A 54,878-nucleotide genomic window follows, 5' to 3' on the forward strand; every position below is an offset into this window, starting at 1 on the left:
CCGTCGAACTGCCACAGGGGGTTCGGTGCGTCCCCGGTCGGGGTCCGCACCAGGAAGTAGCCGTTCACTTCCTTCGGTCCGTCGCCGTCGGCGACGAACCGCCCGTCGGAGGTGACGTCGAGCTGATAGACGGCCGTCCCGGTCGCCTCGACGCCGGGGAGATGCCACGAGACGACGCAGCGCCAGTCGTTGCCGGGCCCCTCGGCGGCTACCTTGACGCTGCCCTTGTCGCACGTCGCGGCGGCCTTCAGCCGGGCTTCGGTGACGGCGGGGCGGTTGAGCCGCTCGGTCTGCAAGCGGTACAGGTGGGCGAACTCCGTGGCGAGCGAGCGCTGCACCTTGTCCTGCGAGATCCCGGAGCCCGTGGCCCCGGTCGTCGCCGCCACGACGGCGATCGTCACGGCGACCAGCCCGGCGAGCGGGAGCAGTCCGGCGGTGACCGCGCGGCGCCCCGAACCGTCGTCGGTCAGGTTGGTGAAGTCGCGCCGCAGGAAGAGCACATGGGCCAGCGCGGTGGCGGTCACGGCCCACACCAGGCTGACAACGATGCCGATCAAAAGCGGCCCGAGCTGTGCGGGGCCGGTGAACAGGCCGTTCCAGGCGATGAACGCCCAGCTGGGCAGGGCGAGTCGTACGGCGACGGGCAGCGGCAGCATCTGGGCGAGCTGCATCGCCAGCGCGACGACCGCCGGGAGCAGCAGCCCCATCGGGGACCGGCCCAGCGCGACGGATCCGAGGAGGCCGATCCCGGCGAGGGCCAGGGTCGGGGCGAGGACGCAGGCCCAGGCGAGCAGGACCCGTCCGGCGGCGTCCCCCGGGGACAGCGAGTGACCGTCGAGGCCGACCAGCGGCTGGTTGCCGACCGCGACGAGCCCGCCGACCGTGCTCGACGCGGCGAGCCCGGCCACGAGCAGCAGGATCACGGTGAGACTGGCCAGTGCCTTCGCCGCGAAGATCCGGCGGGGTGAGCGGACGGCCACGAGCAGATGGCGCCAGGTGCCGAGCCGGTCCTCGGAGGCGAACACGTCGCCGGCGACCACGGAGGTCAGCAGCGGCAGCGCCCAGGTGCCCGAGAAGCCGAGGATCACCAGCGGCCCGGCCCATCCCGTGGCGAGCATCCAGCGGCCGAAGAGCGTGTCGGCGGGGAGCGTGCTCTGCTGACTCACTCCGGCGACGAAGAGTCCCGGCGCGATCCAGCAGGCGAGCACCAGCAGGCGGATCCGCCACTGGGAGACGAGCTTGACCAGCTCGAAGCGGTAGCCGCGGGCAACCGAGACCCGGGCGGCAGGAGCGGCCTCGGGGGCGGCGACGGTCGCGGTCACGGTCATCTGCCGGCCTCCTGTATCTGCTGGGCGCCGGGCTTCTGCTGGGCGCCGGGCTTCCGCTGTTCGGTGAGGGCCAGGAACGCGGCCTCCAACGGGGAGACCACGGGGGCGAGTTCACGCAGGGCGACACCCGACCGCACGAGCCGCACCACCAGTTCGTCGAGGGCGGGCATCAGCGCGCGGACGACGAGCGCCTCGCCGCCGTGGCGCCCTCCCGCGCCGTCGACCACATGGGTCCCGGGCGTCTCGCCGGCCAGCCGGCGGGCGGCCTGCGGGTCGGAGGTGACGAGCCGGTAGTCGAGTTCGCGGTTCTCGGCGGCCAGCTTGGCCGGCGGTCCGGAGAACACGACCCGTCCGGTGGCGACGATGGTGACCTCGGAGCACAGCGCCTCGAGGTCGTCCATGCGGTGGCTGGAGAGCACGACGGCGGTTCCCTCCGCCGCGAGCCGGGTGAGGACGCCGTGCACGTGCTTCTTGCCGGCCGGGTCGAGGCCGTTGGACGGTTCGTCCAGAACGAGCAGGCGGGGCCGGGTGAGCAGGGCGGCGGCGAGTCCGAGCCGCTGACGCATGCCCAGGGAGAAGCCGCGGGTCCGGTCGTCGGCGACCTCGGTGAGCCCGACCTGGTCGAGTACGTCGTCGATCCCGGCGGTTCGCGTGTCGTGGCCGCGGAGCCCGGCCAGGGCGGCGAGATTCTGCCGGGCGGTGAGCGACGGGTAGAGACCGGGGCCGTCCACGAACCCCGCGACGCCGTCGGGAGCGGCGAACGTCCGCCCCACCGGTGCTCCGAGGATCTCCAGGCTGCCGCTGTCGGCGACGGCCAGGCCGAGCAGGAGGCCGAGCAGTGTCGTCTTGCCCGCGCCGTTCGGTCCCACCAGACCGTGGATCTGACCCTGCGTCACATCCAGATCGATGCCGTCGAGCGCGACGACCTCGCCGAAGCACTTGGTGACGCCACGAGCCCGGATCGCGAGGAGTGAGTCCATGAGCCCCTTCTTTCGAAAAACCTCAAGGACCCTAGGGATCGCACATCACACCAGCAGGGGCTGTCAGTTGAACGCTTACGGAACGGAAGACGGCCCGAAACCGCCGCGCCGATAGCCGAAATCCCTCAACTCACAGGGAATCGAGGGATGTTGCACCGATGGCGGACAGTGAGGAGGTGCGGTCAGGCGTGGGGCGGCTGCGGCGTCTTCGGGGCACCGTCCGGACCGGGGCCACCTCGGGCGATCCGGGTCATATCGACCATCAGCGCGTCCAGCCACGACACGGTCGCGTAGTACAGCCGGGGTGCGCCGGGCGGTTCGGTGCCGAAGCCGTCGAGGGTCGGATCGATCAGCGGGACCTGCCCGGTGGGGGTGTCGCCCAAGGGATCCAGCGCCGCCGAGACCAGCAGCATCCGCCCGGCCACCCGCTCCCCCAGCTCGTTGACGGACTCGGCCGCGACCGGGTTCATCCCGGTGAGCGGCGGTTTCAGCAGCCGATCGGATCCCCACAGGGTGTGGTGTCCGGCCATCAGCGTGGCCTGCCAGTCCACGGCGCGCAGGGCGGCCCCGCGCGCCGGGTCGCCGAAGGAATGCGGCTCGCTCTGGAACTGCGCGTAGGCGGACTCGGCGAGCAGGACCGCATGCTGCAGCGACCGGTGGCGGGGCGCGCCGGACGAGACGACGACCGCACCGCCTCCCGCCACCGAGGCGCCGGTCGCCACCACGATCTCCGCGGCCCTGCGCAGGAGCTCAGCCGCCGCATGGCGCAGCTCGTCATGGGCCCCGCGGGGCCAGGCCAGCAGGCCGAAGACGGCGCCGATCGCACTGCCGACCAGCACGTCCAGCATCCTGACCTCGGCCAGCCGCCAGGTCGGCGGCGCCAGCTGGGCGAAGACCAGGGCCACGAGGACGGTGAACATGCCCTGGGCCCAGCCGACGCCCCTGACCGGGCCGACGGTGAAGGCGAACAGCATCCACAGCGGCAGTACGACGGCGTACACGTTGGTGTGGGGCCCGACCAGGATCAGTACCGCGGCGGTGACCAGGGCCCCGGCCAGGGTGCCCGTGAGCGCCCGGCGGACGGTGCTCCAGGTCTCGTCCACGGTGGTCCGGGTGAGGGTGAGCGTCGCCAGCGTGGCCCAGAAGCCGTGGGGCAGCGTGTCCACCCCGGCCACGAGCCGGGCCGCGGTCAGGGCCAGGGCGAGGCGCACCGCGTTCTGGAACAGCACCGACCGGCGCTCGGTGTGGCCGCGCACCCGGTGCCACCACAGGGTCGGGGCCCACGCCGTGGCGTACCAGAACCGGCCCAGGGGGACCTCGACCGCGGCGTGCCGGCCGCGTACCGCCAGATCAGCCGCCGCGCCCATGGCGAGCGCGGCGTCGGCGATCTCCAGCACGGCGGCGTGCCTGCGCAGTACGGCGGGCGGGAAGGCCGCAGCGAGCGGGGCCGACGCGTTCGGGCCCGCGGACGCGGCCGACAGGTGGGCGCGCGCCTCGAGCAGTTCCCTCTCCGGTGCCACCGGCGCCGGCCCCGCCCGCAGGCAGTCCGCGGTCGCCGTGGCCAGCCGGGCGACCGCGGCCAGTACGGCCGTCACCTCGGGTCCGGAACGCCCGTCCGGCGCGGCGGTCAGCTGTGCGAGGCGGCCGAGGAGGGCGCGGGTGGCGAGCCCGGTGTGGGCGAGGGCACGGTCGCGCACTCCGGGTCCGGCCGGCCGCTCGGCCTCCGGCACCATCAGGGACCGGAGCGACGTGCTGGTCTCCTGGGCGCCCCGGATCTCCGCCTCGGTCAGGGCGTACGGCGGTGCGGCCAGGCGCGTCGCGCAGTGGGCGGCGGTCCCCGCGGCGCGGGCGGCCCGCTCCCGGTACGGCTGCGGGCCGGGCTCGGGGAAGACCAGCGCCTCCACGGCGATGAAGAGGGCCAGTCCGGTGGTCGTCCCGATCAGCCGGTCGCCGAGCGTGGCGGGAGCGTACGGCGGGAAGGACGGGAGGATGTAGAGGAGTTGCAGGCCGGGTGCGGCACCGGCCGGTCTGGGGCCGCCCACGGCGGCGAAGGCCAGGGTGAAGCCGACGACCAGCATGCCGACGACGGCGGTCCAGGTCCGCACCGACAGGTACGTGCCGACGACGACCAGCACCCAGCACACCGGGACCAGGCGCAGCACCAGCGCGGCGCGCTGGCGTCCCGTGCCCGGGATTCTGGAGAGTCCGCCCAGGGCCACGGCGGCGAACAGGGCGTAGGTGGCCGCGACGGGGCGGTCGAGGCCGTAGCGGAAGAGGTAGAACCCGGCCGCGGCGACCAGCGTCACGCGTACCGCCCGTCGGCCCGAGGCGGCGTAGTCCGCCGGGATCCGGCGGCCCTCGAGACGGCGCACCTCTCCAGAATCGCCCACCACCGGGCACCCGGCACGGCAGCGGCCGGCCGGCGGGTGACTCCCGCCCGGCGGCCGACCACCGCCGCCCACCGGGCCTGGTCGCGCACCACGGCCGGGCACGTCACCCGAGCGTGAACCGCAGCGGGGTCCCCGCAGCGGCCTGGGCCGCCCCCGCCAGGGCAGCTTCCGGCACGACGCCGATCACCGGGTAGCCGCCGGTGGTGGGATGGTCGTGCAGGAACACCACCGGACGCCCGTCCGGTGGCACCTGGACGGCGCCGAGCACCATGCCCTCGCTGGGCAGCTCACCCTCCGACGCGCGTTCCAGGGGCGGTCCTTCGGTCCGCAGCCCGATGCGGTTGCTGTGCTGCGAGACGCGGTACGTCGCCGAGGTGAGGGTGCGCAGCGCGGCGGGGGTGAACCAGTCGGCGCGGGGGCCGGGCCGCAGCGGCAGGGTCAGCGTGGCCGGGGGTGCCGGCCAGGGAGCGGTGTCGGCGGGCACCGTCCGTCGCACGGGGTCGCCCAGCGGCAGGACGTCCCCGTCGCGCAGGAGAGCCGGGCCGAGGCCGGACAGCAGGTCCGTCGACCGGCTGCCGAGGACCGGATCGACGGCGATCCCGCCGGCGACGGCAACGTACGAGCGCACGCCCGCGCTCACGCCGCCCGCGTCCAGGACGGCACCTGCGGGCACCCGTACCGGCGCTCCCCAGGCCGCCGGGCGCCCGTCGACCGTCACCGGGCAAGGTGCGCCGCCGACCACGACGGTCGTCGCGCGGTCTGCACGCAGGGCGCATCCGGTGAGCGTGGTCTCCAGCACGGCGGCGTCGGGGGCGTTGCCGAGGAGCCGGTTGGCCAGGCCCATGGCGGGGGCGTCGAGGGCGCCGGAGCGGGGGACGCCCAGGTGGGCACGGCCCCGCCGGCCGGTGTCCTGGACGGTGGTGAGGGCGCCGGCGCGTACGACGGTGAGCTCGCCGGTCATGCCGCACCGTCCTCGGCCACGAACCGCACCCGGGTCCCCGGGGTGAGGAGCGCCGGTTCGTCCCGGCCGAGGTCCCACAGCGCTGCCGGGTCCGGCATGGTGCCGATCAGCTGCCAGCCGCCCGGGGTGGCACGTGGGTAGACCGCGCTGTAGGGGCCGGCGAGCGCCACCGCGCCGGCCGGCACCCGGGTGCGGGGGGTGTCGCGGCGCGGGACGTGCAGTGCCGCGGGCAGGCCGGTGAGGTAGCCGAACCCGGGGGCGAATCCGCAGAAGGCGACGCGGTAGGTGTACGAGGAGTGCCGTGCGGCGACCTCGTCGACGCCGACGCCCCACAGGGCGGCCACCTGGGCCAGGTCCGGGCCGTCGTAGCGTACGGGGAGCTCCACGGCTCCTCCGGCGTCGGCGGGCCGGGGCGGCACGTCCCACTCGGCGATCCGGCGCGCCAGTGCGTCGGGGTCCGGCACGCCGTCCAGGAGCACGGTGCGGGCTCCCGGCACGATCTCCTCGACCGGTGGCAGGGTCCCCGCCGCGCGGCGCCGCAGGAGTTCGGCGTGGAAGGCTCCGGTGCGCTCGGCGTCCGGCAGCTCGACGAGCAGCGCGTGACGCCCGGCGGGGCGCACGTCCAGGAGCCGGTTCGCCGTCATGCGAATGCCCTGACCTCGACTCCGGCCGCCTCGAGGGCCGCACGCACGCGTGCGGCGATCCGGGCGGCGCCGGGTGTGTCGCCGTGCACGCACAGCGAGCGGGCGGCCACCGTGACGGTCGTGCCGTCCACGGCTTCGACCTGGCCGTCGACGGCCATCACCACCGACCGCCGTACCACCGCGTCGCCGTCGGTGATGACGGCGTCGGGCTCACGGCGCGGGACCAGCGTGCCCACCGAGGTGTAGGCGCGGTCGGCGAAGGCCTCCGGTACGCCGGTGAGTCCGGCCTCCGCGGCGGCGGTGAGGAGCCGCGAGCCGGGCAGGCCCAGCACCGGCAGCGCCCCGCCCGCCAGGTGCACACCGGCCACCACGGCCGCGGCCTGCTCGGCGTCGTGGACGGTGCGGTTGTAGAGCGCGCCGTGCGGCTTGACGTAGGCCACCTCGGCTCCGGCGGCCTGGGCGAAGACCCGCAAGGCCCCGATCTGGTAGGCCGTCTCGGCGGTGAGTTCCCCGGCCGGCACGTCCATGGCGCGCCGGCCGAAGCCGGCCAGGTCGCGGTAGGACACCTGTGCCCCGATCCGTACGCCCCGTTCGGCGGCGAGGTCGCAGACGCGGCGCATCACCGAGGGGTCGCCGGCGTGGAAGCCGCAGGCGACGTTGGCGCTGGTCACGACGGAGAGCAGGGCGTCGTCGTCGGTGAGGGTCCAGCGGCCGAAGCCCTCACCGAGGTCCGCGTTGAGGTCGATCACGTTCCGAACGTAGCCGATTGTTGAACGATCCGACAAGGCGTCGATTCATCGGTCGCCGCAGTGTCACCGGTCAGCTCCTTGTGCGCACATCGGCGGCGACTCGGTGCACGACGGGGCGCCAGGACTCCAGTGGCGCCACCCGCAGCCCCACCACCTTGCCCGCGTCGTCGGCACGGCGCAGTGCGATCACCGCCGGGAAGTCGGGCTCCGCCTCGAAGGCCGCCGCCTCTCGCGAAGTCATCGGGCCACCCTGGCAGCCGAGGGTGCGGGCGCTCTCCGGGGACAGCACGAGCCGCGGGTCGGCCGCGGCGAGATAGCGTTTGGCCGGGATGTGCGCGGCGACCAGGCGGGCGACCCGCGCTCCCAGCAGATCCTCGACCGCCGCCGCGGCGTGCCGGCCGTGGCCGGCTTCGTCGGCGGGCACCAGGTGGTGGCCGATGTCGTGGACGAGCCCGGCAAGGTGCAGTTCCTCGTCGTCCGGGTGGCTCTCGGCCAGCAGGGCGGCGACCTGGAGGCCGTGGTCGAGGATGTCCACCGGGTCCCCGGACCTGTCCGGGGTGTCCCAGACGTCCTCGCAGTCGGCCAGCAGCGCCATCAGCGCGTCCACGGAGGTGATGCGGTCGTACGTCATGGGGCCACACTGCCGCGTCGAGGCGTACGGCCGGTGACGGGAGACTGTACGGCCGCCCGGCCCCCGAGGACGTGCGCGGGACCGTATGCCGAACGGGGCGGCGTAGCGGACCGTGCCGCCGGACGGTGTGGGCTACTTCAGGATGTTGACGGCCCGGGCGACCACCAGGACCACCGTCACGAGGGACACCGAGGACTGCAGCATCATCAGCATCTTCGACCACCGGGTCAGCGGCATGACGTCGGTCGGGCTGAAGGCGGTGGCGTTGGTGAAGGAGAGGTACAGGTAGTCGAGGAACGCCGGTTCCCAGTCCGGGGGCGCGAGTTCGGGACTCTGCATCTGCACGAAGAGGAAGTCGGCGTACTGGTGCCGGCCCCGGACCCGGGCCATCGGGCCGCCCCGGTCCCACTCCCAGTACCACAGGGCGAACACGATGACGTTCGTGACCCAGATGACGCCGCCGGTCAGCAGCAGCGGTACCGCCGCATCACCCGCGCCGCCGTTCACCAGGTCCCCCACGAGCCGGACCGCCGCCCAGCCGTTGGCCACGGTGATGACACTGGTCAGGGCCAGGCCCAGCATGCGCAGCTTCCGGGTCCGGGGCTCCACGCGGCGGGGGTTGCCGGCGATCAGACCGGCGAGCAGCGCCAGTTCCAGTGCGGGCAGGACCCACACCGGACGGAGGAGGACGAGCCGGTGCGGCAGGCTCAGCTGCAGGGCGACCGCCGCGACGATGACGACGGTCACCACCCAGCGCGGCTCCCCCCGGGTCGCCCGGCGCCAGGCAGGCACCAGTTCCCGCTCACCGCTCGCCACCAGACGTTCGATCCTGGCCAGACGGGTCCCGGCGTCATCCGTGTCGTCGCTCATGACGGGGATTGTCCCGGCTGCCGTCCGGCCGGTTCGCGGAGGGTTCAGCCCGCCGCCCGACACCTGCCCAGGGGCCTGAGCGGCGGGTGGCGTACGACTGCCGTGTCCCCGGTGCGCCGGTCCCCGCGCGCGACGGGTCGGTCACACCTCGGGCGGGACGCTCGTCGCGCGTGGCCGGCTCGGCGCGGGCCCGCGCGTGCCCACGGGCATCATCGGACGGCCGTGCGTCGCGTTGATGACGGTCGCCGCGGCGGCGTACCAGGCGACGAGGCCGGTCGCGATGCCGAACCAGCCGCCCACCTGGGTCATGGCGTGTGGCTCCGGCCCGCCCTGGAAGGCCCCGATGGCCAGGAAGAGGTAGGTGAGCGTCAGCAGCACCAGCACCGCCAGCACGGCGACGTTGACGCGCAGCGCCGCGATGGCCATGAAGGCGGTGAAGACGCACCACCCGAGCAGGAAGAGACCGAGCGCGCTGTGCGCGCCACCGGCGAGCGCCAGGCGCGGCGTGAGCCACCAGTAGGACAGCCAGAAGGCGCCGTACGAGACGAACACCGTCGCGCCGAACGTGTTGCCGCGGCGGAACTCGAACAGCCCCGCGGCGAACTGGGCGGCACCGCCGTAGAACGCGGCCAGTGCCAGGACCGGCAGGATGGCGGCGGGCTCCTTCAGCAGACTCGTGTTGACGATCGACAGCAGCAGCATGGTCAGCGCGAAGCCGGCCAGACCCAGCGGGGCGGGATCACCCGCGACCACCGGGGGCGGACTTCCCTGGACCGGCTGTTCGTGCAGGCTCCTCGTGTCCTCGTTCATGTCCGGTATCCCTTCGACCAGAGCAGGACCAGAGGCCGACGCTCCCCGAGCCCACGAACTCGCTGGTCAGAGCCCCGAGGCGGGCTGACGACACTCGTGTGCCGTCGGCGTCTGTCTGTACACGAAGTACCCATTTGTCGTATTTATTAGCGTTCGGCTTTCCCGGCGTCCGGCGGGTCACGGCTCGCGGTGCTCGTGGGCCGCCTGCTCCAGCGCCTCCGCCTCCGCCTGGGCGATGCGGGTCTCCGCCGCCACGTCGATCGAGCGGGTCAGCCACCAGTACAGCAGCGCGGAGACCGGAAGGCCGATGAACAGCGAGATGTCGGCCCCGCCGAGCGCCCTGGCGGCGGGGCCGACGTACAGGGTGCCGACGGAGAAGAACGGGATCATCACGGCGAAGCCGACCAGGTACGCGATGATGCCGTGCCAGCCCCAACGGCCGTAGATGCCGCTTGGGTTGAAGATCTCCGCGATGGCGTAGTGCCCGCGGCGCACCACGTAGTAGTCCATGAGGTTCACCGCGGTCCACGGGATGAACAGGTAGAGCACCAGCAGCAGGAAGTTGTTGAAGTTCGCGAGGAAGTTGGCGGTGGCGGCCAGGGCGCCGACCAGGGAGAGGGCCGCGGTGAGGCCGAGGGTGAGCAGCCGTACGGCCAGGGTCGGCCGGACCCGTTTGAACGAGTCGATGCCGCTGATGAGGGTCAGCGAACCGCCGTACATGTTCAGCGCGGTGACGGACACCAGGCCCAGGGCGGAGAACAGCAGCACGATCGCGCCGAAGCCGTCGAACACCTTGTCGCCTGCCGCGTTGATCGACTTGATCGTCTCGAAGTCCTTGCCGGCCCACGCGGCCAGCAGGGAGCCGAGCACCATCAGCCAGATGCCGCCGAGGGCGGAGCCGAAGTACGTCCAGTAGAAGGTCTTGCGGACGGTGACGTCGGGCGGGAGGTAGCGGGAGTAGTCCGAGACGTAGATCGCCCAGCTGATCTGGTAGCCGGCGACCACGCCGAACTGCGCCAGGAACGGCGTCCACGCGAAGGCGCCCAGGTCGAAGGAGCCCGCCGGGTAGTGCAGGGTGACGAGGACGCCGACGGTGAAGACCCCGAAGATGACGAGGAAGGTGTACGTCAGGAACCGCTCGGCCTTGTGGATGATGTCGTATCCGACCAGCGCGATGAGGAGCGCGATCACGGTGACCACGATCACCCACAGCTTGACGCTGCCGTGCAGGGTGGTGTGCAGCGAGTCGGCGGCCAGGATGCTGTTGAAGACGTTGAATCCCGCGTACTGCACATACGCGAAGAGCCACACCAGGAGGGCGCCGACGTAGCCGAACTGCGGCCGGGACTGGATCATCTGCGGCAGCCCCAACTGGGGGCCCTGCGCCGAGTGGAAGGCCATGAAGAAGGTGCCGATGACGGTGCCGGCGACGATGGCCAGCAGCGACCAGATCAGGTTGCCGCCCTGGGTGATGCTGATCAGACCCACGGCCAGGGTGGCGATCTGGGCGTTGGACATGAACCACAGGGGACCGAGATGCCAGAGTTTTCCGTGCCGCTCGTTCAGCGGGACGTAGTCGATCGACCGGACCTCAAGTCCGGACACTCTTGGCTCTGCTGAAGTGCTCATGACGCCTCCCGCGGCCGGGTCTGCCCCTGGGAGACATTGTTGCCCCAGGGGTCGCCCAGGGCATCCCTGCCGCCGGCACCACCTCGGACGTCACGGCGTGTGAGAAGTGGTGACCTTCTGCTCGCGCCGGTTCCGGATCGGCTCACCCACCCGGTGCAGATGGGTCAGGGCCTCGCGGTAGGACCGGAGCAGTCCCGTCTCGTGATACGGCACGCCGATCTCCGCGCAGTACTGCCGCACGACGGCCTGGGCCCGTCGCAGATGGGGCGTGGGCATGCTCGGGAACAGGTGGTGCTCGATCTGGTAGTTCAGGCCGCCCAGCAGCACGTCGGTGAGACGGCCGCCGCGCACGTTGCGGGAGGTGAGCACCTGGCGTCGCAGGAAGTCGGGGCGCTCGTCACCGCTGAACGTGGGCATGCCCTTGTGGTTCGGTGCGAAGGTGCAGCCGAGGTAGACGCCGAAGAGACACTGGTGCACGGCGAGGAACGCCACCGCCTTGCCGGGCGACAGCACCAGGAACAGCGCCGAGAGATAGCCGGCGATGTGCACGAAGAGCAGGGCCGTCTCCGGCAGCCGGTGCTTCATGAACGGCGAGCGCAGCGCCCGTACGCTCGCGACGTGCAGGTTGAATCCCTCCAGGGTCAGCAGCGGGAAGAACAGCAACGCCTGGTGGCCGCCGATGAGTCGGGCCAATCCGCGGCTGTCCCGGGCCTGCGCGGTGGACCAGACCAGGATGTCCGGGGCGACGTCGGGGTCGAGCTCCTCGTGGTTGGGGTTGGCGTGGTGGCGGGTGTGCTTGTTCATCCACCAGCCGTAGCTCATCCCGATCCCGAGGTTGCCGAAGAGCCGGCCCCAGGTCTCGCTCGGCCGGGCGCGCCGGAACACCTGCCGGTGCGCCAGGTCATGGGCCACCAGGGCGACCTGCCCGAAGACCAACGCCAGGAAGCCTGCCACCGCCAGCTGCCACCAGGTGTCGCCGAGTGCGAAGAAGGTTCCCCAGCCGGCTGCCAGCAGCCCAGTCACCAGGCCGAGCCGCACCGCGTAGTAGCCGGGGCGCCGCTCCAGCAGTCCCGCTTCGGTGATACGCCGGGACAGCCGGGCGAAGTCGCTGCCGGCTCCGGTACGGGACGGGCGGGAACGGGCGGCAGGCACGCCGGTCGCGATGGAGGCGTGGGTGGAAGTCGTCATACCGTCGATCCTGGTCAGGCCGGTCCCGGCAAAACAGCCTGCCAGGCACCGGAACGCGCGGGGGCTGTCCCCACACCTCCGCGGGGGGGGCTGCCCCCACCCCGGCCACCGACCCCGGCCCTCGGCCGCGGCGAGGCCCCGGGCGAGAACGGCCGAGGAGGTCGGACCGGCCGCCCGGGAGCGGCCGAAGGCGTCGGAGCCGAGGCCCGAGCGGCGACCCGGGTCACCTGGTGAGTTGGGCAGGTGCGTCGAGCCGTGTCAGCTTGTGCGGGTTCCTCACCACGTAGACACGGGTGATCCGTCCGTCCTCCACCGCGAGACTCACCGCCGCCGGTTCTCCGTCGAACTCGATCCGGCCCGCGGGGGCGCCGTTGAGCCACACGGTCGTCGTCTCCAAGGTGGCAACCGACTGGTTCGCGCGCGCGAGCAGCTCCGCCACCGGCCCGGCACCGTGGATCGGGGCCGTCACGGCGGCCACGACCCCGCCGCCGTCGGCGATCAGGACGACGTCCGGCGCCATGATCTCCAGCAGCTCCTGCAGCCGCCCGGTACGCAGGGCGAACAGGAACCGTTCCACCACGGCACGCTGCTCCGCCCGGCTCACCCGCACCCGCGGCCGGCGGGCCGTCACGTGCTCGCGTGCCCGACGGGCGATCTGCCGCACCGTGGCGGCGGACTTGCCCGTGGCCTCGGCGATCTCACCGTACGGCAGCTCGAACACCTCCCGGAGCACGAACACCGCCCGCTCGGTCGGGCCGAGCGTTTCCAGGACGGTCAGCATCGCCATCGAGACACTCTCCGCGAGTTCGACGTCCTCGGCCACATCAGGACTGGTCAGCAAGGGTTCCGGCAGCCACTCGCCGACATAGTCCTCGCGGCTGCGCGACAGCGTGCGCAGGCGGTTGAGCGCTTGCCGTGTCACGGTCCTCACCAGGTACGCCCTCGGGTCGCGCACCTGCGTGTGGTCCACGCCGGCCCAGCGCAGCCAGGACTCCTGGAGCACGTCCTCGGCGTCGGCCGCCGAGCCGAGCAACTCGTAGGCGACCGTGAACAGCAGGCTGCGATGGGCGACGAACGGGTCCTCGGTCATACGGTGGACGCCACCCCGGACGTCTGCGGACGCGCGGCCGGCGGAATCTCGCACGTGTCGGAGTAACCCTGTGACGTGATGCCGTGCGCCGTGTTCGTCCTGGTCGCCGGATTGACGAAGCCGATGAAGACGGTCAGCTCGACCAGCGCCGCCGGGCCGAGCCGCTCCAGCAGGCCCGCCGACATCTCGTCGGTGACGGTGGTCGGCGTGTCCGTCATGGCCTCGGCGTACCCCATCACGTCCCGCTCCAGCGGCGAGAACACCTCCGACTCCCGCCACCGCGGCACCCGGCTCGCCTTGCCCGGGTCCACGTTCTGGTTCAGCGCCTGGAAGTAGCCGATGTCCAGGCCCCAACCGCAGCCGACCTGCGCCGCGACAGCCATGTGCGCGAACGACGTGAGGCTCGCGTCAGCCGCGTTCCACTCGGCCACCCCGGCCGGGAACTCCAGGGTGGCCGTGGCCACGTCGGGGACGTGGAACGCCACCTCGACGGGCACGGGCACGGCACCGAGCTGCTTGATCATGTTCGCGCTGAGCTCGGCGGGCAGCTCAGCCTTCGGCACGCGAAGCGCCATCGTCGTCTCCTTGTACATCGGTCTGACGGGCCGTTCGGCATGAAGACACCGCGGGACCCGCGAATGTGACAACCGTCAGCCGGTGTCCGTCACCGGCAGCCGGGCCGCACGGTGCGTGACCGGTGCAGTGCGGGATCAGATACGGACGTGACGTCGGACCACGACCTGGACGACATCGTCGACCCGCCCGTCCCCGAACGGCAGGAACGCGGGGCGTACGGCACCGGGTACACCGGTACGACGCTGCGCTCCCGTCTCGGTCCGCGCGAACCGCTCACGCATCGCTCGGCGCCCGGCAGGCGGCAGGTGGGCCGACGGCGTCGTCGCCGGCGGACGGAAGGGCGACGGGTCCGCCCGCGCCACCCCGGGTGGGTCGGCGGGACGGGCAGCGCGGATTCGGGATCACCGGGCCGGAGTTCCACAGGGTCACTCCGGCCCCGAGCAAGTCCCGTACCGCGCGTTCCTCGTCGGGCGTCCATGCGGCGCCCTCGGCCGCGAACAGCTTCTCGTACGCGCTGTCGTGCACCGCTGTCTGCCGGGGCAGTCGGCCGGTCGCGTCGAGCCCGCGCGCCAGGTCGTCGAAGAAGTTCCACGCGTCCAGCACAGGGCCCGGCGGGACCCGGCGACGTCCGGGATCCGCCAGCCAGCGCTCGACGCGGGCGAGTTCCAGGATCTCGGCCCCGGAGGTGGCGAGCCGTCGCCCGCGCCGGGCCGCGTACGCCCGGGCCTGCCGGACCGTCATGAACAGCGGCACCCGACGGCGACCGGCCCCTTCCGGCAACGCCACGACCTGATCGGGTGCGTCACCCGGGCCACCGAGCCAGAGAACCACCGCGCTGCGGCCGAGTCCGCGCACCCGATAGGCGTACAGCCTTCCGTTCTCGATCTTCGTCACGCCTCAGAGTGGCACGATCCGCGCGATCCGTCGGAGCGTTTTCGTGCGGGAAACCGGAGGGGGCTTCCGATGCGACAGACGCACCACTGCCTCCGGTGTGACAGACGCGACCACCGCCTCCGGCTCGTACGCGTGACGTCCGTATGCTCCAGCCATGAAACTCTTCCGGTCCCGTGGCCGCGGCGACGCCGGGCAGTCCACGACGTCCCCCTCGGCCCAGGCCGCGGCCCTGTATCACGCCGGGCGCTATGCCGAGGCGGAGGCCGCCGCGCGCGCCGTGGCCGAGGCACGGTCAGCGCTGCGCGACGATCCCCACGGACCGCTGGCGATGACCGTCGCCGCGCTCGCGATGGGCGCCCAGGGACGCCACGCGGACTCCGTCGCCGCGTACGACGCTCTGCTGCCGGTGTTCGGCAGGATCTTCGGCGCCGAACACGCGCAGACCCTGAAAATACGCTCGGACCGTGCCCAGGCGCTGAGTGCGCTCGCCCGGCACGCCGAGTGCGAGGCGGAGTGCGCGGCCGTCGCCCGGATCGCCGACCGCGGCACGGGACCGCACATGCCGGTCATAGCGATGGCCGCGCGCAACGGGCTGGTCTTCGCCCTCAACGCACAGGGCCGCCACACCGAGGCCGAGACACTCGCCCGTGAGGCGCTCGCCGCCCACCGCACGCCGGACCGGTTCGCCCTGGTTCTGCAGCTGGGCCTGGCGCGCAGCCTCAACGGTCAGGGCCGCCACGAGGAGGCACTCGCCGAGGCGGAGCGGGCCGGCGGGTTGTACCGCACCCTGCCCGATGAGGACCACCGCGCGGAGAACGGCGCCGTGGAGCTGGCCACGGCCACCGCCCTGCTGGGGCTGGGCCGCGCCGCCGAGGCCCGGGCCCGCGCCTCGGCCGCCCATGACGCCTGCCGCGCCGCCTTCGGCCCGGACCATCGCCGCACGGTCGAAGCGCGGTCGCTGCTCGACCGCATGCGGGACGCCTGACCGGGTTCACCGCGGGAGGAGTCACGAGGGTGGATCACCGAGGTCGGCGCGCAGTTGCATCGCCCTCGCGACGCCCCCACCACGCTTGACCTTGCCCTTGAGGGCAGGGTTTAGCGTGTGAGCGAGGTGAACGGCATGAGGATCAGTGAGCTCGCGCGTCGGGCGGGCGTGACGGCCAAGGCAGTGCGGTACTACGAAAGCCTGGGGTTGATCACACCCGAGCGCCTCGCCAACGGCTACCGGGACTACGGCGAGGACGACGTGCGCCTCGTCAGGGAGATCAGGGCCCTGCAGCGGCTCGGGATCTCCGTCGAGCGCACCCGGCCCTTCCTCGAGTGCCTGGCCGCCGGGCGGCTGCACGCCGACGACTGCCCGGCCTCGCTGGCGAGCTACCGCGAGGCCATCGACGAGCTGACCGAGCGCATCGAGGCACTGACCGCCCGCCGCTCGGTACTGATCAGGAACCTGAACACCGCCGCCCATCGGGGCAGCGGCGTCGTACCGCACGCGAAGCCCGGGAAGGGCGGTGAGGACTACCTGACACTGCCCGCGGACCTGCCCGCCCCCGAGGCCGACGGCGCCGCGGACCACCTGCCCGGTACGAAGGCGCCGCGGATCGCCCTGCCCGACACGGCGGGCCGGGAGGTCCGGCTGGACGCCCTCGGGCCGCGCCGTACGGTGATCTACATCTACCCGCTCACCGGCCGCCCCGGCACCGATCTGCCGGAGGGCTGGAACTCCATCCCCGGCGCCCGCGGCTGCACCCCCGAGACCTGCGGCTTCCGCGACCACTTCCAGGATCTCCTCGAAGCCGGCGCCGGCCGCGTCTACGGGCTGTCCAGCCAGGACACCGACTACCAGAACGAGGTCGTGGAACGGCTGGGACTGCCCTTCGACATGCTCTCCGACCCCGCCCTCGGCCTCGCCGACGCCCTCGGCCTGCCCACGTTCGAGGTCGACGGGAAGCGGCTGTTCACCCGGCTGACCCTCGTCGTCCGCGACGGCGTGATCGAGCACGTCTTCCATCCGGTCTTCCCGCCGGACGAACACGCCCAGCAGGTCCTGACCTGGCTGCGCGAGAACCCCCTGTAGAGCTCCCCCGCGGGCCTTGGCCCGCTGCAGGACTGCTCCCCACTGCGCCTCGCACCGAAAGGACGACCGTGTACCCCCCCCCCGGCACTTCGTACCCCCCGAAGAGGCGGTCCGTGACCTGCTGACCCACCACGGAGCGGCGGATCTGATCACCATGACCCCGCAGGGTCTCCTGGCGACCCTGCTGCCGTTCGAGTACGACCCCGACGCCGGTGAGCACGGCTCCCTGACCGGTCACATGGCCCGCGCCAACCACCAGTGGCGCGAGCCGGTGCAGGGCGAGGCCATGGTGATCGTCCGTGGCCCGGAGGCGTACGTCTCGCCGTCGTGGTACGCGACCAAGCGCGAGCACCACCGTGTGGTGCCGACCTGGAACTACCTGATCGCCCATGTGTACGGGAAGCTGGTCGTGCACGACGACCCGGCGTGGACAGAAGCGCAGATGCGCCGGCTCACCGACCGGCACGAAGCAGCACAGGCCGAGCCGTGGTCGGTCGACCAGGCCCCGGCGAAGTTCATCGAGGGCCGGCTGCGGGCGGTCGTCGGCGTCGAGCTGGTCATCAGCCGGGTCGAGGCGAAGTTCAAGCTCAGCCAGAACCAGCCGCAGGAGAACGTCGCGGGTGTCGTCGCGGGTCTCGAGGCGCGCGGCCGGTCCGACGACGCCGCGGTGGCGGCAGCGGTCCGTGCCCACAACCCGCACGCCACCCCCTGACCCCGCCCGCCGGGAACTCGCCGCGGCGATCACATCCCTGGGGCTCAGCCCCGCCTGATCACCGCAGACGAGGGCGGGAGGCACGGGCACCGGGCCGCCGGGGCCGCGACGGCGGGGTGACACGGGAAACGGACGCAGAGAGCGGCGGACCCGGACGGCGGCGGACGCGGGGGCGGGCGCGGCGATGCCGAGCAGGCGCCGGCGAGGTGGGCGATGAGGTGGGCGGTGGCCGGCGTCGCCCAGGGTCCCGGGGAGAGACCGGCCCGGTGTGCACGAGCGGAAGGACGGGGCCGTGGGCGAGGGCAGCGGCGGGGCCGATGCTTGCACCTGTCCCGATCGCCTTCCCGGGGGCGTTCGGCGGCCGTCTCCCGCGCTGGGCGGCAGGCGCTCGCTCCGCTCGGCGGAACGGGGTTGTCCGCTGTTCCGCCCTGGCCGTACGGTGCCGCGGTGGATCTCTTCTCACGCTCGTGGACGGCGTTGCTGGAGGCGGTCGCCGCCGTACCGGACGCGGACTTCGAGCAGCCGTCGGGCTGTGCCGGCTGGCTGGTGCGGGACCTGGTGTGCCACCTGGTCATCGACGCTCAGGACGTCCTGATCACCCTGGTCACGCCCGCTGGTACGGAGCCGACCGTGGACGCGGCAGGCTACTGGAAGCTGGTCGAGCCGCCGACCGGGGAGGACCCGCTCGATGCGCTGGTCCCCCGGCTGGCCGCCGCGTACGGCGAGCCGGAGTTGCTCAAGTTCCACCTCGACGACGTGGGGTCCGCAGCGGGCCGCGCCGCCGGGCTCGCCGATCCCGCCGCCCGCGTCGGCACCCGGGGCGAGGTGCTGACCGTCGGCGACTACCTGTCGGCGTACGTGCTCGAGTGCACGCTGCACCATCTGGACCTGATCGCCCATCTGCCGGCGGCCGCGGAGCCGCCCGCCGAGACCCTGGCGGCGGCACGCGCGGCGCTGGAGACGATCGCCGGCAGCCCGTTCCCCTTCTCGTTCTCCGACCGGGACGCGCTGCTGGTCGGCACCGGACGCCGTTCGCCGACCGACGAGGAGAGGACCGCCCTGGGCGAACTCGCCGCGCGCCTGCCGCTCGTGCTCGGCTGAGGTCGTACGGGAGAGGTACGCGTCCCCGGTCCGTGCCTCTCACCGAGCGCGGCCGGCACCTGCCCCGCCGCAGAGGTCGTCGGCGAGCTGGGTCCGGCTGACAGAACGCTCCGCCCCTGCCGGGTTCGCCGCGTCAGGCCGGCCTCGTGCAGGACACCCAGGTGGTGGCTGACGGCCGAGGGGGTCACGTCGAGGCGGCGGGCGAGTTCCGTGGTGGAGGTCGGCCGGTCGAGCAGGAGGAGCAGCCGGGCGCCGGTGCTGCTGGTGTTCCTGGGGGCGATGGTGACCGGTGCGGTCCTGTGGTGCCGGCCGGGGCCCGGGTGGCGGCGCTGCGGGGCACAGCCGGCGCGGTGGTCGCCGGCGGGACGAGCGGGTTCATGAACGCCGCGGCGGGCGTCGGCGGTCCGGCGCTGTCGCTGTACGCGGCGAACGCCGGCTGGCCGGTGCGGCAGTTCGTGCCGAACCCCTTGTTCTACGGCGTGCTGCTGAACCTCTTCTCCGTGACCGCCAACGGCCTCCCCCGTCTGTCCGCCGCGGCCTGGCTGACGACGGCGGCCGGCCTTGCCGCGGGGACCGCCCTCGGCGAGACCCTGGTACGGCGGGTGCCGCAGGCGTGGATCCGGCGAGCGGTGATGCTGCTGTCCCTGGCGGGCGGGCTGACCACGCTGGTGCGGGGCTGTGGGAACTGCGCGGCCGGTGAGCGGGATCAAGAAGCTCCCGGTCACGGTGCCGCAGGCCTGAGCCGGCGGGTCCGTGTCAGCCGGTGACCGGGAGGTCCGTGCGCAGGACCGGGCGGACGCCGTGCAGTCCGCCCTCCTCCGTCCGAGCGTGCACGTCGGTCGCCGCCCGCAGCGGGAAGACCTCGACGGTCCGCGGGCGCAGGTCACCCCGGGCGAGCAGGTCGTTGACGTACGCGGCGGCCTCGGCCAGTTCGTGGGAGGTGGCGTGGGAGATGACGAACCCCACGACGGACCGGTCGTTCATGTACAGCGCGCCCGCGGGCAGCACGGGGCGGCTGCGAGCACCGGCCAGCAGCACCACGCGGCCCCGGCGGGCGAGCAGATCGACCGTGTTCTCCAGGTCGTTGACGCCCGCCGTGTCCACCAGGACGTCGATGCCCGACGGCGCCGCCTCGCGGATCTTCCGGGTCAGGTCGGGGTGCCGGTAGTCGAAGACGTGCTCGGCACCCAGTTCCGCGCAGTACGCCTCGTCCCGGGCGCCGGCGGTCGCGAGGACGCGGGCACCGGCCCGGACCGCCATCGTCACCAGCGCGCTGCCGACGTTGCCCGCGGCGCCCGCGACCAGCACCGTCTCGCCCACGCGGAACCGTCCGTGCACGAACAGCGCGAGGTAGGCGGTCGCCGCGGGATGGAACGCCGCCACCGCGGCGTACGGGTCGACGCCCGCGGGCAGGTGGTAGAGCCGGTCGGCCGCCACCACCGCCTGCTCCGCCGCCGCGCCCTGCCGGCCGCCGTGCCCGAGGCTGTTGCACCACACCCGGTCCCCGGGGCGGAAGCCGGTCACGCCTGGGCCCGTCTCGGCGACCGTCCCGACCAGGTCACGGCCGATGACGAAGGGAAAATCCAGCTGGGTGGTGAAGGCGCCGGACCGGACGAAGGTGTCCACCGGGTTGACCGTGGTGGCGTGGACGTTCACCAGGACGTCGGTGGGTCCGGGCCGCGGGGCGGTGATCTCGCCGTAGCGGATGACCTGTGGGGGGCCCAACTCCTCGATGTACGCAGCACGCATGACGCCGCATTCTGCCACCGGTGCCCCAAGTCGCCGCGCCACGGCACACCTTGACCGGGATCCATCGGAACCGCCCGGGGCCCCCGGCGAGGAAGCCGGCGGGCCGTGATGCAAGATCAGTCCATGACGAACACCAGCAGACGCACCGTCCTCGCCTCCGTCGCCGCCGTCGCCGCGGCTCTGCCCACCGTCAACGCCGTGGTGGGCAAGGGCGCCACTCCGGCCGCGGCGGCCGACCTGTACGGGTCCAACACCGAGCTGTACACCAAGACCGCGGCCAAGGAGGGGACCGACTGGCAGCGTCGGTTCCGGATCGGCACTCCGGCGCAGATCACGGACAATGCCCGCAGCACGAGCAGCCCCGTCGGCAGCACGGCGGTGCTCGCACCGCACGGCGGCGGGATAGAGGCGGGCACGAGCGAGCTGTGCATGGCCGTCGCCGGTTACACGCCCTTCGACGTGGGCATCGACCCGTCGACCGTGGCGGTGCCGGGAGAGACGCAGCGGGACTACTGGATGTTCGAGGCCCTGGCCAACTCGTCCTCGCAGCACGTCACCGCCACTCACTGCGACGACCCGGCCGCCCTCGCCGTCTGCGCCGACAACCTGTACGCCGTCTCGCTGCACGGCTTCGACGACACGACCGTGAAGAAGATCAACATCGGCGGCCGGGACGAGCGGCTCAAGCGCAACCTGATGGCGGCCTTCAAGAAGTACGGTCTGACCTCTTCCACGAGCAACCCCGACTGGGACGTGACCGTGGTCTTCGCGGCCGCCGACGACCCCATCAACGGCGACGACCCGACCAACATCGTCAACCGCACCCGTACCGGCGCCGGCGCCCAGCTGGAGCTGTCCACGGCGCTGCGCAGCGCGATGTTCGGTGACTTCTCCGGCGCGGCCAGGCGCAGGGCGACGGCCGGGGTGCCGAGCACCGACAGCCCCAGCGCCGACCACTTCTGGACCGGTTTCGTGAGCGCCGTCCGCGAGGCGGTCAAGAACCACGAGCTCGGCCTCGACTCCCTCTCCTGAGCCGAGCGGGACACTCCCATGGACCGTCTGCTGCACCTCGACCGCACACTCGACGAGCTGGACCCGCCCTGCTGGACGCCTCCTGCCGGTGACGCGACCCGTCTGGTACGCAAGGTGCATGCGTTGCGGCGCGTTCCGCTGGGCGAGATGGGTCCGGCGGATCTGCGCACCCTCGTGTCGCAGCAGGTGGCGCTGCCGTACGTCCTTCCCCTCGCGGTGCGCCCGCTGCTCGAGGAGCCGCTGCTCGACGCGTACTTCCACGAGGGCGATCTGCTGCTCGCCGTCGTCGGCGCCCCCGCTGCGGCCTGGGCCCTGCTGCCGGACCTCGCCGACCGGCTGCGTGCCGTGCTCACGACGCTGCCGGAGACAGCTCTCGCCGGTCTGCCCCGCGGCGCGGCCGAGGAGATCGCTCGCTTCCTCGCGGAGCCCGACGCAACTCCGTGATCCTCTCTGCCCGCTGACGGCGGTGCAGCCGAACAGGCCGACCACGACCAGGGCTCCGCGTTCGAGTCGTCTCGTCTGCCGCACCGCAGCGATCCCGGTCGGCAACCACCGCGGGCACGCGCCGGGTCCGGACCCGGTCCGTCACACGAGCGGGGCGGCGATCTCCCGCTTGAGGATCTTGCCGCTGGGGCCCATCGGCAGGGCGTCCGTCAGCCAGATCCGGCGCGGGTACTTGTAGGCGGCGACCCGCTCGCGGACGAACCGCTGGAGCTCCTCGGGGTCGGCCTGTGCTCCGGGGCGCAGGACGACCGCCGCCGCGATCTCCTCGCCGAGCCGCTCGTCCGGCACGCCGAGGACCGCGGCGAGGGCCACGGCGGGGTGCTCGTGCAGCACCTCCTCGATCTCGCGGGGGTAGACGTTGTAGCCGCCGCGGATGATGAGGTCCTTCTTCCGGTCGACGATGTACAGGTATCCGTCCTCGTCCCGGCGGGCCAGGTCGCCGGTGCGCAGCCAGCCGTCGGGGACGGTGGCGGCGGTCTCCTCGGGGCGGTTCCAGTACTCCTTCATCAGGTTCGGTCCGCGGACGGCCAGCTCGCCGACGTCTCCCGGGGCGACGTCACGGCCGGTGTCGTCCAGCAGCCGCACCTCGACGTCACGGATGGGGGTGCCGATGGACCCGGCCTTGCGGGGACGGTCGGAGTGGTTGAAGGTGACGACCGGGCTGGTCTCCGACATCCCGAAGCCCTCCAGCACCATGCAGCCGAAGCGCCGTTCGAAGCCGTGCAGGACCTCCACCGGCAGGGAGGCGCCGCCCGAGACGCACATGCGCAGGCTGGTCACGTCGGACGCGGCGGCGCCCGGATGCTGGAGCAGCGCGGCGTACATCGTGGGCACGCCCGCGAAGACGGTGGCCCGGTCGCGGGCTACGGCGTCGAGCACCGTCTGCGGGTCGAAGCGGGGCACGAGGGTGAGCGAGGCCCCGCTGCGGACGGCGACGTTCATCGTGCAGGTCTGCCCGAAGATGTGGAACAGCGGCAGGCAACCGACGATCACGTCGTCGGAGGTCAGCCGCTGGACCTCGCTGACGCTGACGTCGGTGTTGTGGCGGAGCCCGGCGTGGGTGAGGGCGGCGCCCTTGGGGCGGCCGGTGGTGCCGGAGGTGTACAGCAGTACGGCGATGTCGTCCCCGGCGGTGGTGGTCACCTCGAACCGCGGCTCCAGCGGCGCCAGTTCGGCGGCGAGGGCGGCGGGCTCGACCGCCAGGTGCCGCACCCCGGCGGCGGCCGCGCCCGCGGCGCCCTCGCCGGGCGCCTGGTGCCACTCGAAGAGCAGCACGGCGCCGGAGTCGCGCAGGTGGTACTCCGTCTCGCGCTCCTTCAGCAGCGGGTTGATCGGTACGACGATGCCGCCGGCGCGGAGGACGGCGTAGTACAGGACGACGAACTCGGGGACGTTCGGCAGCATCAAGGCGACCCGGTCGCCGGTGCGCAGGCCCTCGGTGCGCAGCAGCGTGGCGGCCTGCGCGCTCAGCCGGTCCAGCTCGGCGTAGCTGAGGGTCGCCGTCCCCAGCCGCAGAGCCGGCCGGTCGGGCAGACGGCGTGCCGTCTCCACCAGAAAGTCCGCCAGATTGGCCATGATGCCTCCTCGCACGCAGCTCCCGGCGCTCACGGAGTCCCCGCCGTCAACGCTCCCGGCATGCTGGCCCGTGCGATCGCGGGCGTCCATGGGCACGCGGACAGCTCACCCGCCCTCTACTTGTTCCTGGGGACAAACAGGCGGCCGTACGCTGGCCGTATGGGTCTGTCGAATGTGGGTGCGGCGCTGCGGACACGGATGCCGGAGCTGGGTGAGCAGATGGCCGAGCGGATCCGGGCGGAGGTGGAGTCGTACGCGGACGACGCGCTGATCCCGTTCGACTCGCTCCGGGAGTCCTGCGAGGGCAACGCCGATCTGCTCCTCGGGCGGTTCGCGTTCGGCGCCGGGCCGGACGTGGGGGCGGCGCAGCAGACCGGACGGCTGCGCGCCGAACAGGGTGTGCCGCTGGCGGACACGCTGCACGCCTACCGGGTGGGTTTCGAGTTCCTGTGGTCGGAGCTGGTCGACGAGGCCCGCCGGCACCCGGACGTGACGGACGCGGAACTGGTGGCCGGGTCGTCGGAGATCTGGGCCCTGTTCGGCCGGTACGCCGAGGCGGTGGCAGCCGCCTACCGGGAAGCGAGTGCGGAGCTGGCGCTGCAGCGTGAGGCACGCCGGTCGGCGCTGGCCGAGGCGCTGTTCACGGGCGCCCTCGCGGACCGGACGACACCGTGGGAGGCGGCCCGGCAGCTGGGCCTGCCCGAGCGCGGCCCGTACGCGGTCGTGGCCGCGGCCGTGCCGGATCCCGGCCAGGAGCCGCTGCCCGGGATCGAGACGGCGCTGCGCCGGGCCGGGGTGCCGTCGGTCTGGCGGCTGCTGCCCGACCAGCAGATCGGCCTGGTCTCCCTCGCCCACCATGACGCGGAGACAGTGGGCCTGCGGGCGTTGCGCCGGCGGCGCGCCCGCGTCGGGATCAGCCCCACGTTCGACACGCTCCGGGACACCCCGCAGGCTCTGCGGTTCGCCCGGCTGGCGCTGGCCGGGCTGCCCGGCGAGGGCCCGGGTGTCACCCGCTTCGACGACAGCCCGCTGGCCATGCTGGTCGCGGCCGCCCCGGCGGAGGCGAGCCGTCTGGTGGAGCTCTCCCTGGGGCCGGTGCTGGAACTGCCCGCGCCGGAGCGCGCACGGCTGCTGCAGACGCTGGGACTGTGGTTCACCGCGGGCGGCGTCGCCGCGGAGGCCGCGGAGCGGCTCTTCGTCCACCCGAACACCGTCCGCTACCGGCTGCGCCGCATCGAGGAGCTGACCGCCCGCTCCCTCTCGGACCCGTCCGACCTCGCCGACCTGGGCGCGGCCCTGTACGCGCTGCGGCTGTTGCCCCGTGGAGAAGCGGGCCGACCCCGTTGATAGGTTCACCTCCGTGCGGCCCGTCGATCCCCGGGCCCTGATCCCTGAGGGGGGCGGATGTCGGTGCGGTTCGCGTACCGCAATCTGGGTGCGCCGGACCTGGACCGGCGGGGGCTGGAGCCTGCGACGGCGCCGCGGCATGTGCTGCTCGTGGACATCGAGGCCGATCTGGTCGTCGGGGACGGGGAGCGGGTGCTGTTCGCCGAGGGGTTGTTCCCGGTGGCCGAGCTGGCGTGCGCCCTGGTCGGGTGGGTCGGGCTGCCCGACGGTGAGCGCGGTGACTTCGCGTTCGACTCGATGTCCTACGCGGACGTGGGCGAGGTGCGCATCGCGGGGTCGGCCGAGGGGTGGCGGGTCGGCTCCGTCTCCCAGCCGGACGACTGGACCTCGCCGGTCGCGTGGGACGTGCTGGTGGCCGAGATCGAGCGGTTCGCCTCGGCCGTGCGGGGCGACGTCGCGGGGATCGGTGTGGACCCCGCTCTGATCCCCCGGCTCTGAGACGCCCCTCTACCGCGTCGGCGGCAGCCGGTAGACGGACACATGGGAGCGCGACTCTGCGGTGAATTCGGCGCCGGACCAGTCCGCGTTCCTGGACTCCAGCTCGAATCCGGCCAGTTGGGCCATGAGGTCGAGCTCGGCCGGCCAGATGTAGCGGTGGGGGCTGCGGTACAGCCGGGCCTGCTCGGTGTCGTCGAAGCGGAAGTGGTGCGAGACGACGTGCTGGCGCAGGATGTCGTAGGTGTCCAGGCCGATGTAGTCGGCGTCGGTGCGCCAGACGGTGGCCCGCCGGCCCGGTGGGAGGGTGCGCAGTTCGGGCACCCACAGCTCGATCACGAACCGGCCGCCGGGGGCGAGATGGCGGGCCGCGTTGCGGAAGCACTCGACCTGCTCGGACTGGGTGAGCAGGTTGGAGATCGTGTTGTAGACGAGGTAGACGAGGCTGAACCGGCCCGGGACGACCGTCGTCGCCATGTCGCCGACGATCACCGGGAGGGTCGCCTCGTCCGCCTTGGTGCGCAGCTGTTGCACCATCGGCGGTGACAACTCGATCCCGGTGACGGGGACTCCACGCTCGGCGAGGGGTAGGCCGACCCGTCCCGTGCCGATGGCGAACTCCAGCGCCGCGCCGCCGTTCGCCAGTTCGGCGAGCCGTTCCACCGCCGGCTCCAGAACCTCGGGCGCGAACATGCCGGTACCGGGTGTGTCGTAGCGCCGGGCGGTCTCGGCGCCCCAGATGTCCTCCTGCTGCATTCCGTCCACGCTGGCGGCCGGGCCCCGCCGTGTCCACCGGATTACCGCTCCCGCGCCCGCTCCCGAGGAAACGGCCGGTCGTCCCGGTGCGTTCCCCGCGGTGGAGCGTCGTCGCTCGAGATCGGCAAACCGACTCAGCGGTTTGATAAGTGCCACCGGCGGCGGGGCCGGGCCGGCCCCGGCGTCAGCCGTCGGCGCCGACGAGGTCCGCCGCCGCCTGCCGCTCCGCCTCGGCGATCACTCGGGCTCCCCGGTCCGGCGCGGTGTCGAGCCGGACGAGGACCGAGGGTGCGGCTATCGCGGGGAGGATGTGGTTGAACAGCGCCGACAGCCGGTCGTCGAGGTCGGCCCACCCGGCGACCGCCTGCGAGACGAACTGCACGCCGATCCAGGCCCCGAGGAAGACCTGCGCGGTCTCCCGGGGCACCACGTGCTGGAGGACCTCACCGCGCTCCTTGGCCTCCGCCAGTACGGACGTGGTCAGTTCGGCCCAGGCCGGCCAGGCGCTGCCGAACACCTCGCGCCCCTGCAGGTCGGCCGAGAGCCGGACGCCGGCGAGCAGCAACGGTTCCCGCGGCAGCCGCTCGGCCAGGGTCATGCCCGCGTCCACCCACTCCTGCAGCTTCAGTTCCCGGGGCAGGTGGTAGGCGGTCGTCATCTGTTCCTGCAACACACCTTGGGCGAGGGCCGCTTTGGAGTCGAAGTGGAAGTACAGGGCGCCCTTGGTCACGCCGGCCCGGGTGAGGATCTCGGCGATGGTCGCCGCCGCGTAGCCGCGTTCGGCGAAGACCGCGGCGGCGGCCTCCAGAACAGCACGTCGGGTCCGGACAGCTCGCTCCTGCTGAGCCATGGACCCTCCTCAAGCTGAAAATTAAACCAAACAGCTCGTACCATACCGCAGCCCTTCTACCAACCGGGTGACCCGTATTTGAACGCGTTCAAAACGAGGGCTAGGCTGTGCCCACCAAGCCGAGGGGGCTCGATGAAGGTAGTACTGCCCGGGGGAACCGGACAGGTGGGCAGGATCCTGGACCGTGCGCTGACGGCCGCCGGTCATGAGGTCGCGGTGCTGACCCGACGCCCGGCGCGGGAGCGTGACATCGGGTGGGACGGCGCCACGCTCGGCCGCTGGGCCGAGGCCGTCGACGGCAGTGACGTCGTCGTCAACCTGGCCGGGCGCAGCGTCTCGTGCCGCTACACCCCCGAGAACCTGCGGGCCATGATGCAGTCCCGGGTCGACTCGGCGAGGGTGGTCGGCGAGGCCATCGCCGCCGCGGCCCGACCGCCGCGCGTCTGGCTGCAGATGAGTACGGCCACGGTCTACGCCCACCGCTTCGACGCGCCGCACGACGAGGCGACCGGAGTGATCGGCGGCTCGGAGCCGGGGGTGCCCGGCTACTGGGCGTACAGCGTCGAGATCGCGAAGAACTGGGAGCGCGCGCAGGCCGAGGCGCGCACACCGGCGACCCGGAAGGTCGCACTGCGGTCGGCCATGGTGATGAGTCCGGACCGGGGCGGGGTCTTCGACGTCCTGCTGTGGCTGGCGCGGCTGGGGCTGGGCGGGCCGGTGGCCGGCGGCGCGCAGTACGTGTCCTGGATCCACGACGAGGACTTCGTGCGGGCGGTGGAGTTGCTGATCGACCGGGACGACATCGAAGGGCCGGTGAACCTCGCCTCACCCGGCCCGCTCCCGCAGCGGGAGTTCATGCGGGCGCTGCGCGCGGCCCAGGGCATGCCGGTGGGGCTGCCGGCGACGCGGTGGATGGCGGAGATCGGGGCGTTCGCGCTGCGCTCGGACACGGAGTTGCTGCTGAAGAGCCGCCGGGTGGTGCCCGGCCGGCTGCGCGCGGCCGGGTTCGACTTCGTGCATCCCCAGTGGCCGGAGGCCGCCGTGGACCTCGTCGGGCGGGCCAGGGCGCTGCGCGCGTACCGCCGGGCGGAGCGGGGTGTGCCGGTCCCGCGGTGATCAGCCCTGGCGCGGGTCGGGCTTCAGTACGGCGAAGACCGCGTCGGCCGGGTCCGCCAGCCATGCGATGCGTCCGACGTCGGGTACGTCCGCGGCCGGCATCAGCACGGTCCCGCCGTTGTCCCGCACCGCCGCGACGAACGCGTCCGCGTCCGCGACGGCGAAGTACGGCACCCAGCGCGCCTCCTCCTGCTCGCCCTGCAGCTGGGCCACACCGCCGAACGCGCCCTGCTGCTGGTCGCCTTCGCCGATGCTGAGCACCCGGTAGGTCATGCCGGGTGCCTGCATCTCCTCGAAGCGCCAGCCGAACAGGTCCTGGTAGAACCGGATCGCCGCCTCGGGGTCCGGGACGTGCAGCTCCACCCACACCAGCGTGTCGTCCTCGGAGGCCCGCTCCAGCCCCATCGCGGACTGCAGTACGGCGAACCGGGCGCCCTGGGGGTCGGTGAACTGGGCCAGCCGGCCCTCGCCCACACTGATCGGCCGGACGCGCACGCTGCCGCCGCCGTCCGCCACCTCCCGGGCCGTGGCCTCGACGTCGTCGGCACGGAAGTACGCCGTCCAGGCCGGCCGGGCCCCTTCCTCGGTGAGCGGTCCGAGCGCGGCGACCGTCCTGCCGTCCTTCTGGAAGAAGCCGTACCCGCCCGCGTCGGGTCCCGCTGACACCAGGCGCCAGCCGAAGACGGCGCCGTAGAAGGCGGCGGCCGCGTCCGTGTCCGGGGTGCCGAGGTCGATCCAGACGGGTGATCCGGTACGGAAGTCGGTGCCGAGCATGGGGATGTCCTCCTGCGAGTCCGGGACGCAGCCCCGTCACTATGCCGATCCCGTCGCACGGGCCGGTCGCGCCGCCCCGGACCACCCGCGCGATTCACCCCGGTGCGGAGGGAATCCGGGACCGGCTCAGCCCCGGGCGGGCCGCAGGGCCGCCAGCGCCGCCAGTGCCAGCATCTGGACGGCGACGACCACCGTGATCAGCAGCGGGATCGAGATGCCGTACAGACCTCCGGTCAGTGCGCCGCCGGCCAGGCTCGCCACGCCGACGACCCCCGCGAACAGACCGTAGGCGGTGGCCCGCCGTCCGCTGGGCACGAGGTCGGCGACCGTGGCGCGCAGCGTGGACTCCTGGATGCCCATCGCCGCGCCCCACACCAGCGAGCCGGCCACCGCGATCGTGGTCGTGCCGGTGAACGCCAGCGGCGCCACGGCCGCGGTCAGCACCGGCAGCGCCATCAGCACCCGGGGACCGTACCGGTCGTACAGCCAGCCGGTGACCAGGGCCGCCACGGCGTCCACGGCCATCGCCGCCGCGTAGAGCACCGGCACCCAGGCGGCGGCCAGCAGGTGCCGCTCGACCAGGTGGTAGGAGAGCAGTCCGAACGTGGCGAAGCCCGTCGTCGTGGCCGCGGTGAAGCCCGCGTAGGTCCAAAAAGCCCTCGGCAGGCGCCCGTTGCCCGTGGCCGGCCGGGCGGGGGCCGCGGCTTCCGGCTCGCGTTCGTAGGCCTCCGGGTCCGGTACCCGTGCCCGCAGCCACACCAGAACTCCCAGCACGGCGACGCCCGGTACGGCCAGCACCCCGAGTGCCGGGCCGTAGTCGCCGCCGGTCAGTGCGAGCATCCCGGCGACCAGCAGGGGGCCTGCCAGGGCGCCGATCTGGTCCATGGCCTCGTGCACGGCGAATCCGCGACCGCGTCCGGTGGCCGCCGTCGCATGCGAGAGCAGGGTGTCCTTCGCCGGGGAGCGCACCGCCTTGCCCACCCGCTCCGCGATCACCAGCACGCACGCCGCCCACAGCGCCCCGGCCACGCCCAGCATCGGGACGGACACCACGGTGAGGGCGTAGCCGGCGATCGACAGGCCCCAGAACCGGCCCGTACGGTCGGCCAGCGGGCCGGAGACCAGCCGCAGCCCCAGGGCCGCGGCCTCGCCGGCGCCGGTGACCACGCCGACCAGCAGCGCGGACGCGCCCAGCGAGGCCAGCAGCGGGCCGGTGATCGAGCGGGCGCCCTCGTACACGACGTCCGCGAGCAGGCTCACCGTGCCGAACCAGACCACGAACCGCCACGGCCCCATGCGCACCGGGCGCACCGCCTCCGGCTCACCGGAGGCCACCGGGCTCACGCCTGCTTCTCCCGGCCGACGTACCGGATGACCTCGCAGTCGTCGAGGATGACCATCCCCTCCCCGACCAGCTCGTCCAGCTGGGGCAGGAAGGCCCGTACCCGTTCGGCGGTGTCCACGATGACGATCGCCACCGGCAGGTCCTCGCTGAGGGACAGCAACCGGGACGTGTGGATCAGCGAGGAGGCGCCGAAACCCTCCACGCCCCGGAACACGGAGGCGCCCGCCAGCCCGGCGTCGCGGGCCCGGTGCACGATCTCGCTGTACAGCGGCTTGCGATGCCAGGTGTCGTTCTCACCGATGAAGATCGTCACGCGCAGGGCACTGCCCGTCAGCCTTGTCACCGCTGCCTCCACTCGCCGGGATCACAGCCGAGACCAGGCTAGCGTCCCGCCCCGAAGCGCGTGGCCGGCGGTGTGCCCGGCCTCGGCGGACCCCGGTCAGCGGGTGGTCAGCATCCCCTCCCGAAGGCGCTTGAGCGTGCGGGAGAGCAGCCGGGACACATGCATCTGCGAGACACCGAGGCGGTCGCCGATGTCGGCCTGGGTGAGTTCCTCGACGAAGCGGAGATGCAGGATCAGCCGGTCCCGCTCGTCCAGCTCGGCGATCATCGGGGCCAGCGCGTGGAAGTCCTCCACCAGTTCCAGGGCCGTGTCCTCGGTCCCGATGAAGTCCTGCAGCGCCGCCTCGCCGTCCTCGCCGCCGCTGATCGCGGCGTCCAGGGAGGACGAGTTGTAGCCGTTCGACGCCAGCCGGGCCTCGACGACCTCCTCCTCGGACAGGCACATCAGCTCCGACAGCTCCCTGACCGTGGGCGTACGGCCCAGCCGGCTGCGCAGCTCCTCGGTGGCCCGCGCCAGCTGGACCCGGGCCTCCTGCAGGCGCCGGGGGACGTGCACGGCCCAGGAGGTGTCACGGAAGAACCGCTTGATCTCGCCCACGATGTAGGGCACGGCGAAGGAGGTGAACTCCACCTCCCTGGAGATCTCGAACCGGTCGATCGCCTTGATCAGGCCGATCATGCCGACCTGGACGATGTCCTCCATCTCCTCCGGCCCCCGGCTGCGGAACCGGGCCGCCGCGAAGCGGACCAGGGACATGTTCATCTCGATCAGCGTGTTCCGGGCGTACTGGTACTCGGCCGTGCCCTCCTCCATCACCGCCAACCGGTCGAAGAACACCCTCGAGAGCTCTCGGGCGTCCTGAGGAGCCACCGCGCGGGGGTCGTCGAGCCGGGGCAGCTCGGCGGCCGTACGCGTGTCCTGGTCCGCCACGGTCAGCGGTGTCATGGTGTCACCCTCCCGAATCCGTCCGTCTGTGCCGTCCGTTGTCAACGACACGCCGCGTACCCGGACACACGCTGTGCATGCCACCTTTACGCAGGGCCGATGACTCATGCTCTTCGGACGGACCTGTGACGGTTTCCGAGGGGAGACCGGTGACGAAGGAGGACGCCGTGTGCCGTCTGTTCGGGCTGATCAGCTCTCCCCTGCGCGCGCACGCCACGTTCTGGCTGCTGGACGCTCCCGACAGTCTCAGCGCGCAGAGTCACCGTGAACCCGACGGCACCGGGCTCGGGTTCTTCGAGGCGGACGGCACACCGCAGGTGCACAAGGCGCCGATCGCCGCCTACGAGGACCGCGCCTTCGCCCGGGAGGCACGGGAGGTGGAGTCGGCGACCTTCCTCGCCCACATCCGCTACGCCTCGACCGGAGGCCTGGAGGTGCGCAACACCCATCCCTTCGAGCAGCACGGCCGGCTGTTCGCCCACAACGGCGTCATCGAGGGGCTCGACCTCCTCGACCAGCACCTCGGTGACGACCGCTCACTGGTGCACGGCGACACCGACTCCGAGCGGTTCTTCGCCCTGGTCACCCGGGAGACCGCGGCGCACGGCGGCGATGTGTCCGCCGGCCTCGTGACAGCGGCGCGCTGGGTCGCCGCCAACCTGCCGCTGTTCGCCCTCAACGTCATCCTCGTCACCGACGACGAACTGTGGGCCCTGCGCTATCCCGCCACGCACGAGCTGTACGTCCTCGAGCGCCCGGCGGGCGGTCATCACGGGACACGGCATCTCGACCATGCCGGCCGGAACGGGCACCTGCGGGTGCGCTCGGCGCATCTGGGCGATCGTCCTTCCGTCGTCGTGGCGAGCGAACCCATGGACGAGAACCCGCTCTGGCGGCTCGTGGAACCCGGCGAGCTGCTCCATGTCGACCGCGAGCTGCGCCTCACCTCACGTGCCGCTCTCACCGACCCGCCGGCCCACCCGCTCAGCCTCGCCGACCTGCGCCCGGCCGCCGCGGCCTCGCAACGGCCCGCCTGACGCGCCGTGTCCGGGCGGAGAGGACCGTGCGGCGGAGCAGGTGTGGTATCGGAGCGCGGGGGCATCGGCGAGGTATGGATGCACACGCATGGGCACTGCGGGGGCGGGGCCGGGCCCGCCGGGCGGCCGACAGCACGGCGATGGCCGTGGCGGCCCGGGCGGGCTTCGCCGCCCGGGGACTGATCTACATCCTCGTGGGCGTGATCGCGCTGCAGATCGCCTTCGGCGGTGACGGCGGCGGGCGGCAGGCCGACCGCGGCGGTGCCCTCGGCGAGCTGGCCGGCAAGCCCTTCGGGTCGGCGATGCTGTGGATCGTGGGAGTCGCGCTGGCCGGCATGGCGCTGTGGCGACTTTCGGAGGCGGTGGTCGGCGGAGCGGGACCGGACGGTTCGAAGCCGCACAAGCGGGCGGCGGCCCTCGGCCGCTGTGTCTTCTACGCCTTCGTCGCCTTCTCGGTGCTGTCGTTCGCGGCCGGGGAGCGGGGCAGTGGCAGCGGGTCCTCCGACCGGCACACCGACGACGTCACCGCGACGGCGCTGAAGTGGCCCGGCGGCCAGTGGCTCGTCGGTGTCGTGGGGGCCGCCGTGGTGGTCGCGGGACTGTGGATGTCGGTACGGGCGGTGCGGCAGACGTTCCGCGAGGACCTGCGCACCGGGGCCATGTCGCAGCGGACCGAGCGGATCGTCGACTGCCTCGGCGTGACGGGCGGCGCGGCGCGCGGCATCGTCTTCGCCGTCGCCGGGATGTTCGCGATGGTCGCGGCCGTCCGGCACCAGCCGGGCAGGGCCAAGGGCATGGACGACACCCTGCGGTCGTTCAGGGACCTGCCGGCCGGGCCCTGGCTGCTCGCCCTGATCGCGCTCGGCCTGGCCGCGTTCGGTCTCTTCTCGTGGTGCATGGCACGCTGGCGCAGGCTCTGAGCGGGCAGGAACGGTCAGCGGTGAGCGGGAGCCACCCGTGACCCGCCTCACTCACCGGAAACTTGCGCAACCCTTAAACTGTCGCCGTGGACACGACCGAGGTGACGGGCTGGGAGTCCGCGGTGCTCGCCGGAGGGCCCGCGGACGGAGTGCGCATGAAGGTCGCCGACCGGCCCCGCGTGATCCAGGTGACGTACCCCTGCGCGCTGGAGGGCGCGGCGCCCGACGGCGTGCGCGCGGAGGCGGTGTACCTCTACCGCCGGGACTACACCGTGAGCGAGGAACCCCTGCGCTACGGCTTCGACATCGCCAGTCCCTGACCGGTCCGCGGGGCGCGGACCGGCCGGTCGCTCCGCCCGGTCCGCGAGCGGTCTCCCGCCCGTCCCTCCCCGTGTCCGCGCGTGTGCCGCGCGGATTCGGCGTCGCCGCTCAGGAGTCGGAGTCGGCCTTGCCGCGCGCCGCCGCGTACGCCTGGGACGGTGTCATCGAGACGCCGCCGAGTTCGACCGTCTTGTAGGGGCTGACCTTGGCGCAGGTCTTGGCCTGGTCGGCGGTGGAGGCGTGGGCGCCGCCGACCGCGGCCTTCGCGTCCGCGGGCGCCGCCGACGAACCGCCGCCCGGGTAGCCGTTCCCGCTGGGCCAGTCGCTGCCGATCACCAGGGTCAGGCCGGAGCCGGTGCCCTGCTTCAGGTGGGAGCCGGGCAGCCCGAGCGCCTTGGCTGCCGTCCTGGCCTCGTCCTTCTGGCCGGTGCCGTACGTGAGGGTCGTGGACGTCGCCGGGCTCGGGGCGTTGGCCGTGGTCGTGGCGGGGCTGAAGCCCTGGCCGGTCAGCGCGGACGCGATGTCGGAGGCGCGACCGGTGATCGTGGTGCCGTTCTCCACGGTCACGGCGATCCGCGACGCGGGGACGGCCGAGGCGGTGGCCGTGGCGGAAGCCGCGGCGGACTTCCGTCCGGACCCGGTGGTCAGGGACTGGTCGTTGGCGATCGTGGAGAACAGGGTCCTGGCGCCCGCGCCCACGACCACGCGGTTGCTGTCGTTCGGGTCGGCACCGGTCTGCATCGTCGTGAAGGTGATCCGCTTGGTGGGGACCTTGTTCACGTCCGACGCAAGACCGATCAGCTTCTTGACGGTGCCGAGACCGTCGTCCACGGTCAGCGCCTTGGTGGCGGCGTCCGCGAGGTCGTAGACCGCGGTGGGGTCGGTGAGCGTGCCCGCGCTCTTGAACTTGCGGATCATCGCGCTGAGGAAGATGTGCTGGGAGATCGTACGGCCCAGGTCGCTGCCGTCACCGAAGCCGTGCCGGGAACGCACGAACTCCAGCGCCGCGACACCCTTGAGGGTGTGGCCGCCCTTGGACAGCTTCAGGTGCGAGTAGGTGTCGTAGACGTCGTTGCTCACGCACACGGAGACACCGCCGACGGCGTCGGACATCTTGACCACACCGGAGAAGTCGAGCTTGACGAAATGGTCGATGGGGATGCCGGTGAGCTGGTGGACAGTGGCCACCTGGCAGGCAGGGCCGTACTGCAGAGCGCTGTTGATCTGGCCGTAGTAGCCGTTCGTGGACTGGCCGGACTCACTGTCCTTGCAAGCGGGCACCCTGGTCATGGTGTCGCGGGGGATGCTCATCACCGTCGCGTTGGAGCGGTCGGCGGATATGTGCACCACCATCTGCACGTCCGCGTTGCTGCCGGTCTGCACCCCGGTCTTCGAGCAGCCTCCGCCGAGCTTGCAGTCGGCCTTGCTGGTCCGCCCGTCCGAGCCCATCACCAGGATGTTGATCGGGGTGCGACCGAAGGCGTCGGCCTTCTCCGCGCCGCCCTTGCCGTCGAGGGAGACGCTGTGGATGTTGCCGTTCAGGTGCTGGTAGAACCACCAGCCCGCGCCGGCGGTGACCACGACGAGGACCGACATGCACATCCCGAGCACCTTCAGCACGCGCCGGCCGCGCCCCACCGGGCGGGCCCGGCGCCCGCCCCTGCCACCGCGTGCCCGGGCGGCGGCCCGGGCTGCCGCCCGGCCGCCCGTCGGAAGCGCCCCGTCGGACCCGGCCGCCCGCTGTCCGGGCACGCGCGCGCCGCGGCTGCGCGTGGCCCGACCGCCGCTCCCGTCCCACGGGTCGCTCATCTCCCACTCCCCTGAACGGTCGGGCCCGTCGGACCGGGCCGTCGGGCGGACAGCCGGGCATGCGCGGCTGTGTACGGCGGGCGGAGCGGCACTCCGCCTCGGTTGCGTAGTTGCGCAATCTAACAAACCCGTGGCCCGAACAGCACAGATCCATACGCAATTCACAGGTGAGGCATCTCATGGAACCGTCGCGGCCACGGGGAGTCGCATGGCAGCGGGAGTCTACGCGGCCCGGCTGAGAAGGCCGGGGCGTGTTCCGCACGCCTCGGCCCGGCCGGAGTTCAGCTGCCGAGCCCGCGCAGGCGGGGGGCGGTGGCAGGGACGTGCCGGGTGCGGTCGCTCAGCTGACCGACCATCAGGCGCACCAGCGTCACGACGTCGGGGTCGCCGATGTAGTACACCTGCCGCCGGCCCTCGCGGCGGGAGCGGACGAGCCCGGCGAGCTTGAGCTTCGCCAGGTGCTGGCTGACCGCGGGCAGCGCACCGCCCAGCCGGTCGGCGAGGTGCGTGACATCGCTCTCGCCCTGTGCCAGGGCCCACATCAGGTGCAGTCGGGCGGAGGAGGCGAGCAGACCGAACGCCGCGGCGGCCTCCGCCAGGACCTCGGCGGACGGGTCGTCGCAGCCACCGGCGCTCTCCCTCACAGCCCTCTCCCGTCCCGCCCTCGTCACAGCCGACGCACAAGCGCCCACCCAGTGTAGGCGGGGAGCCCACCGCCGAGCGGCACTTCCCGCTGACCGCTGCGGTCGCCCACGGCACGGCCCCGGGCGCCACCGTGCCGCTCGTGCTGCTCCTCGTCCTGCGCAAGGTGTGAAACCGCCCCCGGCCGGTCATGTATGGGACACCCGAGGAGGCCGCCGGTCGCAGCGATCATGCCACCGACATGCATCGTTCGCGCGATCCGGGGCAGCCACCCGTAGAGCGAAGCTCTGGTCAAGGATCGTCGAGCGTTGTCGAGGGACGCGTGGCAGACACGGCAGACACGAACGAATCGGTGGAACGGCACCGGCTGGGGGTCACCCGCGCCGTCGTCGACGGCGTCACCGTCGTCACGGTGAGCGGTGAGGTCGACCACCACACGTCGAGCGTCCTGCGCCAGGCGCTGACGCCCGAGGATCCCGGGGCGGCGGCACACACCGTCGCCGACTTCGCCGGTGTGACGTTCATGGACTCGAGCGGCATCAACGTCCTCATCTCCGCCCACCAGGCCCACGAGCCGGCCGGCTGGCTGCGCCTGGCCGGGGTGCGGCGGTCCGTGCTGCGCACCCTGGAGATCGTCGGGCTCACCACCCTCCTCGACTGCTACCCGAGCGTGCGCGAGGCCCTGGGCTCCTGAGCCCGTACGACGAGACCGCTCACCTCGAACGGCATCTCCGCCGTGCCCGCGGCGGGCGCCGGATGGTAGCGGTCCGCGGAAACCGACAGGTTGACGATGAGGTACGCCTGCCAGTCGCGCCCCACCCCCCGGCCGTCCGCGAAGACCTGCGCACCGTTCACCGACCGGACGACGGAGCGGGCCCCGAACTCGGTACGCAGGTCGACCCACGCCCCGGGGGCGGACGGCGGCGTCGCGGAAGGAGGAGCCGGAACCGCGGACGTGGTTGCCGAACTCCAGCACGTCCGGACCGGCTGGTATTCGAACACGTCGATCTCCTGGTCGCCGTCGCGCCAGGCCCAGATCGCCGGTCACGCCCCGAGCTCCCGGGGCAGCCGTACCCGGGCCTCCAGCACGTCTCCCACCCGGACGGTGAACGCCTCCCCGCTGCCCTCGGTCGTCAGCAGCCCCGTGTTCCACCGGCCGTCCGGCCGCCGGGTGGCGCGGAAGACGCCGGAGCGGGAGTGGTCGGCGTCGGGTACCAGGCGGTCCAGCTTGTCCTCGCCCGGATTCACCGGGCCGCCGTCGGGAAACGCCCAGGACCGGCCCGCCACCCACTGCCGCTCGGAACGGAAGTCGGCCGTGAACACGGTCTCGTGCCCGGAGGGCGTGCGCGGGGCCGGGAGACGGTGTCCCGGAGTCGGTTTCTGCACGGCCGATGTCTCACCCGTCCCCGTCCGCCCATGCGCTTACGCTCCCCTGCCCCGGGGGAAACACCTCTTTCGGGGGACGACCGGCCCGCCCCGGCTCCGGCACTGGTGGAACGGCGTTTTCCGTGATGTGCTGGTGGTGACGGGAAGGACCGAGACAGACGCGGAGAAGCGGCCCAGAGCCGTGCACCGCGCAATCCGGATCCGCGAGAAGCGGGTGGCCCTTCCCGTCCTGGCCTTCCTCGCCGGTTCTCGCCGGCCGTCCTCGCCGGTCCGTGCCCTGGCCACCGTCCACGGCGTCCTGACTCCTACGGCGTCCTCCCTGCTACGGCGTCCTCGTCGTGCCCCCGGCCGCTTCGGTCACCCCCTGCCTCCGCTGAAGTTCCCCCAACGCGGCCCGATCTGCCGCCACTCCGCGTCCCACTCCGCCAGGCGCCGCCGGATGAGCCGGCCGCGGACCATCCACCCGACACACCAGACGGCCGCTCCGGCCGACGGGGCGACGAGGACTCCGGTGAGGGCCGACTGGAGAGAGGCCGCGGATCCGGTGACGGGGGCGGACACCACCCGGTCGGCCCGGTTCGCCCACACCGTCACCCGGCTTCCGGTGGGCTCGCCCGGCGGGACCTTCGCCCGGTCGGTGTGCACGGAGCCGTCCGCGTCCGTCCAGCGGACGGTGACCCACACCCGGCCGTCGTCGTAACCCGTCCCGGTGGCCTGGGTCCGCGCCGCGTCGTCGGTGACGACCGCGGCCACGGCGTGCACCTGCGCCCGTCGCGCGGAGAAGGCCGCGTCGGCGGACTGGGCGGCCGCGAGGCCCGCGAGGACACCGCCGAGCACCGCGAACACCCAGGTGGTGAGGACGATCCAGGCCTCGACGACATCGCTGTGCCGCCTCAGCGGATTGCGCCGCCACCGCCACAGTCGCACCCGGGTGACCGTCGTGGGAGGTGTACGGGTCATCGTCACCGCCTCCTCTCGTGCGCCGCCCGCCTCGCCGCGGCGCGCGGGCCCGCCCGATGTCCGGCAGGCCCGGCCGGGACCGGGCACCCGGAGCGGCCCCCGGCGCGCACTGCCCCTCCCGCACGCCCGGCACGGGTCCCGCGCCGGGCGGGCGGCGAGCGGCGCCGGCCCGGTCTCCCGGCCCGGCCGTCGGGCGTCACCACACCATCGTGCACCTCATTCGGGCATGTGGCCGGGTGGAGGCGGAAGAGACGTACCTCGACCCGCGCGGGGCCGCTCCGGGGGCGCCCCGGGCACGGTCCGTGGACACGGGTCGCATCGCCTCGCGGGTGCGCCGTCCAGGGGTTTCGCTTGGATCAGGTCGGATCGGGCCGCGGCGTCCGGCGCGGTGCATCGCACGGCGGAGGACCACCCGCGTACCGGGCGCACCCGGGTGGTCCGACAAACGCGGCGAGGTGCCGGGCCGGGCGTCGCGGACCCGGACCGATCCGAACGAAGCCCCCTAGGAGGGCGTGAGGGGCAGATCGTCGGTGTAGGCGTTCACCGGCTGGGCGATCTGCTCGGTCGCCGTGACGTCGAGCGCCGCCTCGGCGGTCTTCGTGCCGAGGGTGCCCCGGGGGTGCCAGGTGCCGGTCACCGCGAGCCAGGTGTCGGCGGGCGGTGCCTCGGTGCCGTACATGCGCACCTTGACGGTCTGCGAGTCGGCCGCGCAGCAGGTGAAGATGATGCGTGTCAGGTACCAGCCGTCGTCCCGCTCGTCGGGGGTGACGAAACCGGTCAGCCGTACGGTGCGTCCCTTCACCGCCCGGCTGCGGTCCTGTTGGACGCGCTTGGTGAAGTCCGTGAGGGTCAGCGGCAGGGGGGAGGTCGCGGGCAGGGGGTCGAAGCCCTTCTGGACGGTGACCGGCTTGCTGTTCGAGCGGGCCGCGGTGTAGGCGCCCAGGGCGGGCGGGGCGTGGAGGAGCAGGCTCAGCGCCGGCAGGAACAACAGCCAGGCGACGCGCGGGGTGCCGGAGTGGTCGTGGCCGTGTTCGTGTCCGTGGTCGCCGCGGGCCGCATCGTCCTGCCCGTCCCGGCTCGCCGCAACCGCGAGGCCGAGCAGCAGCAGGACCACTCCGGAGGCGATCAGCAGCGGGCGCAGCCCGGCCTTGACGTAGCGCAGGTAGGTGTCGGTGAACAGGGCCGTGTGCAGCAGGCCGAGTCCGGTCAGCGTGAGGAGCAGGGTCTGCACCGGGCGTCTCACAGCAGTGCGCCTCCGATCACGACGCTCGCGGTGACCGCCACGACGGTGGTCGCCGTGGAGAACCGCCAGGCGAAGGCCCGGCCGAACGTACCCGCCTGAAGGGCGATCAGTTTCAGGTCGACCATGGGCCCTACCACCATGAACGCGAGCCGGGCGGTCGGCGAGAAGCCGGTGAGCGAGGCGGCGACGAAGGCGTCGGCCTCCGAGCAGACCGCGAGCACCACGGCGAGGGCGGCGAGGAAGAGCACCGACAGCCAGGGTGAGCCGGAGAAGGTGTCGAGGACGGAGCGCGGCACCGTGACGTTGAAGGTGGCGGCCGCCATGGCGCCGAGCACGAGGAAGCCGCCGGCCTGCAGGAAGTCGTGCTGGAAGCCGAGCCGGAACTCGTGCAGGCGGCTGTGCCCGTGCCGGTGCCCGGTGTGGCCGTTGCGCAGCATGGGCCGCAGCCAGGTCTCCTTGCCCAGCCAGAGCCACAGCCAGCCCATCACGGCCGCGGTGGTGAGCGAGGCGAGCAACCGGGCCGCGATCATCGCGGGGTTGCCGGGGAAGGCCACGGCCGTGGCTGTGAGGACGACGGGGTTGACGGCCGGCGCGGAGAGCAGGAAGGCGAACGCGGCGGCCGGGGTGACGCCCCGCCGGATGAGGCTGTGGGCGACGGGGACGGAGGCGCACTCGCAGCCGGGCAGGACCGCGCCGGCGACACCCGCGACCGGTACGGCGAGGGCGGCCCGCCTGGGCAGCACCCTGGTGAAGAGGTCGGCGGGCACAAAGGCGTTGATGGCGCCGGACAGGACGGTGCCCAGCAGGAGGAACGGGAGCGCCTGGACGGTGATGGCCAGGCAGACGGTGCGCCAGGCCTGCACGGCCGGCCGGTCGAGCCAGGGTGTGCCCGTGAGCAGGAGGACGGCGGCGGCGCAGGCCGCGACCGCGAGGGCGGCGCCGAGCGGCCGCAGCCGGACACGGCGCGCGGGCGGTCCGACGGGGACGACCGCCACACCCTCGGCCACACCCACCCATTCATCCGTTTTTTCCATCATCGCTCCGGATGTCGGTGTCTGGCCGACGATAGGCGAGGAGGGCGGCCCGGCCGCGCGTACACGCCGCCGCCCGGGCCACGCATGGGGCGTAATGCGTCCCAACGGTGGCCCTTCTCACAAATCGCCCGGAACGGGCGTCGAAGTGAGGGCGGTCACGTCGCCGGACGCACGTTTTGTTTACGTTCGTGGCCATGTCCTCGTCCCACCGCTCCCCCGCCGCACGCGCCAAGGCCGGTGCCCTCCTCGCCTCCGTCGCGGCCCTCTGCTCCGTCGGCGCCCTGTACCCGGCGGCCGCGGCCACACCGCCCGACGCGCAGCCCGCCCACGCCACCGCGGCCGTCCTCGACCTGGACGGCACCGGCCGCACCCCCGTGATCCACGGCCAGGACAGCGCGTACGACACCGCCAGCATCGTCAAGGTCGACATCCTCGCGGCGCTGCTGCTCCAGGCGCAGGACGCGAAACGGCCCCTCACCGCGGTGGAGCGCGGTCACGCCGAGCCGATGATCGAGCGCAGCGACAACGCGGCGGCGAACGCCCTGTGGCGGGAGATCGGGCAGGGCTCCGGGCTGGCGGCGGCGAACAAGCGGCTGGGGCTGACCTCCACGAAGGGCGGGCCCGGCGCCAAGTGGGGGCTGACGCGAACGACCGCGAGCGATCAGATACGGCTGCTGCGGAACGTCTTCGACACCGGCGGGACGGCCCTGAACGCCCAGTCCCGGAGCTACATCCGCTCCCTGATGAGCAAGGTGGTGCCCGAACAGTCCTGGGGTGTCTCCGCGATCGGCGGCACCGGTGCCCGGCAGGCGCTGAAGAACGGCTGGCTGCAGCGCAACACGTCCGGCCTCTGGGACGTCAACAGCGTCGGCCAGGTCAGCGTGAAGGGCCACCGCTACCTCGTCGCGGTGCTGTCGAACGGCAGCGCCTCCATGAGCGACGGCGTCTCCCTGGTCGAACGGACGGCACGCCAGGCCATGGCCTGACCGGGGGCCGCCCCACCGGGGTCCCCGTGACTCCCGCGCCGCGCTCGGGGCGGCGCGGGAGTCACGGCTCCGGTCGGCGGACGATCAGCCGACGGTCAGGGAGAACGGTCCGGCCAGGACCGCGTAGCCGTCGTCGGCGAGGTAGTACACGTCGTACGTGCCCGCGCCCTTCAGCTTGCCGGTGGAGAAGGTCAGGGCGCCCGCGGCGTTCGGGGCGTAGGCCCAGGTCAGCGAGGACTGACTGCCGGGGGTGGCGCCGGCCGGGTAGATGCCGATCCAGTTCTTGGCGTGGGCCTGTGCGGCGGACGGCACCGCGTAGCGGAGGGTGACGTTGCCGCCGCTCAGGACCGCGTTCAGGTCACCGGTGAGGGTCGGCGTCGTGGCGGTGGAGGGCTTGAAGGCGTCGTTGAGCGGTGTCGCGTAGGTGTCGTTGGCGGTGAGGCCGGGCAGTCCGAGGGCGGCTTCGACGGTGCGGGCTATGCCGTAGTGGTCGTAGTGGCTCGGGCTGCTGGTCCCGGCCGGGACGGTGCCCTGGGAGCCGAGGACCGTGGTGACCACGTGGTTGTAGGCCTCGTTCTGGCTCTCGTCCCAGGTCAGGACGAGCAGCGAGCGCCCTTGCGTCCAGGCCGGGGAGGACAGGACCGGGGCGAGGGTCTGCTTCAGCCAGCCGTCCTGGGTCTTCAGGCTGGTGGCGTCGCCGTTGCCGGAGGCCTCGCCGTCGTAGTAGTCGTCGGCGGCGATCCAGGAGAACGCCGGGGTGGTCGCGGCCGACTTCAGGTCGGTGGTCAGCTGGGTGGTGTCGAACAGGTGGGCCGCGCAGCGGGAGGCGTTGCCGCTGATGTCGGTGTAGTTGATGAAGGGCGCGTCGTCGGGCTCGTAGTAACTGTCGTTGTTGTTCTTGGTGTTGCAGGGCGTGCCCATGCCCTGCTCGTAGGCCTTCCAGGTCTTGCCGGCCGCCTCCAGGGTGTCACCGAGGTTGCGCTGCGGGGAGTTGATGTTCGGGAAATAGGTGGCGCCCTTGGCGTAGGTGTCGCCGCCGGCGATGGCGAGGTAGTTCTCGTCGCTGGGGTGGTAGACGCCGTGGTGGTCGGTCAGCGTGGCGCCCTGGGACATCAGGGTGTGCATGTAGGGCGTGTCGGCCGGGTCGTTCATGACCTCGGAATAGTCGGTGTTCTCCATCATGACCATGAACACGTGGTCGTAGCCCGGGACCTTGGAGACGGGCGGGGCGAGGGGCGCGGGGGCGGCGACCGGGGTGTCCAGGGTGAGGGAGAGGTTGTCGAGGTAGCCGGCCTCGTGGTTCGTGGAGAGGAACTGCACCTCGACCTGGATGGACCGGGTTCTCGCGGGGACCGCGCCGGTGGTCTCGCGCGCGAGGAACCTCGTGGCCAGGCCCCGGTCGCTCGCGGACACGGTCGGCAGCGCGGCCGCGGCGCCCAGGGGGCGGCCGTTCGCGTCGTGGAAGTGCAGGCCGACAGCGACGTACCCGCCGTAACTCGCCCAGCCGCCGAGCCAGCCCGAGAGGTCGTAGTGCACGGCGCCGCCGTCGATGGCCGCGGCGGCCGAGGACACGTCCACGGTCTGGCTCATCGAACCGTCGCCGAAGTTGCCGGGGCCGAAGAAGGCCTTGCCGGGCGTCCGGCCGTCGCCGGGCAGGCCGAAGGAGGCGACGCTGTGGCACATGACGTCCGGGCCGCCGGCCTCGGTGGTCCAGCCGGGCACGGTGTCGGCCGCCGCCCAGTCGTCGGTGCAGTAGCCGCCGCCCTCCGCATCGCCGTCGACGATCAGGTTGCCGCTGTTCCCGGCCGCCTGGGCGGGGGCGGGAGCGGAGACGATCAGTGCGCCGAGGAGGGCGAGGAGCCCGCCGAGGGATCTCCAGCGCAGTCGCATGTGTGTACCTCGTCCCGTTGGTGAGGATGCCGTACGGCGTGCCGGCCGCACGGCCTGGCTGTGCACAACGAACGGGACATGAGTACGGGAGCCCGCTGTCGAGCGGAAGAACCAAGACCAAACTTGACCAGACAAGTTCGGGGCGTTCGGGATCGGTGGACCACACAAAATGTGGCCGTCCGCGCTTTTCGGCGGCCGTGGAACGGGCACGCGGGCGGGGTGGCAGGTTCCGACACTCGGTCGGAGCACGACGTCCGACCGGAGGGGTGATATCACCATGGCCGAGTACGAACGCTCCCGCACGATGCCCGCACAGCCCGAGCATGTCTTCGACCAGGCGGCGAACGTCACCCAGCTCGACGCCTGGCTCCCGGACGAGCTGCACGTGCACCCCGTGGACCCGCCCGCGGTCACCGTGCACGAGGACCGCTCCGGCGATGACACCCCCGCCCTGCTGCGGGCCCAGCCGGACCAGATGCGGCTGGAGTGGGGCACCCGGGAACAGGGCACTTACACCGGCTGGCTGCAGGTGGCGGGCATCGGCAGCGGCGCCAGCGAGGTCACCGTGCACCTGTCGTTCTTCGAGGGCGGCCACGATCCGGGCGAGCAGGCGGTGGCCGACGCTCTCGACGGCAGTCTGCGGCGCCTGGAGGAGCAGGTGCGGATGCGCGTGGACCACTCGGCCGGCTGAGATGCCGCTGCCGTGCGCTCGGGGATCTGAGCCTGGCTCCGAGGGCGCGCGGCCGGAGAACGACCGGAGCGGAGCGGGGGCCTCCCGGGTGTCTCCGGGCAGGCCCCTGCCGTGTGGTGTGGTCGGCGGCGCAGGGCCGCCAGGTTGCGGTAGCCGATCGCCGCGTGTGCTGATCCTGCACGCGGCCCGCGTCGGCGAGCGGCGAGGTACAGGTGCCGGCCACCTTCACGAAAACTGGTGCGGTACGAGTACACCGACTTCGACGAGGCGCCGAGCCGCTCGGACGTGGTCTGCGAGTTCGACCGGACGGTCCGGCCGGGTGTGGTCTACGCCCCGGAGGAGCCGTTGACCCTGAAGGTCCTCGACCGCGCACCGTACGACCAGCTCAGGGTGACGGTCGACGCCACCGACACCGGCCCGGAGGACGGCGCCTCCGACCCGGTGCGCGGCACGGGTCCGGCGGTGAAGCTGGTCGAGCGGCCCGACGGGACTCCCGCACCCTCCGGCTCCGCACAGGACGACGGCTGGGACGGTGTCGACGTGGCGGTGACGGCCGACAGCACGGCCGGCTTCCAGGTGAGCGGCGCCCGGTTGCGGGGGCGCGTCGGCGACACGGTCGCGCTGCGGGCGAAGTCCACCGACGTGGGACCCGCCTGGGTGCTCCGCAGGTCCGGTGAGAGCGCCACCCGCGTGCTGATCGACATGCCGGCGGGCACGTCGGTGACCGAGGCCGACGACTTCTGCAGGCGCGTGGGATACGGCAGTTACTCGTGCGGTACCAGCGAGTCCTGTGTGAACGAGGGTGGCGGAGACACGTACGACTTCACGGTGAAGATCGTCAAGGCGGTGGCCGGCGCCCGGGGTTCCGTGGCGCTCGGGGGCGACTCCGGGCCGTTCGACCACGACAAGGCGAACGACACCGCCGCCATCACGCCCGACGTGACCGGCGGCGGCACGACGGGCGGCAGCGGCTCGACGTCGTCCAGCGGCGGTTCCGGCACGGGCGGCACCGGCGGTTCCGGCTCCACGGCGGGCGGCTCCACGGTGGGTGGCTCGTCGACCGGAGGCAGCACGTCCGGCTCGCCGACCGGAGGCAGCACGACCGGCGGCGCGTCCTCGTCGACGGGCGGCGGCCTGGCGAACACCGGCTCCGGTCCGGTGCTGCCCCTGTCAGCCGGTGCGGCCGCGGCCGTCCTCGTCGGCGCGGGCGCGCTCGTGGTCGTCCGGCGCCGGGTCGGCCGGCAGCGCTGCCCCCGCACGCACGGGGTGGCACCGACCGGCGCGTCCCCGCCGGTCAGTAGCCGGACCCCAGCGTCCGGGTCGTGTAGGCGCACTCGGTGTAGATGTACCCGGGCCTGAGCTTGGCGGTGTCCGAGGCCGGGGTCGCGGTGCTGCTGCCGTTCGGCTTGTGCACGAAGTAGGTGGTGCCGACGGGAAGGCTGATGGTGCGCTGCGGGTAGTCCCGGTTGCCGTGGCACGGCTTGAAGCCGGTCAGCAGCGTGTCGGCGAGCGAGTACGCCTTGCAGCCGCCGCAGCCCTTGAGGGTGAAGCTGCCGGTGACCGGGCCGGTGTACAGGACGGTGATGTCGTCCGGGCTGTCGTTCTTGACCGTGACGGAGATGCTGCCGCCGGAAGCGGTGGTGGGCAGCTTCTTGCCGGCCGCCGGGAGTGTCTGGGCGACCTCGGCCGCTATGGCGATCTTCTTGGCGCGGCCCTGGTTCTTGTCGTTCTTGTTGTCGGAGACGAACTGCTCCATCGTCTTCCGGGCCGCGTCGAAGTCGCCGTCCTTGTACTGCGAGACCCCGCAGGCGTATTCGCCCGCGTCACCGCTCCGGCCGGCGCGGCCGGCGGCCTTCGTCAGGGTGCCGCCCGTGTCGCCCGACGACTTCGACAGGTCGCCGATCCGCGTGTTCAGGCTGCGCAACTGCTCGACGGCGGCGCAGGGTTCGTCGCCGCGGACGGCCTTCTCCGCCTTCTGCACGGCCGCGTCGACGGCGGGGGCGACCTTGGTCGCGGGGCCGGAGTCGGGGAAGGTGTCCAACAGGTCGCCGAAGCGCGTGACCCAGTCCGCCTCACCGGCCGCGAGGCCCTGCTCCCCGCACTCGTACAGCGAGGTGGCGAGCCGGTCGTCGGGCCAGCGGGCCAGCGAACCGAGCTGCTCCTTCGGCAGGGAGTCGGGCATGGTGCGCAGGTACTTCAGCGGCTCGACGGCGGTGCACCAGTCCTGATGGCCGTAGGCGGCGCCGACCGTCGTGTAGTAGGTGCGCAGGCTGTCGGGGACCTTGCGGGCCGCGCGGGAGCCGGCGTGGTGCTCGGCGAGGTCACGGTAGACCTCCAGGGCCGAGCGGTAGTCGGACTCGGCGGCGGTGAACGGTCTCTCTCCGCCGGCGGCCACCAGCCGGTCGGCCTTGTCGAGGCGGTCCAGGAGCGCCTGTTCCACGGCTTCGTCGTGGGCGTCCTGGTACCACAGTGCGCTGCCGGCCGGTACGGCGAGCAGCAGCACCCCCAGCAGGAGTGCGAGGGGCGCTCTGCCCGGCCAGGTCAGCCGGGTACGCAGGCCGGCCACGGCACCGTGGCCGGCCGCCGACAGCAGGAGGACGGCGTAGCCGACGAGCGCGGCGCCGGGGACGCCGTCGGCGTCGGCCGGCAGTGCCACGAGCAGCAGCAGACCGGTTGCGACCAGGCAGCCCGCCATGGCCACCCAGCGCCGCAGGAGCGCGTACCCGAGGCCGAGACCGCTCAGGTTGAGCAGGGCGACCGCGGCGGCCCGCCAGGCGTCCGGCGGCGCGGACGGCGGGCCGGCCGGCATCGGTGGCGGGCTCGGCGGCATGGGCGGCGGCGGGCCCGTGTACCCCTGGTTCGGACCGTACGGACCTACGGACATGACAGCTCCCCCCGGTTCGGCAGCGCCCCCACGGCTGCGGAACCGCAGTTTACGGGCAACGTCGCCGACCCGACAGAGCCTCGAACGCCCATCCGTTCCTCGAGAGTTGAACCGGCTGTCCACACCCGGGAGGCGACTGCCGGCTCGGCGAGAGCATAAGCGTCCCCTATTTGCCGGATAACCCCTTTGTTCGATGAGCCCGGGCCGCCGTGCCGGGGCTCCCAGGGGCGCCCCCCGCGGACAGCGTGAACAAGCCGTCCTCGACGAACGGCTCACACTCCGCGGTTCCGGTTGCCACCATGGGACGACGGGCGAGGGGGAGGGAGGCCGCCGTGGGCTGGACGAGCGAGGAGTTCGGCGAGTCCCACGAGGGCATCGTGGGAGCCGTCCTGGCCGACGGCAGCGAACCGAAGCCCGCGTCCTTCGACGTCGGCAGCGGCGCCGACCTGTACGAGACCTGCGAGTGGTGGGCGTACGACGGCAGGATGAGCAGGCCGCGGGCGGCCGCCGTCCGGGCCTCGTGCGCGTGCGGCTGGCGCGGCCCGAGCGTCCCGGTCCCGTGGGCGGAGCTGGACGGGGACGGCCTGGAGGACCTGGACGTCTCGGGCCCGCACCGGGACTGGGCCGAGCACATCCGCGCGGTCGAGCGGCGGACGATACCGCTGCCGGACGACCTGGCCGAGTTGCTGCACACCCTCGAGGACCGGCTCGTCGCCCTCGCCGACGACGCACCGGCTGCCGCGCTGCGGGCCGTCGCCGCGCTGGACCGGCTGACCCGGCGGGTGGGCCGGGAGGCGGCCTGCACGATCGAGGAGGACGACGACCTGCCGTGGCAGGCGCTCGGCAGGGCGCTCGGCATCGACGCGGACCGCGCCCGCTCCCTCGTCAGCCGCTACCTGCTGCCGCACTGACGCCACAGCCGGCGGATACCGCCGGTCGGCCTTCACGCACGGGCGCCGCTCTCCCGCTGCCTCCCCTCCGCTCCCTCCACTCCCCTCCCTCCGCGCCGCCGGGCGCGTGTCCGTCACCCAGCCGCGGCCTCTGCGCATGCCACGCAGGGGGCCCTTCCCGCCCGGCATGTCCCCTGCACGGCCCAATGAATGTGCGCCGGAGGGGCGAGGCGACGTGACGGGTGTGAACGTGGTGGAAGGCATACGCCGGTGCAACGTCAGGAGGAGGCGGCATGGCGGACGGAGTCGGCGCGGGCAGCGGGACGGCGGCTGCCGTGAGGGACGGCGGCGGTGCGCCGCACGACCGGTCCGGCGACGCCTTCGAGCAGCTCCGCGCCGTCGCGGACGCCGTGCTCTACGAGGGCTACCTGCTCTACCCGTACCGCCGTTCCTCGGCGAAGAACCGGGTCCGCTGGCAGTTCGGGGTGCTGCTGCCCCGGGACTGGGTGGAGCGCGACGGGCCGGTCACGCCCGGCATCGCCGGGTCGGCCGACTCCTGGTACCAGCAGACCGAGTGCCTGCTGCGCGTCCGGCGCGACGACGCGGTCGTACGGGTGCGGGTGCGGTATCTGCAGATGCAGCACAAGCAGGTGGAGGCGGCGGACGGGGCCGGGGGCCACCGGCCGGTCGAGTCCCTGCGCACGGACGACGGCGTCCGTCATCTGACCTTCGAGGAAGCCGTGCCCTGCGAGGCCGAGGTCACCGTGCCGGTGGAGAAGCTGCTCCACGGCGGACGGGCCGTCGACGTGGGGGCGCCCGCCGGTGTGGAGTACGAGTCGCTGCCCGCGGGCGCCGGCCGGATCGTACGGCTGCGCGCGGACCTGCGGGCCACCATGACGGTGCTGGCCGAGCCGCTCGCACCCGGGCTGCTGCGGCTGCGGGTGCGGACCGAGAACACCGGTGCCGCGCCCGCTGTGCAGGTCTCCCGGGAGCAGGCGCTGCGGCAGGCGCTGATCGCGACGCACACGCTCGTCGGCGGGGGCGGCGTGGAGTTCGTCTCGCTGATCGATCCGCCCGGCGCTCTCACGGAGCAGGTGCGGGGCTGCCGCAACGCGTTCACGTTCCCCGTGCTCGGCGGCCCGCTCCAGGAAGGTGGCACGGGTGAGGTCCTGCTCTCGGCCCCGATCATCCTTCCCGACGGTCCGCAGGTGGCGCCGGAGAGCCCGGGCGACCTGCACGACGCGGCGGAGATCGACGAGATCCTCACGTTGCGCACGATGCTCCTGACCGACGAGGAGAAGGCCGAGGCCCGGGCCACCGATCCGCGGGCCGCGAGCATCCTGGACCGGGTCGACACCATGCCCCCGGAGGTCTTCGGCCGGCTGCACGGTGCCATCCGTTCACTGACACCGGTTCAGGCCCCGCCCGACGACCGGCCGGCCTGGTGGCGGGAGGGCGGTGATGACGGGCTGTCCCCGGCGACCGACACGGTGCTCGTGGACGGGATCCCCGTCGGCGGCGGCAGCCGGGTGCGGCTGCGTCCGCGTGGCCGGGGCGCCGACGCCCAGGACATGTTCCTGGACGGTCGGACCGCCCAGGTCTGCGCCGTCTTCCACGACGTGGACGGCAGCGTGCACCTGGCCGTCACCGTCGACGACGACCCCGCCGCCGAACTGCACGGCTGGTACGGCCGTTTCCACTACTTCCGGCCCGACGAGCTCGAGCCGCTCGACCCCGCGGGCGCGCCGGACCCGGGCCCGGCGCGCCCACCCCGGCCGCAGTCCCCGCGGCCCCAGCGTCCGGCCGACCGGCCGTCCGCGCCCCACGACCGAGTCCCAGACCGGCAGTAACGGAGGCCGCAGAGATGACCACACAGAGCGGTACCACCGAAGTCCGCGGCGAGCCCAGCCGGGCCGAGGCGCGGGAGGGCTTCGACGAGATCACCATCCTCTGGATCTCGGAGGGCATGAGCTGCGACGGAGACACCGTCTCGCTGACCGCCGCCGGCCAGCCGTCCATCGAGGACGTGGTGCTGGGCCTGATCCCGGGCCTGCCGAAGGTGAACCTCGTCAACAAGGTGCTCTCGCCGAGCCTCGGCGGCGAGGACTTCCTGGCACCGTACCGGGCGGCGGCCCGCGGCGAGCTGGAGCCCTTCATCCTCGTGATCGAGGGTTCGATCCCGAACCAGAACATCATCGAGGGGGACGGCTACTGGACGTCGTTCGGCAACGACCCGGACACCGGCGAGCCGCAGACCCTCAACTCGTGGATCGACCAGCTCGCGCCGAAGGCCTGGGCGGTGGTGGCGGCCGGCACCTGTGCGACGTTCGGCGGCATCCACGCCATGGCGGGCAACCCGACCGGCTGCATGGGTCTCGCGGACTACCTGGGCTGGGAGTTCAAGGCGCGCTCGGGGCTGCCGGTGGTCAACGTGCCCGGCTGTCCCATCCAGCCGGAGAACTTCATGGAGACCCTCGTCTGGGTGCTCCAGCACGCGGCCGGTGCCGCTCCCCCGCCGCCGCTGGACCACATGCTGCGTCCGCAGTGGCTGTTCGGGAAGACCGTGCACGAGGGCTGTGACCGGGCCGCGTACTACGAGCAGGCCGACTTCGCGAGGGACTACAACTCCCCCAAGTGCCAGGTGAAGGTGGGCTGCTGGGGTCCGGTCGTCAACTGCAACGTGCCCAAGCGCGGCTGGATGTCCGGCATCGGCGGCTGCCCCAACGTCGGCGGCATCTGCATCGGCTGCACGATGCCCAGCTTCCCCGACGCCTTCATGCCGTTCATGGACGAGCCCCCTGGCGGCACGCTGTCGACGATGGTGATCCGGCCGTACGGGGCGGTCATCCGCCGGTTGCGCGGCCTGACCAACGACATGGTGAACCACGAGCCCAGGTGGCGTCACAACAAGCGCAAGCTGACCAGCGGTTACGACCCGCACTGGCGTGCGTGACGCCGTCCTCCCCCATCCCGCCACCGATCCGCCCGACCCGAACAGCGAGGGGCAGTAGCGCAGATGACCACCACCGAGTCCCGGACCGCAGGACGCAAACCCGCCCAGATCGTCGACATGTCCTGGGATCCGATCACCCGGATCATCGGCAACCTGGGGATCTACACGAAGATCGACTTCGCCAACCGGGAGGTCGTCGAGTGCCACAGCACCTCGTCGCTCTTCCGCGGCTATTCGGTCTTCATGAAGGGCAAGGACCCGCGCGACGCGGGTTTCATCACCTCGCGCATCTGCGGGATCTGCGGCGACAACCACACCACCTGCTCCAACTACGCCCAGCAGATGGCCTACGGCGTCAAGCCGCCGAAGCTGGCCGAGCACATCACCAACCTCGGTGAGGCGGCGGAGTACATCTTCGACCACACGATCTTCCAGGACAACCTGGTCTTCGTGGACTTCTGCGAGGCGATGGTCAAGGCCACCAACCCCGGTGTCCTGGCACGCGCCGAGCGCACCGACGCGCCCCGCGGCGACGTGCACGGCTACCGGACCATCGCCGAGATCATGAAGGCCTTCAACCCCTTCGAGGGCGAGGTCTACAAGGAGGCGCTGAAGGTCAGCCGGATCACCCGGGAGATGTTCTGCCTGATGGAGGGGCGTCATGTGCACCCCTCCACGCTGTACCCGGGCGGGGTCGGCACGATGCCGCAGCCGAACACGTTCACCGACTACCTCAGCCGCCTGATGCACGTCATCGACTTCATCAAGAAGGCGGTGGCGATGAACGACGACGTCTTCGACTTCTTCTACGAGGCGCTGCCCGGCTACGAGGAGGTCGGCAAGCGCCGTATCATGCTGGGCTGCTGGGGCGCCTTCCAGAACCCGGACGTGGTCGACTACCGCTACGCGACGATGAACGAATGGGGCCGGGCGATGTACGTCACCCCCGGCATCATCGTGGACGGCAAGCTGGTCACGAACAACCTGATCGACATCAACCTGGGGCTGCGCATCATGCTGGGCAGCTCCTTCTACGAGGACTGGGTGAACGAGGAGCCGTTCGTCACCCACGACCCGCTCGGCAACCCCGTCGACATGCGCCACCCGTGGAACCAGACCACGGTGCCGGTGCCGCAGAAGAGGGACTTCGAGGGCAACTACAGCTGGGTGATGAGCCCGCGCTGGTACCACCCGGAGAGCGGCGAGCACCTCGCGCTGGACACCGGCGGCGGACCGCTGGCGCGGCTGTGGTCGACGGCGCTCAGCGGCCTCGTCGACACGCCGTACGTCAAGACGACGGGCGGCGGCATCCGCATCACCCTGCCCAAGGGCGAGAAGCTGCCGGAGACGACCCTGGAGTGGCGCATCCCGAAGTGGAGCAACACCCTCGAACGGGACCGCGCCCGGCCGTACTTCATCGCCTACGCCGCCGCCATGGCCCTTCAGTTCCTGGAGGAGGCCATGGGAATGCTCAAGAGCGGCGACACGAAGGTGTTCGAGAACTTCGAGGTCCCGGACGAGTCGATCGGCTGCGGCTTCCACGAGGCGGTCCGCGGTGTCCTCTCGCACCACCTGGTGATCCGGGACAAGAAGATCGCCAACTACCACCCGTACCCGCCCACCCCGTGGAACGCCAGTCCGCGTGACATCTACGGCACCCCGGGCCCGTACGAGGACGCCGTCCAGGGCCAGCCGATCTTCGAGGAGAACGGGCCGGACGACTTCAAGGGCGTCGACATCATGCGCACCGTGCGCAGCTTCGACCCCTGTCTGCCGTGCGGTGTCCACATGTACATGGGCAAGGGCAAGACCCTGACCACCGTGCACAGCCCGACGTACGGAGCGAACCATGGCTGACGCCGCGGCCCGGCTGGCGGACCCCCAGGTGGAGGCGCGGCTCGCCCGGCTGGACGAGGTGCTGGCCGGGCTGGAGTCCGCGCCCGGCCCGGCGCTCGAGGCGGTGCGACTGCTGACCGAGGTCTACGGCGAGGCGCTGTCCCGGGTGCTGGAGCGGGCCGACGCGGCACTGGGCGAGCAGCTCGCCGACGACGAGCTGCTCGGGCACCTGCTGGTCCTGCACGACATCCATCCGGAGCCTGTCGAGCGCCGCGCCGCCCGCGCCGTCGAGAAGCTGCGGCCCGCGGTGCGCGAGCGCGGCGGTGACCTGGAGTGGGCCGGGGTCGAAGGGCAGGTGGCGCGGGTCCGGCTGAGCAGCGGCGGCGGATGCGGTTCCGGGTGCGGCGGCGGCTCCGCGGACGTCGCCGAGGCGGTCCGGGCGGCGGTGCTGGCCGTCGCCCCGGAGCTGACCTCGGTGGAGACGCTGCAGGACCCGGCCGCGCGCCAGACCCCGCCCGCTTTCGTGCCGCTGAGCACGATCAAGCGTCGGGCCGTGCCCCAGGAGGCGCGGTGAGCGTGGACGGGGCCCTCGCCCGGGTCATCCGCTCCACCGCCGGCCGCGCGGCGACGGCCGAGGCCGAACGCTGCGAGCTGTGCGCCTCGCACGTGGCCGAGGAACACCCCCATCTGTACGACACCGGCGCCGCCGAGGTGCGGTGCGTGTGCGGCCCCTGTTCGGTGCTGTTCGCCGACGACGGGGCGGGCGAGGGCCGCTACCGGCTCGTGCCCCGGCGCCGGCTGCGGCTGACGCCGGTCGACACGGCGGTGCTGGGCGTCCCGGTGGGGCTGGTGTTCTTCGTTCCGCACGCGGACGGCACGGTGACCGCGCAGGGACCGAGCCCGGCCGGGGCCATGCGGTGGGAGGTGGACGCGGCGGCCTGGCAGCGGCTGGCCGGTACGGTGCCGCAGCTCGCCGCCATGGCTCCCGACGTGGAGGCGCTGCTGGTGAACACCGTCCGTGGCCTCGACGAACACTGGATCGTGCCGGTCGACGACTGCTACCGGATGATCGCCCTGGTCCGCCACGAGTGGCAGGGGCTCTCCGGTGGCGGCCGGGTCTGGCCGGCCGTAGAACAGTTCTTCAGAGAGCTGACCGAGCGGTCGTGAGACCCGGAGGGAGAACCGACATGGGCAGCATCCGAGTGGGCCGCCCCCAGGCGAAGCCCGACACACCCAGCCATGTGCCCGGACTGCACCAGGGCAACAGGGGCCCGTACAAGCACCAGACCGGACATCACAAGGACGGCAGCTCCGACGCGCGCCGCTCCACCGGTATCCACTGGAAGCGGCATGACGCCCTGATCAAGGACATGCCGAACATCTCACCGGGATGAGAGGGAGCGAAAAGTGGCCGTCATGAGCATGGGCACGAGAAAGAGGACCGCGCGACAGAGGATGTCGGGACGCCAGCTGCTGATGGCGCAGGCGGCGGTGGTCGGCAGCATGGCCGCGGCCCTGATCGCCAAGGAACTCCCGGGCATCATGCGGGAGCTGCGCATCTACCGGATGACCGGTGGCCTGCGCGCCCACCGCCGGTACCCCTGAGCCGCGGCCGTGCACGAACTGTCGATCGCGACCGCGATCGTGGAGCAGGCCGAGGAGATCGCCCGCGCGGACGGGGCCGACGGCGTGTCGTCGGTGACCGTGCGCGTGGGCGAACTGTCGGGTGTGGTGCCCGACGCGCTGGACTTCGCCTTCGAGGTGGTCCGGGAGGGCACGGCGCTGGCCACAGCCCGGCTGGTCGTCGAACAGGTGGCCGCCCGGGCCTGGTGCGAACCGTGCACCGAGGAGTTCGCGGTCGGCATGCCGCCGTTCTTCTGGTGCCCCCGCTGCGACCGGCCCTCGCAGGAACTGCGCAGCGGGAGGGAACTGGAG

Annotated in this window: 55 protein-coding genes and 2 pseudogenes (2 of these 57 running past the window's edge); 26 read left to right on the plus strand and 31 right to left on the minus strand. The window is 72.6% G+C overall.

Annotated features, from left to right (window positions below):
* From ACIHEJ_RS30555 to ACIHEJ_RS30620, 14 genes are all read right to left on the minus strand, one after another.
* On the minus strand, positions 1–1,328 hold the 5' portion of the coding sequence (locus ACIHEJ_RS30555; RefSeq protein WP_400140322.1) for an ABC transporter permease. The gene continues 34 nt to the left of window position 1, outside the view; the window shows 1,328 of its 1,362 coding nt (coding positions 1–1,328); its start codon is at positions 1,326–1,328; its stop codon lies off the left edge, out of view.
* Positions 1,325–2,308 (minus strand): ABC transporter ATP-binding protein, encoded by a 984-nt coding sequence (locus ACIHEJ_RS30560; RefSeq protein WP_400140323.1) that lies wholly within the window; start codon positions 2,306–2,308, stop codon positions 1,325–1,327. Before ACIHEJ_RS30560 ends, ACIHEJ_RS30555 begins: the two co-directional genes overlap by 4 nt.
* 182 nt (positions 2,309–2,490) lie before the next feature.
* Positions 2,491–4,680, minus strand: coding sequence for an FUSC family protein (locus ACIHEJ_RS30565; protein WP_400140324.1), 2,190 nt, complete (start codon positions 4,678–4,680; stop codon positions 2,491–2,493).
* 121 nt (positions 4,681–4,801) lie between these two features.
* Entirely contained in the window at positions 4,802–5,659 is an 858-nt protein-coding gene (locus ACIHEJ_RS30570) for a biotin-dependent carboxyltransferase family protein (RefSeq protein ID WP_400140325.1), read from the minus strand.
* A complete protein-coding gene (locus tag ACIHEJ_RS30575; protein ID WP_400140326.1) occupies positions 5,656–6,303 on the minus strand; it encodes an allophanate hydrolase subunit 1 in 648 nt (215 codons plus the stop codon). Before ACIHEJ_RS30575 ends, ACIHEJ_RS30570 begins: the two co-directional genes overlap by 4 nt.
* On the minus strand, positions 6,300–7,052 hold the full coding sequence (locus ACIHEJ_RS30580) for a LamB/YcsF family protein (RefSeq protein WP_400140327.1): 753 nt from the start codon (positions 7,050–7,052) through the stop codon (positions 6,300–6,302). Before ACIHEJ_RS30580 ends, ACIHEJ_RS30575 begins: the two co-directional genes overlap by 4 nt.
* Before the next feature lie 70 nt (positions 7,053–7,122).
* Complete coding sequence (locus ACIHEJ_RS30585) at positions 7,123–7,683, minus strand: HD domain-containing protein (RefSeq protein WP_400140328.1); 561 nt, start codon at positions 7,681–7,683, stop codon at positions 7,123–7,125.
* Between the two features lie 132 nt (positions 7,684–7,815).
* Complete coding sequence (locus ACIHEJ_RS30590) at positions 7,816–8,553, minus strand: hypothetical protein (RefSeq protein WP_400140329.1); 738 nt, start codon at positions 8,551–8,553, stop codon at positions 7,816–7,818.
* A gap of 141 nt (positions 8,554–8,694) precedes the next feature.
* Entirely contained in the window at positions 8,695–9,363 is a 669-nt protein-coding gene (locus ACIHEJ_RS30595; protein ID WP_400140330.1) for an acetate uptake transporter, read from the minus strand.
* A 177-nt stretch (positions 9,364–9,540) separates the two neighbouring features.
* Positions 9,541–10,992: a purine-cytosine permease family protein gene (locus tag ACIHEJ_RS30600; protein ID WP_400140331.1), complete on the minus strand. Its 1,452-nt coding sequence runs from the start codon at positions 10,990–10,992 to the stop codon at positions 9,541–9,543.
* A 90-nt stretch (positions 10,993–11,082) separates the two neighbouring features.
* Positions 11,083–12,180, minus strand: coding sequence for a fatty acid desaturase family protein (locus ACIHEJ_RS30605; RefSeq protein WP_400140332.1), 1,098 nt, complete (start codon positions 12,178–12,180; stop codon positions 11,083–11,085).
* 223 nt (positions 12,181–12,403) lie between these two features.
* Positions 12,404–13,270: an RNA polymerase sigma-70 factor gene (locus tag ACIHEJ_RS30610; RefSeq protein ID WP_400140333.1), complete on the minus strand. Its 867-nt coding sequence runs from the start codon at positions 13,268–13,270 to the stop codon at positions 12,404–12,406.
* The gene (locus tag ACIHEJ_RS30615) at positions 13,267–13,845 is read right to left on the minus strand and encodes a carboxymuconolactone decarboxylase family protein (protein ID WP_400140334.1); all 579 of its coding nucleotides are present in this window, start codon (positions 13,843–13,845) and stop codon (positions 13,267–13,269) included. Before ACIHEJ_RS30615 ends, ACIHEJ_RS30610 begins: the two co-directional genes overlap by 4 nt.
* 274 nt (positions 13,846–14,119) lie before the next feature.
* Positions 14,120–14,740, minus strand: coding sequence for a hypothetical protein (locus ACIHEJ_RS30620; protein ID WP_400140335.1), 621 nt, complete (start codon positions 14,738–14,740; stop codon positions 14,120–14,122).
* Between the two features lie 154 nt (positions 14,741–14,894).
* On the opposite strand from ACIHEJ_RS30620, the gene ACIHEJ_RS30625 reads away from it, so the two are divergent.
* The 4 genes from ACIHEJ_RS30625 (at position 14,895) to ACIHEJ_RS30640 (ending at position 18,630) form a co-directional block, all read left to right on the plus strand.
* On the plus strand, positions 14,895–15,725 hold the full coding sequence (locus tag ACIHEJ_RS30625) for a tetratricopeptide repeat protein (protein ID WP_400140336.1): 831 nt from the start codon (positions 14,895–14,897) through the stop codon (positions 15,723–15,725).
* A gap of 135 nt (positions 15,726–15,860) precedes the next feature.
* A complete protein-coding gene (locus tag ACIHEJ_RS30630) occupies positions 15,861–16,817 on the plus strand; it encodes a MerR family transcriptional regulator (protein WP_400140337.1) in 957 nt (318 codons plus the stop codon).
* A gap of 16 nt (positions 16,818–16,833) precedes the next feature.
* Entirely contained in the window at positions 16,834–17,529 is a 696-nt protein-coding gene (locus tag ACIHEJ_RS30635) for an FMN-binding negative transcriptional regulator (RefSeq protein WP_400140338.1), read from the plus strand.
* A gap of 447 nt (positions 17,530–17,976) precedes the next feature.
* On the plus strand, positions 17,977–18,630 hold the full coding sequence (locus tag ACIHEJ_RS30640) for a maleylpyruvate isomerase N-terminal domain-containing protein (RefSeq protein ID WP_400140339.1): 654 nt from the start codon (positions 17,977–17,979) through the stop codon (positions 18,628–18,630).
* A gap of 185 nt (positions 18,631–18,815) precedes the next feature.
* Here ACIHEJ_RS30640 and ACIHEJ_RS30645 read toward each other — a convergent pair.
* A pseudogene (locus ACIHEJ_RS30645) lies at positions 18,816–18,911 on the minus strand (hypothetical protein); the annotation flags it as partial.
* Positions 18,912–18,932: 21 nt separating this feature from the next.
* Between ACIHEJ_RS30645 and ACIHEJ_RS30650 the strand changes: the two are divergent.
* Positions 18,933–19,397 carry a TSUP family transporter gene (locus ACIHEJ_RS30650; protein WP_400140340.1) on the plus strand — a complete coding sequence of 155 codons (465 nt, stop codon included), beginning with the start codon at positions 18,933–18,935 and terminating at the stop codon, positions 19,395–19,397.
* On the opposite strand, the gene ACIHEJ_RS30655 is transcribed toward ACIHEJ_RS30650, so the two are convergent.
* Positions 19,387–20,379, minus strand: coding sequence for an NADPH:quinone reductase (locus ACIHEJ_RS30655; protein WP_400140341.1), 993 nt, complete (start codon positions 20,377–20,379; stop codon positions 19,387–19,389). The two genes, ACIHEJ_RS30650 and ACIHEJ_RS30655, sit on opposite strands and share 11 nt — an antisense overlap.
* A gap of 123 nt (positions 20,380–20,502) precedes the next feature.
* On the opposite strand from ACIHEJ_RS30655, the gene ACIHEJ_RS30660 reads away from it, so the two are divergent.
* Complete coding sequence (locus ACIHEJ_RS30660) at positions 20,503–21,411, plus strand: poly-gamma-glutamate hydrolase family protein (protein WP_400140342.1); 909 nt, start codon at positions 20,503–20,505, stop codon at positions 21,409–21,411.
* A gap of 18 nt (positions 21,412–21,429) precedes the next feature.
* Positions 21,430–21,855, plus strand: coding sequence for a contact-dependent growth inhibition system immunity protein (locus ACIHEJ_RS30665; protein WP_400140343.1), 426 nt, complete (start codon positions 21,430–21,432; stop codon positions 21,853–21,855).
* 141 nt (positions 21,856–21,996) lie between these two features.
* On the opposite strand, the gene ACIHEJ_RS30670 is transcribed toward ACIHEJ_RS30665, so the two are convergent.
* Positions 21,997–23,490 (minus strand): long-chain fatty acid--CoA ligase, encoded by a 1,494-nt coding sequence (locus ACIHEJ_RS30670; protein ID WP_400140344.1) that lies wholly within the window; start codon positions 23,488–23,490, stop codon positions 21,997–21,999.
* Positions 23,491–23,649: 159 nt separating this feature from the next.
* On the opposite strand from ACIHEJ_RS30670, the gene ACIHEJ_RS30675 reads away from it, so the two are divergent.
* A complete protein-coding gene (locus ACIHEJ_RS30675) occupies positions 23,650–24,837 on the plus strand; it encodes a PucR family transcriptional regulator (RefSeq protein ID WP_400140345.1) in 1,188 nt (395 codons plus the stop codon).
* A gap of 57 nt (positions 24,838–24,894) precedes the next feature.
* On the plus strand, positions 24,895–25,335 hold the full coding sequence (locus ACIHEJ_RS30680) for a hypothetical protein (RefSeq protein WP_400140346.1): 441 nt from the start codon (positions 24,895–24,897) through the stop codon (positions 25,333–25,335).
* Between the two features lie 9 nt (positions 25,336–25,344).
* Here ACIHEJ_RS30680 and ACIHEJ_RS30685 read toward each other — a convergent pair whose 3' ends face one another.
* Both ACIHEJ_RS30685 and ACIHEJ_RS30690 read right to left on the minus strand, forming a co-directional pair.
* Complete coding sequence (locus ACIHEJ_RS30685) at positions 25,345–26,088, minus strand: class I SAM-dependent DNA methyltransferase (protein WP_400140347.1); 744 nt, start codon at positions 26,086–26,088, stop codon at positions 25,345–25,347.
* A gap of 184 nt (positions 26,089–26,272) precedes the next feature.
* Complete coding sequence (locus ACIHEJ_RS30690; RefSeq protein WP_400140348.1) at positions 26,273–26,938, minus strand: ScbR family autoregulator-binding transcription factor; 666 nt, start codon at positions 26,936–26,938, stop codon at positions 26,273–26,275.
* A gap of 132 nt (positions 26,939–27,070) precedes the next feature.
* On the opposite strand from ACIHEJ_RS30690, the gene ACIHEJ_RS30695 reads away from it, so the two are divergent.
* Positions 27,071–28,054, plus strand: a complete 984-nt coding sequence (locus ACIHEJ_RS30695; protein WP_400140349.1) for a TIGR01777 family oxidoreductase — start codon at positions 27,071–27,073, stop codon at positions 28,052–28,054.
* Here ACIHEJ_RS30695 and ACIHEJ_RS30700 read toward each other — a convergent pair whose 3' ends face one another.
* From ACIHEJ_RS30700 to ACIHEJ_RS30715, 4 genes are all read right to left on the minus strand, one after another.
* Positions 28,055–28,828: a VOC family protein gene (locus ACIHEJ_RS30700; protein ID WP_400140350.1), complete on the minus strand. Its 774-nt coding sequence runs from the start codon at positions 28,826–28,828 to the stop codon at positions 28,055–28,057.
* A 126-nt stretch (positions 28,829–28,954) separates the two neighbouring features.
* Complete coding sequence (locus tag ACIHEJ_RS30705) at positions 28,955–30,172, minus strand: MFS transporter (protein ID WP_400140351.1); 1,218 nt, start codon at positions 30,170–30,172, stop codon at positions 28,955–28,957.
* Positions 30,169–30,516: a DUF190 domain-containing protein gene (locus tag ACIHEJ_RS30710; protein ID WP_400140352.1), complete on the minus strand. Its 348-nt coding sequence runs from the start codon at positions 30,514–30,516 to the stop codon at positions 30,169–30,171. The genes ACIHEJ_RS30705 and ACIHEJ_RS30710 overlap by 4 nt, the downstream gene beginning before the upstream one ends.
* A gap of 96 nt (positions 30,517–30,612) precedes the next feature.
* On the minus strand, positions 30,613–31,461 hold the full coding sequence (locus ACIHEJ_RS30715) for an RNA polymerase sigma factor SigF (protein WP_400140353.1): 849 nt from the start codon (positions 31,459–31,461) through the stop codon (positions 30,613–30,615).
* A 167-nt stretch (positions 31,462–31,628) separates the two neighbouring features.
* Between ACIHEJ_RS30715 and ACIHEJ_RS30720 the strand changes: the two genes are divergently transcribed.
* From ACIHEJ_RS30720 to ACIHEJ_RS30730, 3 genes are all read left to right on the plus strand, one after another.
* Positions 31,629–32,498, plus strand: a complete 870-nt coding sequence (locus ACIHEJ_RS30720) for a class II glutamine amidotransferase (RefSeq protein ID WP_400140475.1) — start codon at positions 31,629–31,631, stop codon at positions 32,496–32,498.
* Positions 32,499–32,572: 74 nt separating this feature from the next.
* The gene (locus tag ACIHEJ_RS30725; protein ID WP_400140354.1) at positions 32,573–33,418 is read left to right on the plus strand and encodes a DUF1206 domain-containing protein; all 846 of its coding nucleotides are present in this window, start codon (positions 32,573–32,575) and stop codon (positions 33,416–33,418) included.
* An 86-nt stretch (positions 33,419–33,504) separates the two neighbouring features.
* Positions 33,505–33,738 (plus strand): hypothetical protein, encoded by a 234-nt coding sequence (locus ACIHEJ_RS30730; protein ID WP_400140355.1) that lies wholly within the window; start codon positions 33,505–33,507, stop codon positions 33,736–33,738.
* A 109-nt stretch (positions 33,739–33,847) separates the two neighbouring features.
* Here ACIHEJ_RS30730 and ACIHEJ_RS30735 read toward each other — a convergent pair whose 3' ends face one another.
* Both ACIHEJ_RS30735 and ACIHEJ_RS30740 read right to left on the minus strand, forming a co-directional pair.
* Positions 33,848–35,548, minus strand: coding sequence for an LCP family protein (locus ACIHEJ_RS30735; protein ID WP_400140356.1), 1,701 nt, complete (start codon positions 35,546–35,548; stop codon positions 33,848–33,850).
* Between the two features lie 281 nt (positions 35,549–35,829).
* Entirely contained in the window at positions 35,830–36,192 is a 363-nt protein-coding gene (locus tag ACIHEJ_RS30740) for an ArsR/SmtB family transcription factor (RefSeq protein ID WP_400140357.1), read from the minus strand.
* A 320-nt stretch (positions 36,193–36,512) separates the two neighbouring features.
* Here ACIHEJ_RS30740 and ACIHEJ_RS30745 point away from each other — a divergent pair, with 320 nt between their 5' ends.
* Positions 36,513–36,884: an STAS domain-containing protein gene (locus tag ACIHEJ_RS30745; protein WP_400140358.1), complete on the plus strand. Its 372-nt coding sequence runs from the start codon at positions 36,513–36,515 to the stop codon at positions 36,882–36,884.
* Here ACIHEJ_RS30745 and ACIHEJ_RS30750 read toward each other — a convergent pair.
* From ACIHEJ_RS30750 to ACIHEJ_RS30765, 4 genes and pseudogenes are all read right to left on the minus strand, one after another.
* Positions 36,851–37,513: pseudogene (locus tag ACIHEJ_RS30750) on the minus strand (beta-glucanase). The gene ACIHEJ_RS30745 and the pseudogene ACIHEJ_RS30750 sit on opposite strands and share 34 nt — an antisense overlap.
* Positions 37,514–37,933: 420 nt before the next feature.
* On the minus strand, positions 37,934–38,536 hold the full coding sequence (locus ACIHEJ_RS30755; RefSeq protein WP_400140359.1) for a hypothetical protein: 603 nt from the start codon (positions 38,534–38,536) through the stop codon (positions 37,934–37,936).
* Between the two features lie 502 nt (positions 38,537–39,038).
* Entirely contained in the window at positions 39,039–39,779 is a 741-nt protein-coding gene (locus tag ACIHEJ_RS30760) for a TIGR03943 family putative permease subunit (protein ID WP_400140360.1), read from the minus strand.
* Positions 39,776–40,813, minus strand: coding sequence for a permease (locus tag ACIHEJ_RS30765; RefSeq protein WP_400140361.1), 1,038 nt, complete (start codon positions 40,811–40,813; stop codon positions 39,776–39,778). Before ACIHEJ_RS30765 ends, ACIHEJ_RS30760 begins: the two co-directional genes overlap by 4 nt.
* Before the next feature lie 194 nt (positions 40,814–41,007).
* Here ACIHEJ_RS30765 and ACIHEJ_RS30770 point away from each other — a divergent pair, with 194 nt between their 5' ends.
* The gene (locus ACIHEJ_RS30770) at positions 41,008–41,799 is read left to right on the plus strand and encodes a serine hydrolase (protein WP_400140362.1); all 792 of its coding nucleotides are present in this window, start codon (positions 41,008–41,010) and stop codon (positions 41,797–41,799) included.
* A gap of 84 nt (positions 41,800–41,883) precedes the next feature.
* Here ACIHEJ_RS30770 and ACIHEJ_RS30775 read toward each other — a convergent pair whose 3' ends face one another.
* Positions 41,884–43,689 (minus strand): alkaline phosphatase family protein, encoded by a 1,806-nt coding sequence (locus tag ACIHEJ_RS30775; protein WP_400140363.1) that lies wholly within the window; start codon positions 43,687–43,689, stop codon positions 41,884–41,886.
* Between the two features lie 277 nt (positions 43,690–43,966).
* Between ACIHEJ_RS30775 and ACIHEJ_RS30780 the strand changes: the two genes are divergently transcribed.
* Both ACIHEJ_RS30780 and ACIHEJ_RS30785 read left to right on the plus strand, forming a co-directional pair.
* On the plus strand, positions 43,967–44,380 hold the full coding sequence (locus ACIHEJ_RS30780; protein ID WP_400140364.1) for an SRPBCC family protein: 414 nt from the start codon (positions 43,967–43,969) through the stop codon (positions 44,378–44,380).
* 237 nt (positions 44,381–44,617) lie between these two features.
* Complete coding sequence (locus ACIHEJ_RS30785) at positions 44,618–45,739, plus strand: hypothetical protein (RefSeq protein ID WP_400140365.1); 1,122 nt, start codon at positions 44,618–44,620, stop codon at positions 45,737–45,739.
* On the opposite strand, the gene ACIHEJ_RS30790 is transcribed toward ACIHEJ_RS30785, so the two are convergent.
* On the minus strand, positions 45,675–47,210 hold the full coding sequence (locus tag ACIHEJ_RS30790) for a hypothetical protein (RefSeq protein ID WP_400140476.1): 1,536 nt from the start codon (positions 47,208–47,210) through the stop codon (positions 45,675–45,677). The two genes, ACIHEJ_RS30785 and ACIHEJ_RS30790, sit on opposite strands and share 65 nt — an antisense overlap.
* Before the next feature lie 386 nt (positions 47,211–47,596).
* Here ACIHEJ_RS30790 and ACIHEJ_RS30795 point away from each other — a divergent pair, with 386 nt between their 5' ends.
* From ACIHEJ_RS30795 to hypA, 9 genes are all read left to right on the plus strand, one after another.
* Complete coding sequence (locus ACIHEJ_RS30795) at positions 47,597–48,175, plus strand: hypothetical protein (RefSeq protein WP_400140366.1); 579 nt, start codon at positions 47,597–47,599, stop codon at positions 48,173–48,175.
* 272 nt (positions 48,176–48,447) lie between these two features.
* Positions 48,448–50,004, plus strand: coding sequence for a hypothetical protein (locus tag ACIHEJ_RS30800; RefSeq protein WP_400140367.1), 1,557 nt, complete (start codon positions 48,448–48,450; stop codon positions 50,002–50,004).
* 14 nt (positions 50,005–50,018) lie between these two features.
* Positions 50,019–51,107 carry a hydrogenase expression protein HypE gene (locus ACIHEJ_RS30805; RefSeq protein WP_400140368.1) on the plus strand — a complete coding sequence of 363 codons (1,089 nt, stop codon included), beginning with the start codon at positions 50,019–50,021 and terminating at the stop codon, positions 51,105–51,107.
* 63 nt (positions 51,108–51,170) lie between these two features.
* Entirely contained in the window at positions 51,171–52,964 is a 1,794-nt protein-coding gene (locus ACIHEJ_RS30810; RefSeq protein WP_400140369.1) for a nickel-dependent hydrogenase large subunit, read from the plus strand.
* A complete protein-coding gene (locus tag ACIHEJ_RS30815; RefSeq protein WP_400140370.1) occupies positions 52,957–53,517 on the plus strand; it encodes a NifU family protein in 561 nt (186 codons plus the stop codon). The genes ACIHEJ_RS30810 and ACIHEJ_RS30815 overlap by 8 nt, the downstream gene beginning before the upstream one ends.
* The gene (locus tag ACIHEJ_RS30820; RefSeq protein WP_400140371.1) at positions 53,514–54,110 is read left to right on the plus strand and encodes a DUF5947 family protein; all 597 of its coding nucleotides are present in this window, start codon (positions 53,514–53,516) and stop codon (positions 54,108–54,110) included. The genes ACIHEJ_RS30815 and ACIHEJ_RS30820 overlap by 4 nt, the downstream gene beginning before the upstream one ends.
* 20 nt (positions 54,111–54,130) lie before the next feature.
* Positions 54,131–54,337 (plus strand): hypothetical protein, encoded by a 207-nt coding sequence (locus tag ACIHEJ_RS30825; RefSeq protein WP_366009900.1) that lies wholly within the window; start codon positions 54,131–54,133, stop codon positions 54,335–54,337.
* 61 nt (positions 54,338–54,398) lie between these two features.
* On the plus strand, positions 54,399–54,548 hold the full coding sequence (locus ACIHEJ_RS30830; protein WP_400140372.1) for a hypothetical protein: 150 nt from the start codon (positions 54,399–54,401) through the stop codon (positions 54,546–54,548).
* Positions 54,549–54,557: 9 nt separating this feature from the next.
* Positions 54,558–54,878, plus strand: partial view of a hydrogenase maturation nickel metallochaperone HypA gene (hypA, locus tag ACIHEJ_RS30835; RefSeq protein WP_400140373.1) — the 5' portion only. The gene runs 21 nt beyond the window's last position; only the first 321 of its 342 coding nucleotides appear in the window; it begins with the start codon at positions 54,558–54,560; its stop codon lies off the right edge, out of view.

The sequence above is a fragment of the Streptomyces sp. NPDC052301 genome (assembly GCF_044593395.1).
In the GTDB taxonomy this organism is placed as follows: domain Bacteria; phylum Actinomycetota; class Actinomycetes; order Streptomycetales; family Streptomycetaceae; genus Streptomyces.

What these genes read in the sequence shown, in the direction of transcription:
- ACIHEJ_RS30735 (WP_400140356.1), bottom strand. Translation starts at nt 35,548, where the DNA reads ATGAGCGACCCGTGGGACGGGAGCGGCGGTCGGGCCACGCGCAGCCGC.
- ACIHEJ_RS30570 (WP_400140325.1), bottom strand. Translation starts at nt 5,659, where the DNA reads ATGACCGGCGAGCTCACCGTCGTACGCGCCGGCGCCCTCACCACCGTC.
- ACIHEJ_RS30805 (WP_400140368.1), top strand. Translation starts at nt 50,019, where the DNA reads ATGACCACACAGAGCGGTACCACCGAAGTCCGCGGCGAGCCCAGCCGG.
- ACIHEJ_RS30755 (WP_400140359.1), bottom strand. Translation starts at nt 38,536, where the DNA reads ATGACCCGTACACCTCCCACGACGGTCACCCGGGTGCGACTGTGGCGG.
- ACIHEJ_RS30770 (WP_400140362.1), top strand. Translation starts at nt 41,008, where the DNA reads ATGTCCTCGTCCCACCGCTCCCCCGCCGCACGCGCCAAGGCCGGTGCC.
- ACIHEJ_RS30830 (WP_400140372.1), top strand. Translation starts at nt 54,399, where the DNA reads ATGTCGGGACGCCAGCTGCTGATGGCGCAGGCGGCGGTGGTCGGCAGC.
- ACIHEJ_RS30600 (WP_400140331.1), bottom strand. Translation starts at nt 10,992, where the DNA reads ATGAGCACTTCAGCAGAGCCAAGAGTGTCCGGACTTGAGGTCCGGTCG.
- ACIHEJ_RS30815 (WP_400140370.1), top strand. Translation starts at nt 52,957, where the DNA reads ATGGCTGACGCCGCGGCCCGGCTGGCGGACCCCCAGGTGGAGGCGCGG.
- ACIHEJ_RS30800 (WP_400140367.1), top strand. Translation starts at nt 48,448, where the DNA reads ATGGCGGACGGAGTCGGCGCGGGCAGCGGGACGGCGGCTGCCGTGAGG.
- ACIHEJ_RS30780 (WP_400140364.1), top strand. Translation starts at nt 43,967, where the DNA reads ATGGCCGAGTACGAACGCTCCCGCACGATGCCCGCACAGCCCGAGCAT.
- ACIHEJ_RS30630 (WP_400140337.1), top strand. Translation starts at nt 15,861, where the DNA reads ATGAGGATCAGTGAGCTCGCGCGTCGGGCGGGCGTGACGGCCAAGGCA.
- ACIHEJ_RS30725 (WP_400140354.1), top strand. Translation starts at nt 32,573, where the DNA reads ATGGATGCACACGCATGGGCACTGCGGGGGCGGGGCCGGGCCCGCCGG.
- ACIHEJ_RS30605 (WP_400140332.1), bottom strand. Translation starts at nt 12,180, where the DNA reads ATGACGACTTCCACCCACGCCTCCATCGCGACCGGCGTGCCTGCCGCC.
- ACIHEJ_RS30625 (WP_400140336.1), top strand. Translation starts at nt 14,895, where the DNA reads ATGAAACTCTTCCGGTCCCGTGGCCGCGGCGACGCCGGGCAGTCCACG.
- ACIHEJ_RS30715 (WP_400140353.1), bottom strand. Translation starts at nt 31,461, where the DNA reads ATGACACCGCTGACCGTGGCGGACCAGGACACGCGTACGGCCGCCGAG.
- ACIHEJ_RS30670 (WP_400140344.1), bottom strand. Translation starts at nt 23,490, where the DNA reads ATGGCCAATCTGGCGGACTTTCTGGTGGAGACGGCACGCCGTCTGCCC.
- ACIHEJ_RS30575 (WP_400140326.1), bottom strand. Translation starts at nt 6,303, where the DNA reads ATGACGGCGAACCGGCTCCTGGACGTGCGCCCCGCCGGGCGTCACGCG.
- ACIHEJ_RS30595 (WP_400140330.1), bottom strand. Translation starts at nt 9,363, where the DNA reads ATGAACGAGGACACGAGGAGCCTGCACGAACAGCCGGTCCAGGGAAGT.
- ACIHEJ_RS30665 (WP_400140343.1), top strand. Translation starts at nt 21,430, where the DNA reads ATGGACCGTCTGCTGCACCTCGACCGCACACTCGACGAGCTGGACCCG.
- ACIHEJ_RS30680 (WP_400140346.1), top strand. Translation starts at nt 24,895, where the DNA reads ATGTCGGTGCGGTTCGCGTACCGCAATCTGGGTGCGCCGGACCTGGAC.
- ACIHEJ_RS30660 (WP_400140342.1), top strand. Translation starts at nt 20,503, where the DNA reads ATGACGAACACCAGCAGACGCACCGTCCTCGCCTCCGTCGCCGCCGTC.
- ACIHEJ_RS30560 (WP_400140323.1), bottom strand. Translation starts at nt 2,308, where the DNA reads ATGGACTCACTCCTCGCGATCCGGGCTCGTGGCGTCACCAAGTGCTTC.
- ACIHEJ_RS30765 (WP_400140361.1), bottom strand. Translation starts at nt 40,813, where the DNA reads ATGGAAAAAACGGATGAATGGGTGGGTGTGGCCGAGGGTGTGGCGGTC.
- ACIHEJ_RS30585 (WP_400140328.1), bottom strand. Translation starts at nt 7,683, where the DNA reads ATGACGTACGACCGCATCACCTCCGTGGACGCGCTGATGGCGCTGCTG.
- ACIHEJ_RS30810 (WP_400140369.1), top strand. Translation starts at nt 51,171, where the DNA reads ATGACCACCACCGAGTCCCGGACCGCAGGACGCAAACCCGCCCAGATC.
- ACIHEJ_RS30655 (WP_400140341.1), bottom strand. Translation starts at nt 20,379, where the DNA reads ATGCGTGCTGCGTACATCGAGGAGTTGGGCCCCCCACAGGTCATCCGC.
- ACIHEJ_RS30685 (WP_400140347.1), bottom strand. Translation starts at nt 26,088, where the DNA reads ATGCAGCAGGAGGACATCTGGGGCGCCGAGACCGCCCGGCGCTACGAC.
- ACIHEJ_RS30610 (WP_400140333.1), bottom strand. Translation starts at nt 13,270, where the DNA reads ATGACCGAGGACCCGTTCGTCGCCCATCGCAGCCTGCTGTTCACGGTC.
- ACIHEJ_RS30675 (WP_400140345.1), top strand. Translation starts at nt 23,650, where the DNA reads ATGGGTCTGTCGAATGTGGGTGCGGCGCTGCGGACACGGATGCCGGAG.
- ACIHEJ_RS30775 (WP_400140363.1), bottom strand. Translation starts at nt 43,689, where the DNA reads ATGCGACTGCGCTGGAGATCCCTCGGCGGGCTCCTCGCCCTCCTCGGC.
- ACIHEJ_RS30615 (WP_400140334.1), bottom strand. Translation starts at nt 13,845, where the DNA reads ATGGCGCTTCGCGTGCCGAAGGCTGAGCTGCCCGCCGAGCTCAGCGCG.
- ACIHEJ_RS30690 (WP_400140348.1), bottom strand. Translation starts at nt 26,938, where the DNA reads ATGGCTCAGCAGGAGCGAGCTGTCCGGACCCGACGTGCTGTTCTGGAG.
- ACIHEJ_RS30790 (WP_400140476.1), bottom strand. Translation starts at nt 47,210, where the DNA reads ATGCCGCCGAGCCCGCCACCGATGCCGGCCGGCCCGCCGTCCGCGCCG.
- ACIHEJ_RS30695 (WP_400140349.1), top strand. Translation starts at nt 27,071, where the DNA reads ATGAAGGTAGTACTGCCCGGGGGAACCGGACAGGTGGGCAGGATCCTG.
- ACIHEJ_RS30700 (WP_400140350.1), bottom strand. Translation starts at nt 28,828, where the DNA reads ATGCTCGGCACCGACTTCCGTACCGGATCACCCGTCTGGATCGACCTC.
- ACIHEJ_RS30590 (WP_400140329.1), bottom strand. Translation starts at nt 8,553, where the DNA reads ATGAGCGACGACACGGATGACGCCGGGACCCGTCTGGCCAGGATCGAA.
- ACIHEJ_RS30825 (WP_366009900.1), top strand. Translation starts at nt 54,131, where the DNA reads ATGGGCAGCATCCGAGTGGGCCGCCCCCAGGCGAAGCCCGACACACCC.